The sequence below is a fragment of the Enterococcus sp. DIV0806c genome (assembly GCF_051710905.1).
Taxonomy (GTDB): domain Bacteria; phylum Bacillota; class Bacilli; order Lactobacillales; family Enterococcaceae; genus Enterococcus_B; species Enterococcus_B mundtii.
Window position 1 is genome coordinate 749,728 of sequence record NZ_JBIOLO010000001.1, and the last position, 42,773, is coordinate 792,500.

Annotated in this window: 38 protein-coding genes, 2 rRNA genes and 1 other RNA gene (1 of these 41 running past the window's edge); 34 read left to right on the forward strand and 7 right to left on the reverse strand. The window is 38.3% G+C overall.

The annotated features are described in order from the left end of the window. Window positions 1–257: 257 nt before the first annotated feature. From IGK77_RS03510 to IGK77_RS03560, 11 genes are all read left to right on the forward strand, one after another. Window positions 258–2,297: a pectate lyase-like adhesive domain-containing protein gene (locus IGK77_RS03510; protein WP_074800679.1), complete on the forward strand. Its 2,040-nt coding sequence runs from the start codon at window positions 258–260 to the stop codon at window positions 2,295–2,297. 262 nt (window positions 2,298–2,559) lie between these two features. Next, window positions 2,560–3,189 (forward strand): WxL domain-containing protein, encoded by a 630-nt coding sequence (locus tag IGK77_RS03515; protein WP_071866625.1) that lies wholly within the window; start codon window positions 2,560–2,562, stop codon window positions 3,187–3,189. 30 nt (window positions 3,190–3,219) lie between these two features. Next, on the forward strand, window positions 3,220–4,269 hold the full coding sequence (locus tag IGK77_RS03520) for a DUF916 and DUF3324 domain-containing protein (protein ID WP_074800682.1): 1,050 nt from the start codon (window positions 3,220–3,222) through the stop codon (window positions 4,267–4,269). 163 nt (window positions 4,270–4,432) lie between these two features. Further along, window positions 4,433–5,911, forward strand: a complete 1,479-nt coding sequence (locus IGK77_RS03525) for a helix-turn-helix domain-containing protein (RefSeq protein ID WP_074800685.1) — start codon at window positions 4,433–4,435, stop codon at window positions 5,909–5,911. Between the two features lie 542 nt (window positions 5,912–6,453). Continuing rightward, the gene (locus tag IGK77_RS03530) at window positions 6,454–7,467 is read left to right on the forward strand and encodes an NAD(P)H-dependent glycerol-3-phosphate dehydrogenase (protein ID WP_438712972.1); all 1,014 of its coding nucleotides are present in this window, start codon (window positions 6,454–6,456) and stop codon (window positions 7,465–7,467) included. A gap of 30 nt (window positions 7,468–7,497) precedes the next feature. Next, window positions 7,498–8,379 carry a UTP--glucose-1-phosphate uridylyltransferase GalU gene (gene galU, locus IGK77_RS03535; RefSeq protein WP_074800691.1) on the forward strand — a complete coding sequence of 294 codons (882 nt, stop codon included), beginning with the start codon at window positions 7,498–7,500 and terminating at the stop codon, window positions 8,377–8,379. A gap of 63 nt (window positions 8,380–8,442) precedes the next feature. Further along, window positions 8,443–8,817, forward strand: a complete 375-nt coding sequence (locus tag IGK77_RS03540; protein ID WP_074800694.1) for a hypothetical protein — start codon at window positions 8,443–8,445, stop codon at window positions 8,815–8,817. Window positions 8,818–9,327: 510 nt separating this feature from the next. Continuing rightward, the gene (locus IGK77_RS03545; RefSeq protein WP_074800697.1) at window positions 9,328–9,933 is read left to right on the forward strand and encodes an SIS domain-containing protein; all 606 of its coding nucleotides are present in this window, start codon (window positions 9,328–9,330) and stop codon (window positions 9,931–9,933) included. Between the two features lie 522 nt (window positions 9,934–10,455). Next, window positions 10,456–12,195, forward strand: a complete 1,740-nt coding sequence (gene yfcC, locus IGK77_RS03550; RefSeq protein ID WP_071866618.1) for a putative basic amino acid antiporter YfcC — start codon at window positions 10,456–10,458, stop codon at window positions 12,193–12,195. A 213-nt stretch (window positions 12,196–12,408) separates the two neighbouring features. Beyond that, on the forward strand, window positions 12,409–13,602 hold the full coding sequence (gene iadA / locus IGK77_RS03555; protein WP_074800699.1) for a beta-aspartyl-peptidase: 1,194 nt from the start codon (window positions 12,409–12,411) through the stop codon (window positions 13,600–13,602). Between the two features lie 90 nt (window positions 13,603–13,692). After that, window positions 13,693–13,914 carry a CsbD family protein gene (locus IGK77_RS03560; protein ID WP_065096154.1) on the forward strand — a complete coding sequence of 74 codons (222 nt, stop codon included), beginning with the start codon at window positions 13,693–13,695 and terminating at the stop codon, window positions 13,912–13,914. Window positions 13,915–13,975: 61 nt separating this feature from the next. Here the strand turns inward: IGK77_RS03560 and IGK77_RS03565 are convergent, their stop codons facing one another. Then, window positions 13,976–14,641: an ABC transporter ATP-binding protein gene (locus IGK77_RS03565; RefSeq protein ID WP_074800701.1), complete on the reverse strand. Its 666-nt coding sequence runs from the start codon at window positions 14,639–14,641 to the stop codon at window positions 13,976–13,978. Between the two features lie 12 nt (window positions 14,642–14,653). Next, complete coding sequence (locus IGK77_RS03570) at window positions 14,654–16,168, reverse strand: ABC transporter permease (RefSeq protein ID WP_074800704.1); 1,515 nt, start codon at window positions 16,166–16,168, stop codon at window positions 14,654–14,656. Window positions 16,169–16,639: 471 nt separating this feature from the next. On the opposite strand from IGK77_RS03570, the gene IGK77_RS03575 reads away from it, so the two are divergent. From IGK77_RS03575 to IGK77_RS03605, 7 genes are all read left to right on the forward strand, one after another. Continuing rightward, on the forward strand, window positions 16,640–18,319 hold the full coding sequence (locus tag IGK77_RS03575) for a ribonuclease J (protein ID WP_074800707.1): 1,680 nt from the start codon (window positions 16,640–16,642) through the stop codon (window positions 18,317–18,319). 112 nt (window positions 18,320–18,431) lie between these two features. Beyond that, on the forward strand, window positions 18,432–18,782 hold the full coding sequence (locus tag IGK77_RS03580; protein WP_074800709.1) for a PTS sugar transporter subunit IIB: 351 nt from the start codon (window positions 18,432–18,434) through the stop codon (window positions 18,780–18,782). Between the two features lie 435 nt (window positions 18,783–19,217). Then, entirely contained in the window at window positions 19,218–19,898 is a 681-nt protein-coding gene (locus IGK77_RS03585; protein ID WP_071866613.1) for a metal-dependent hydrolase, read from the forward strand. Window positions 19,899–19,907: 9 nt separating this feature from the next. Then, the gene (locus IGK77_RS03590) at window positions 19,908–21,239 is read left to right on the forward strand and encodes a DRTGG domain-containing protein (protein WP_071866612.1); all 1,332 of its coding nucleotides are present in this window, start codon (window positions 19,908–19,910) and stop codon (window positions 21,237–21,239) included. Between the two features lie 15 nt (window positions 21,240–21,254). Beyond that, on the forward strand, window positions 21,255–22,205 hold the full coding sequence (locus IGK77_RS03595) for a DHH family phosphoesterase (RefSeq protein ID WP_074800712.1): 951 nt from the start codon (window positions 21,255–21,257) through the stop codon (window positions 22,203–22,205). A gap of 300 nt (window positions 22,206–22,505) precedes the next feature. Then, window positions 22,506–22,838 carry a zinc ribbon domain-containing protein YjdM gene (locus IGK77_RS03600; protein WP_034688843.1) on the forward strand — a complete coding sequence of 111 codons (333 nt, stop codon included), beginning with the start codon at window positions 22,506–22,508 and terminating at the stop codon, window positions 22,836–22,838. Window positions 22,839–22,915: 77 nt separating this feature from the next. Further along, entirely contained in the window at window positions 22,916–23,620 is a 705-nt protein-coding gene (locus IGK77_RS03605; protein ID WP_074800715.1) for a zinc metallopeptidase, read from the forward strand. A gap of 125 nt (window positions 23,621–23,745) precedes the next feature. Here IGK77_RS03605 and IGK77_RS03610 read toward each other — a convergent pair whose 3' ends face one another. Then, window positions 23,746–25,221: a helix-turn-helix domain-containing protein gene (locus IGK77_RS03610; RefSeq protein ID WP_074800718.1), complete on the reverse strand. Its 1,476-nt coding sequence runs from the start codon at window positions 25,219–25,221 to the stop codon at window positions 23,746–23,748. Between the two features lie 468 nt (window positions 25,222–25,689). Between IGK77_RS03610 and IGK77_RS03615 the strand changes: the two genes are divergently transcribed. The 4 genes from IGK77_RS03615 (at window position 25,690) to IGK77_RS03630 (ending at window position 28,729) form a co-directional block, all read left to right on the forward strand. Beyond that, window positions 25,690–26,235 (forward strand): hypothetical protein, encoded by a 546-nt coding sequence (locus IGK77_RS03615; RefSeq protein WP_019723190.1) that lies wholly within the window; start codon window positions 25,690–25,692, stop codon window positions 26,233–26,235. A 238-nt stretch (window positions 26,236–26,473) separates the two neighbouring features. Further along, a complete protein-coding gene (tnpA, locus tag IGK77_RS03620; protein ID WP_019724606.1) occupies window positions 26,474–26,878 on the forward strand; it encodes an IS200/IS605 family transposase in 405 nt (134 codons plus the stop codon). A 16-nt stretch (window positions 26,879–26,894) separates the two neighbouring features. After that, entirely contained in the window at window positions 26,895–28,043 is a 1,149-nt protein-coding gene (tnpB, locus tag IGK77_RS03625) for an IS200/IS605 family element RNA-guided endonuclease TnpB (protein WP_077152109.1), read from the forward strand. Window positions 28,044–28,393: 350 nt separating this feature from the next. Continuing rightward, window positions 28,394–28,729: a hypothetical protein gene (locus IGK77_RS03630; protein ID WP_019723191.1), complete on the forward strand. Its 336-nt coding sequence runs from the start codon at window positions 28,394–28,396 to the stop codon at window positions 28,727–28,729. Between the two features lie 71 nt (window positions 28,730–28,800). Here the strand turns inward: IGK77_RS03630 and IGK77_RS03635 are convergent, their stop codons facing one another. Beyond that, on the reverse strand, window positions 28,801–29,652 hold the full coding sequence (locus IGK77_RS03635; RefSeq protein WP_071868060.1) for a helix-turn-helix domain-containing protein: 852 nt from the start codon (window positions 29,650–29,652) through the stop codon (window positions 28,801–28,803). Between the two features lie 131 nt (window positions 29,653–29,783). Here IGK77_RS03635 and tadA point away from each other — a divergent pair, with 131 nt between their 5' ends. The 6 genes from tadA (at window position 29,784) to IGK77_RS03665 (ending at window position 34,084) form a co-directional block, all read left to right on the forward strand. After that, window positions 29,784–30,278, forward strand: coding sequence for a tRNA adenosine(34) deaminase TadA (tadA, locus tag IGK77_RS03640; protein ID WP_074802023.1), 495 nt, complete (start codon window positions 29,784–29,786; stop codon window positions 30,276–30,278). Between the two features lie 40 nt (window positions 30,279–30,318). Then, an RNA gene (gene ffs / locus IGK77_RS03645) (signal recognition particle sRNA small type) lies at window positions 30,319–30,403 on the forward strand. 158 nt (window positions 30,404–30,561) lie between these two features. Next, entirely contained in the window at window positions 30,562–31,968 is a 1,407-nt protein-coding gene (locus IGK77_RS03650) for a bifunctional metallophosphatase/5'-nucleotidase (RefSeq protein ID WP_071868061.1), read from the forward strand. A gap of 11 nt (window positions 31,969–31,979) precedes the next feature. Beyond that, on the forward strand, window positions 31,980–32,663 hold the full coding sequence (locus tag IGK77_RS03655) for a YutD family protein (protein ID WP_019723195.1): 684 nt from the start codon (window positions 31,980–31,982) through the stop codon (window positions 32,661–32,663). Between the two features lie 4 nt (window positions 32,664–32,667). After that, window positions 32,668–33,432, forward strand: a complete 765-nt coding sequence (locus tag IGK77_RS03660; protein ID WP_071868057.1) for a TIGR01457 family HAD-type hydrolase — start codon at window positions 32,668–32,670, stop codon at window positions 33,430–33,432. 4 nt (window positions 33,433–33,436) lie between these two features. After that, window positions 33,437–34,084: a TIGR01906 family membrane protein gene (locus IGK77_RS03665; protein WP_074802026.1), complete on the forward strand. Its 648-nt coding sequence runs from the start codon at window positions 33,437–33,439 to the stop codon at window positions 34,082–34,084. Window positions 34,085–34,190: 106 nt separating this feature from the next. Here IGK77_RS03665 and IGK77_RS03670 read toward each other — a convergent pair whose 3' ends face one another. Together IGK77_RS03670 and IGK77_RS03675 are read right to left on the reverse strand one after the other, a co-directional pair. Beyond that, on the reverse strand, window positions 34,191–34,700 hold the full coding sequence (locus IGK77_RS03670) for a phosphatidylglycerophosphatase A family protein (RefSeq protein ID WP_010736099.1): 510 nt from the start codon (window positions 34,698–34,700) through the stop codon (window positions 34,191–34,193). Window positions 34,701–34,793: 93 nt separating this feature from the next. Beyond that, window positions 34,794–35,792 carry an NAD(P)/FAD-dependent oxidoreductase gene (locus IGK77_RS03675; RefSeq protein WP_074802029.1) on the reverse strand — a complete coding sequence of 333 codons (999 nt, stop codon included), beginning with the start codon at window positions 35,790–35,792 and terminating at the stop codon, window positions 34,794–34,796. A gap of 189 nt (window positions 35,793–35,981) precedes the next feature. Here IGK77_RS03675 and IGK77_RS03680 point away from each other — a divergent pair, with 189 nt between their 5' ends. Both IGK77_RS03680 and IGK77_RS03685 read left to right on the forward strand, forming a co-directional pair. Beyond that, a complete protein-coding gene (locus IGK77_RS03680) occupies window positions 35,982–37,094 on the forward strand; it encodes an SLC13 family permease (RefSeq protein ID WP_074802031.1) in 1,113 nt (370 codons plus the stop codon). Window positions 37,095–37,144: 50 nt separating this feature from the next. Continuing rightward, window positions 37,145–37,729: a peptidylprolyl isomerase gene (locus IGK77_RS03685; RefSeq protein WP_034690848.1), complete on the forward strand. Its 585-nt coding sequence runs from the start codon at window positions 37,145–37,147 to the stop codon at window positions 37,727–37,729. Between the two features lie 144 nt (window positions 37,730–37,873). Here the strand turns inward: IGK77_RS03685 and IGK77_RS03690 are convergent, their stop codons facing one another. After that, the gene (locus IGK77_RS03690; protein WP_074802033.1) at window positions 37,874–39,040 is read right to left on the reverse strand and encodes a MalY/PatB family protein; all 1,167 of its coding nucleotides are present in this window, start codon (window positions 39,038–39,040) and stop codon (window positions 37,874–37,876) included. Window positions 39,041–39,130: 90 nt separating this feature from the next. Here IGK77_RS03690 and IGK77_RS03695 point away from each other — a divergent pair, with 90 nt between their 5' ends. The 4 genes from IGK77_RS03695 to IGK77_RS03710 form a co-directional block, all read left to right on the forward strand. Further along, complete coding sequence (locus tag IGK77_RS03695; protein WP_071868052.1) at window positions 39,131–39,511, forward strand: CvfD/Ygs/GSP13 family RNA-binding post-transcriptional regulator; 381 nt, start codon at window positions 39,131–39,133, stop codon at window positions 39,509–39,511. A 71-nt stretch (window positions 39,512–39,582) separates the two neighbouring features. Further along, a complete protein-coding gene (locus IGK77_RS03700) occupies window positions 39,583–39,945 on the forward strand; it encodes a hypothetical protein (RefSeq protein WP_019724011.1) in 363 nt (120 codons plus the stop codon). Between the two features lie 810 nt (window positions 39,946–40,755). After that, window positions 40,756–42,316 (forward strand): 16S ribosomal RNA (locus IGK77_RS03705). Between the two features lie 230 nt (window positions 42,317–42,546). Next, window positions 42,547–42,773 (forward strand): 23S ribosomal RNA (locus IGK77_RS03710); it runs 2,688 nt beyond the window's last position. Together the 16S and 23S rRNA genes form the textbook arrangement of a ribosomal RNA operon.

A 42,773-nucleotide genomic window follows, 5' to 3' on the forward strand; every position in this document is an offset into this window, starting at 1 on the left:
AAGGGTAAATCTATGGATTTTTTTCCATAGTTTATCAAGCATAATATAGACATAGATTGGTGATTACTTGGTAAAGGAGGTTGATATATGAGAAATAAATATAAGGTAAATGGTTGTTTTCAAGCTGAGCTTTTGATGGAAAAGCCATGATCCACCTGAGCAGGGAACCATGAAAGGAAGAATGATCACCCTAATACTATCGGTGGGATCAAATTATCTAGTTGTACAAAAAAGGGATGTTTTTTAGGATGATAAAGATGAAGCTGGCAAAAAAAATAAAGGTAGTTATGTGTATAGTAAGTATCGTTTTCTTTTTTTATAAAGTAGCCATCAGTCTACCGTATCATGCGTCTGCTGATTCGACAACTGAGAGTAGTGAAAATGCGCCGAGTGAAAGTACTACGACAAAGGAAATGGGTTCTTCAGAAGAAATAAGTGAACCATCCAATAGTACTGTACAAAGTGATTTCCAATCCGTTTTAGCTGTCCCTACAGCAGCTTCAGGCATAGCTAGTGTGGATAACTTCAATGATTTTCGTACCGCTTTATTGGACCCCACTATTACAGACATTTATTTAACTGGAGATATCAAGTTAACGGCATCTTTTAATATCAATTCGCCAAAAAATATTTATGGCAATAACCATACGATTGATATTAATCTTCAACTGGTTGGCGTTGCATTAGCGTATACGACTTGCTCTATTTCTGATGTCACACTAATCAATCAACATCCATATTCGTTTTTCTGGTCCGAATTCTCAGGAGTCACGATCAACTATACAAATGTCACATCTTCTGGACAACAATTCATTTATCTGCCTTATGGGACAGCGAATCTGTATGAGAATATTACAGCCTCATCAGATACGCAAGAAGTGTGTGAAGTAAAAGAATTAAATATACGAAATGGAGCAAATGTAGCATTCAATAATACGAGTAACAGCTATCCAGTAGTAGGTAATAATAGCAGCACTGTCTTGAACATAGAAGATCATACAACTTTTAGCGCACAATCAAATAATCCAACAGCAACTATTGCAATCGGTCAATCTCTGTCAATAGCAGCAACCAGCAATTTTTCGATTGCTAATTCCACAGGCTGTGCTTTAGGTTCATATTATAGCAGTGCACCATTCACGATCGCTTCAAATAGTGGGATTGGTACTTGGAAGCTAAATGGCACAGACCCACTTCCCGATATCGGCTATACTGGACCAATTACGACAAGTTTTAATTTAACTTCGATTGATATTGCTCAAAATACCTTGAATGTGACGTCTAATAATTCCATGTTTCCAAAATATTTCCAGTCTAAAAATGTAAGAAAAATAGCTAGTGGTCCATTCACGAGTAAAGCACAAGTAATTACCAAGGATATCGATCTATTATTGGGTGAAGTTTGGATACCACCATATAACTTTGTGAGTGCAACAAATGCGCTAGGACAGCCACAAACAATCAATGATGTCACGATTCAAGGCGAAGCGGATGGAGAGAAAATAGGGACCTATCAAATTACTTTTACTTGTGATGATGCGGAGTCTGTGGCGACAGTCAATGTATTTGATATTCAGCTTCATTCCTTGCCTACGATCTATGCCAAAGATACATGGAATGAATATGATGGATTAGATTGTATCATCGAATCAGATAGTAGCAGCAATTCATCTCTTTCGTTTTTCGAGACAAACGTCAGTGTCACTGCACAAAAAATCGAAGGAGCGAATATGATTGATATTGATCCACAAAAATTGACAGAAGAAGAAGGACAGTATGTTCTCACCTATACGTATAAGCATAAATCGAAAAGTATGAATGTGACGGTTGAGGAGAGCCTTTTCAATGATCAATCAATCTATCCGTCCATACTTGATTTTGGCCATGTCCCAATCCAATATACAACCAATCAATTGATTGCTACAAATGCCACAGGGAAAATCGATATCACTGACAAACGAAGTAACAATGGAGACGGCTATAAAGTAAAAGTCACTCAGGACCATGTCTTGACTGGAATAAGTAGTGGCTTTCAATTAACAGGGTCAATCATCCAATTTGAAACAGGGACAGCAACTAATAGTAGTGGGGGAGCAGTGATAAGTACTGGAAGTAATCAAACAATTGATATTCCTGTTGGGCAAGAAAAAGAAGTATTTCGAGTGGATAAAGGGAATAGTCGGGGACAGATCGTTTTGCCACTCACCGAGTTTAAGTTGGAGTTGCCAAGTGACAGTCCGAAAATAGCTGATTCTTATCAGGCAAAAATCACTTGGACACTTTCAGAAACACCCTAGCCATAAGTCTCTAACGGACGATGGATAATGATAGCATGAGAATGTTCAATCTGAGGAGTCAGAAAACGAGAGATCGAAAAAAGAATCAGGATTAAGTTGTGCGCTCATTCATAGAACGTTGTGCCAATCGTTGATAGAGACAACTCACAATGGATCATTTCTGAAAGCGAAAAGGAACGACGTGCAGACTGATCACAATTGAAGTGGCAACAAAGTCGGCTAGCTATAAAATATTTTATACAATGAAAAGGAGCATAAGATAATGGTAATCACAAAAAAATATGTCATGGCAGGTATGAGTATCTTAGTAGGAGCAAGTTTAGGTATAACATCGGTGAGTGCCGATACAACAACTGATGGCACAGTGACTTTACAAGCACCAACTGGTGGAAATGGAGAAGATTTGAACCTAGCAACCAACAAGTTACCAACCAATCTGAATTTTGGTACTGCTAATATCAAATATGATCAATCCATCGAACAAATCGCTACAGTAGATGGTAATCAGGCATCTAACCCAACAACTACGGATATCCAAGTCACAGATAATCGTGGTGATCTAACAAAAGGTTGGAAACTAAAAGTAAAACAAATTGCCCAATTTACGTCCTCAGTCAATCAAGCTGAGTTAGCAGGGGCAGAATTATCGATCAATACAGGAAATGTGACAAACATTGGTGGTGATCTACCCACAGGCGGTGTAATCAACACCCAAGACTATGTGATTACTCCAGATGTGGATGTGGAAGTATTCAAAGCGAGTCCAGGAGAGGGATTAGGAATTTCAACATTGCCAATCAATCAATACAAATTAAGTATTCCTGCTGCAGCAAAAAAAGAAGCGGATACCTATCATGCGCAATTGACTTGGACGTTTTCTGATACATTGTAAGAACTGCCCTTGACAGAAAGGAACTGCCCAGTGAAAATCAAAAAAAATATAGCCATGTTTTTATTTTTACTTGTTTTGTCTCATCTATGTGACGTACCTGTGTTTAGTGATGAAAACTCAGCTTCTCAGAATATTCCATTTTTGGTGTCCACGCAATTGCCGGACAATCAAATAAATAAACAGGTCTCCTATTTTGATTTACAAATGGAACCAAAACAAGAACAGACGTTGCATCTTAAAATCGAAAATATCTCGGATCAGACGATCATGCTAGACACAACTTTATATCAAGGAAATACGAACAGTATCGGGGTCATTGAGTATGATAAATCGGTCAAGGGTTTAGCAAATAACGCGCAAGTCAATATAGAAGATCTAGTAAAAATATCAGAAAATAAAATCAAAATTTTTCCAAAGCAAACGCATGAATTACAAGTGAAAATCAAAATGCCTGAAAAGAATCTATCTGGGATTACCATTGGAGCGATCCGGGTAGTTCAGAATAATGAAGCAAACAAAGAAGGCAATATTCAAAATAATTTTGCGAGAGAAATCGGTTTAGTTTTGCAATCAAGTGATCCGGAGCAAATTCCATCAACATTAAAACTTTTAGATGCGCAAGCAGAACAAGTGAATACGCGAAATGTTTTTACAGAGAAAATCCAAAATCCTAAACCCAAATTAATCCGGCTAACCAACATCAAAGCAATCATTACGAAAGAAGATGATCAAGAAGTTATGTATCAAGCAAACCAGCCGGAAGGCTCGATTGCTCCAAATACGGTATTGAACTATAGGATACCATTAGACGGTAAAGCATTATTACCGGGAGTGTATGTTGCGACATTTGAAGCGGATGAAGGGGAACATCACTGGAAGTTAACAAGGAAATTCACAGTAAAAAACAACATAAGCAAAAAATTAAACCAAACAGATATATTGATAAAAAGTCAGCCTAGTTTTTTTGCAAAGTACAAATGGATGATGATAACTGGGTGTGTCTTATTAGTGATTATTCTAGGTCTGTGTATTTATATAGGTAAAATCAAAAGGAAGTTGGTTGAACAAGAGAAGAGCTAAGCTAGTTTATAATAAGTAAAAGGGGGAGAACAGAAGTGATGCCACGTTCTTCCTCTTTTTTTACAAAAAAATAAATTTTTTTAAATTTTATGAAACTTTTACTTCAACTTGATTTTTTAATGATATTATCCATTTAATTTAACAGGTGGGTGGGGGAGTAATAGTGTTTAGAAAATATTTAGAGAAAGAAATTTTTCGAAAAGTAACTATTATTAATCTATTATGGGAAAAATCAAGTTTGACTTCGCTGGAGATGTCTCAACAATTGAATGTTTCTGTTTCAACGATAAAAGGAGACATAAAAGCAATCAATCTACAATTCGATGAGACTGATCCGTTGATTGAATCAAATCCAACAGGGTATTTGATCAGACATAAGTATAAAAGAAATAAACGAACGTATATGAAGAAAGTCTATCAATATTCACCATTTATCAAAGCGTGTATGTATTTCTTTAAAACCGATTTTTCGAATCCCCTAGGTTTTGCCAAGCAAGAATATATCTCTTCCTCCAAAGCATATCAACTAAAAAAAGAGGTGATGTCCTATGTCGCCTCTTATGGCATCGACCTCAATGATAAGAAGGTAGAAGATGAGTATCGCTTACGGTTTTTAATTGCACTTTTTCAAATGAAGAGCGGTATTCAAGTAGTTAAGGTGTCAAAAACAAGTCAGTACAAAATAAATCATTTGTTTCAACAAATCGAAAAAGAACAAAAATGTTTATTTTCAGATTTCTCAAAAGAATACGCACAGATTTTACTTCAACTGATGTTTGATCGAAAAATGAAGTTGAAAGACAATCTAGATATAAAAAAGTTAGAGATGTATAAATGCACACCTATTTATCATCAGATAGAAGATCGTCTTGTCGCCTTTTTGAAACAAATGTTTTTAAGCCCAGATGAACGAAACTTAAACTATTGTACGATCGTATTCAATTTTTTAAACCAAAATTTTTATGAAATAAATGCACATGAAAAGAATTATCAATGCTATATCGCTTTTACTAAAGAGTTCCCAGAGATCAAGTATGAGTATCTGATCGACAAGATGGAACGTAATATTCCTAACTTTTCTAATAATCAACGAACCATCGAAGTACTAACTTTGATGTTTTTGCGGAAATGTCATTTTAATTTTCAACAGCTGATTCCTGAAGAACATGTTGTGGAAGGGACAGATATGGCAGAGATTCCTCAAGCTTTCTTTGAGAAAATCAAGCAGATCTTTATGGACTGGAATGATTTTTCAGGATTGAACCTAGCATTTTCAGATGATCATTTTCGGTATTTAGCAACAAAAATTTATTTTTTGACTTATCGGAGTAAAAATGAAAAAAGAGTCTTTTTACTGACAGGTGTCTGTACGGACTTCTTATGGGCACAGGAAATGTTAGAACAAGAATTTGGAAACACCCTGGACATTCAACAATTCAATCCGGAAACCATTCCCAGCAACTATAATAAACGTGACGTGATTTTATATAATATCAGCCATGAGAAACTATCCCAAATTGATTGCTTCAAAATGAGGGTATCCTTTAATTTTGATTTTTGTGAATTGTTTAACATAAGGAAAGAATTATTTGGTTATGATATCGCTATGTATAAAAAAATCATCGAGAAAGAATTACGATAAATAGAAGAGATGGGCTGAGGCAGCTGATTTTTTAGAAAAATAAATAAAAAAACGAAAATCGCTTGTTGAACGACGATTTTCGTTTTTTTATTCTTGAGGATTTTGTTTATTCTTGAAACTTGCACTTACATTGGTGGAGTAACTGACCACATAAGATGCACCTCCTTTAGTTCGACTGTTGATAAATAGACTATATCATTGGAATAGACCAAAAAAACATCTTGTATGGTATTGCAACATTATAATTTCTATTTAAGTTAAATCAAGGAATAAATGGCTGAATTAAATGATTCTGGGACATTTGTCCTCTCGCACCCCCTAAAACTGAATAAACGGTGGGAACAAAAGTAACGACTTCGGAAACAAGACACTATTCAAAAAAAATTTGAAAACAATTTTGTTGGATAGCACCTTATTTCTCGCAGCTAAACACTTCTATCCCAAGCTCTTTTTAAACAAAAGCTAAAAAAATGAAAATAAGTCCTGTATTTTGTTAATGTATACTATAATAGAAATTAACTATGAATTTTGGAGGAATTTCCATGAAACAAAAAATTGCAGTATTAGGCCCTGGTTCTTGGGGAACTGCTTTAGCTCAAACCTTAGCAGAAAATGGACATGACGTCCGTATCTGGGGGAATGTTCCAGAACAAATCACAGAAATCAATACGTATCATACGAATAAACACTATTTACCTGAATTACATTTACCAGAATCGATCATCGGTTACACAGAATTGGCTGAAGCTGTCAAAGAGGTAGATGCAGTATTATTTGTCGTACCGACGAAAGCAATCCGTGCTGTAGCACAAGAATTGCTACAACATTTAACGACAAAACCAGTGATCATCCATGCCAGTAAAGGATTAGAGCAAGACACGCATAAACGGATATCAGAAGTGATTGCCGAAGAAATCCCAGAAGAAAAACGACAATCTATCGTTGTTTTATCAGGCCCTAGTCACGCAGAAGAAGTGGCGGTCCACGATATCACAACGATCACTGCTGCAAGTGTTGATCAAAAAGCAGCTACTTATGTGCAAGAATTATTTATGAATGATTATTTCCGAATCTATACAAATAATGATGTGATCGGTGTGGAAACAGGTGCAGCATTGAAGAATATCATTGCAATCGGTGCCGGCGCGATCCACGGTCTTGGTTTTGGTGACAATGCGAAAGCGGCGATCATGACAAGAGGATTAGCTGAAATCAGTCGTCTCGGTGTAGCGATGGGCGCGAAACCTTTGACCTTTATTGGATTGAGCGGTGTTGGTGATCTGATCGTCACTTGTACCAGTGTCCATTCACGAAATTGGCGCGCGGGGCATATGCTGGGTGAAGGACAAAAATTAGATCAAATCCTGGAAAATATGGGGATGATCGTGGAGGGTGTATCGACAACAAAAGCGGCGGTTGAGCTGGCTGAGCAACTAGGTGTAGAGATGCCCATCACTCAAACAATCTATCAGGTCCTTTATCAAGGGAAGGATATCAAACAAGCAGCAAAAGAAATCATGTTGCGTGATGGCAAGATGGAAAACGAATTTCAGTAAATCAACAGAATGGAGTATATAAATACGCATATGGAGAATAAAATCGTAAGAAAAGCAGTCATTCCTGCAGCAGGTCTAGGTACACGTTTTTTACCTGCTACAAAGGCAATGGCAAAAGAAATGTTGCCGATCGTTGATAAACCAACGATCCAATTTATCGTAGAGGAAGCTTTAGCTTCGGGGATCGAAGATATTTTGATCGTTACCGGAAAAGAAAAACGACCGATTGAAGACCATTTTGATTCGAATATCGAATTAGAATTGAATCTACAAGAAAAAAATAAAATCGACTTGCTAAAATTAGTCGAAGAAACAACGAATGTCAATCTCCACTTTATCCGTCAGTCCCATCCTTTAGGACTAGGTCATGCGGTATTACAAGCGAAAACTTTTGTTGGAGATGAACCATTCATCGTTATGCTTGGGGACGATTTGATGGAAGATGAGATTCCACTGACAAAACAATTGATCTTAGATTACGAGAAAACAAAAGGTTCGACTGTAGCAGTCATGAAAGTTCCTCATGAAGACACGTCAAAATATGGGATCATCGATCCAGAAACAAAAGAATCTGAAGGCTTGTATGAAGTGAAACGATTCGTCGAAAAACCAACACCTGAAGAAGCTCCGAGTGATTTAGCGATTATTGGACGCTACTTATTGACACCAGAAATTTTTGAATTATTAGAAACACAAAAACCTGGAGCTGGAAATGAGGTTCAATTGACGGATGCCATTGATGAATTAAATAAAAAGCAACCCGTATATGCGAGAGAATTCAAAGGCTCTAGATATGATGTCGGTGATAAATTTGGTTATCTAAAAACAAGTATCGAATACGGTTTAGGTCATCCTGAAATCAGCGAGCAACTGAAACAATACCTCATTGATCTAAGTCATTCTCTGGACTAAAAACTTAACAATTAGAGAAATAAAATCTTGAGAAAAGAATAGTAAATGAGGTGTATTGCTTACATGGGGATTCTAATCAACATTGCACAAACGTTTCTTGATGGATTGAAATGGTTGATGGAGGGAAATAATTGGCTGTTTTTACTGCCAGTATTATTTATTAGTTTGTTTACGATGTTTTATATGGTCAGAATAAAAGAAACCTTTTTGATTTTTATTTGGTACTTAGCAACAGTGGCGATCGGTAGTTTGATCATCGTTCTTTTGTGGGGAGATCAACAGGCATTTCTTTTTGCGGCAGCTTTTCTTTTGCTGTACCTTTTTGCCTATATCCCGTATCTACTCAAAAAATTTCATGTCGTCAAAAAAGGCAAACATGCGGCTTCTCCGAACCGCTCAAAGGCTGTCTCAGAAAGACGGACAAGATCTGACCGCTGATATTTTGATACTTGCACTTGTTTCGCACTTTCCTTACAATAGATGCAGATAGAAATAACTAAAAAAAAAGGCTCCTTGATAGTTAGCGGCAACTAACTATCAAGGAATGACCAGTCACACGTATACACCCTGACCGATCATTTTGCCATAGTCGATGCAGCGCACCGACCGCATTTATTGTACCTGATTTAAGGAAGATTTTCTACCTTATGAATAGAAAAAGCGGAGGAAGCAAGGCGATTTATTTACTATGTCAAAAAAGATGTATATTCAAGCAAGCAGTTTGTTTAATCCGTTTGAAAGACTTGCTTTTAGCGATACATCGTTCCTATCTTTTACACTGAAGCCGAAGAACATCAAGATGCTGCTACATCAGATCTTTCGCTGGAGTGTAATGAATAAGTGGTTAAGGTAAAGATGAGACTGAGCAATTGCTTCGTCTCATCTTTTTGTATTTTTCTTTTTGATAGTTGTCTCTATTCTGAAATAGCAGAAGAAGAGGAGAAAAGAATGAGCTTACCCTATTTTGATTATTATCAACAACTTGAACGAAAATTAAGGATCGAGGAACCCTTGATGGAACAAGCGGGACGTTGGATCGCTACACAGATTCATCGAGGAGGATGCTTACATATTTTTGCTAGCCGTACCTTGCAAGGTATTGCCTATGAATTTTGGCAACAATCTCCAAAAATCTTGCCAACTCAGTTGATTGAACACCCTGCAGCGGGAATTTATGAGTCACTGGAAGGAACGGGTCAAGCAATCATTGAACAAATCAATGCGCAACCCGAGGATATTTTTCTTCTCTTATCAAATGAAGGGAGAAATCCTGCAATCATTGAACTGGCGGAATGGGTCAAAGAACAAGGTCACCTATTGATCGTGATCACAGGATTTGATTTATCCCGAAGTATCAAATCAAGACATAGTAGTGGTTTGCGCTTATATGAATATGCAGATCTAGTATTAGATAACTATGCAACGATAGACGATGCCGTCCTTACGGTTCCTAAGTTTGAGCCAGCTATATGTGGCACAGCTTCGTTAGCCACCTTAATTTTATTACAGCAAATCGTTTATTTTTCAGTTTATTATTTGTTGGAGAATGACTAAAGAGAGAAGGATAAGAGCCCGAAAAAGAGACAAGAAAGAATCGTGATGATTCTTTCTTGTCTCTTTATACACGTTGATGAAAGAGTCTTCCCCAAAACTCTTTACACTCCAATTATAGTACATTTGTTATGAATATTGCAATGAAGATACCTAATGAAAATAAAAAGAGAGTAAGAGAGAGGCAGAAATTCAATTAAAAACATCGGTTCAAATAGGAAAGGAGTACGGATGGAAATGTATAAATATTTGTTAATCTCTTAAAAAATCTTTGTTTATACGTAAATAGAAATGAAAATAAATGATCGGAAATAGCTACATTGTAAAAATAAAAAAAGAATTTTAATCCATTTTTATAGGTGCTATGGCTTTAAGAACAGCTTTTTTATTAAAATGTGTCTTGAAGATAACTAAAATCAATAGATTTTTTTAATTGTTTATTCATGTGGTATAGAACATTTTACTGTATAATCTATTTGCTTATTCATTATTGACAAAAACGTAGCAAGAAAGGAAGAACGAGTTTTGAAGAGAAAAAATTCTTCAGTAAAGAAAAAACGAGACTTTACCAAAATGACGACCCCGCATACGTATGTCATTATTTTTGGTGTAGTTGTACTTGCCTGGTTATTAACATTTATCGTACCAGCGGGGAGATTCAGTACGCAAGATATAGAATACAAAGATGCAAATGGAGAAACTAGTACCAGAACAGTATTACGCCAAGATTCGTTTCGTTATGCTTATGAATTAGATAAGTCTTTTGTATTTGATCAACTGGAAGAATTACAAAATGATCCAAAGGAAAGAGAAAAGCTAGCTGTTCCTGAAGAAGGATTAGAAGAAGTCTTGGCAGCTGGTGAAAAAAACTTGACCCAAGAGAAACTAGATGAAATCTCACTGACAGATGATGTTTTATACGATGAATATGGTGAAGACATCTATGATACCTCAAAGAAATTGCATAAAACAGCAAAACTATGGGGAACCGATGATTTCGGTGGGTTTGGCTTTTTGAACTTTGTTTTTGAAGGTCTAGTATCAGGCGATAAATATGGTTCAGCAGTCGGGATTGCTGCACTTATTTTAGTCGTGGGTGGGGCATTTGGGATCATCATGCGAACAGGTGCCATTGATGCAGGTATTTATGCTTTTATCAATAAGACACGTGGCCTAGAACGTTTAGCTTTACCGCTCTTATTCTTTGCTTTTTCATTTGGAGGCGCAACGTTCGGTATGGCTGAAGAAGTCATTCCATTCTCAATGGTCATGGTACCTTTTGTGATTGCCTTAGGCTATGATTCGATCGTCGCCGTTACAGTCACCTATGTGGCGTCACAAGTCGGGAATGCCACGTCATGGATGAGTCCGTTCAGTGTCGCCGTTGCTCAAGGGATCGCAGGTATTCCAGTCTTATCAGGCGCCACCTTCCGATTGATCATGTGGGTCGTCGTGACTGCGTTATCGGCTGGTTACTTAATGATCTATGGAGAAAAAGTTCGGAAGAATCCGGAAAGTTCATTAACGTATAAATCTGACGAATACTTCCGTAACCATTTGAAGAAAACATCCGATGAACAAAAACCATTTACATTAGGCCATAAATTGATTTTAGCGGAAATGTTGATCGTTTTAGTTTGGATCGTTTGGGGAGTTACTCAAAAAGGCTATTATATCCCAGAAATCGCCTCTCAATTTTTTGTAATGGGACTAGTCGCAGGGATCATTGCTGTTTTATTCAAATTAGACGGTATGACGGTCAATGATATTGCCTCTTCTTTCCAATCTGGGGCAGCAGATCTAGCTGGAACAGCAATCGTTGTTGGGATGGCAAAAGGAATCTTGCTTGTATTAGGTGGATCAGATGCTTCTGTACCTTCTGCGCTTAATACAATTTTGCATGGTATAGGAACAGCGCTGACTGGTGTACCGGCAGTTATTGGTGCATGGGCGATGTATGTGTTCCAAAGTTTGTTCAATCTAGTCGTCACTTCAAATTCTGGACAAGCGGCATTGACGATGCCAATCATGGCACCGTTAGCTGATTTAGTTGGTGTCTCTCGTCAAGTTGCCGTATTGGCTTATCAATTAGGTTCAGGATTCATGGATGCGTTCACGCCAGTTTCTGCTAGCTTGATCGGCGTCTTAGGTGTGGCACGGATCGAATGGGCAAAATGGGCACGATTCCAAATCAAAATGCAAGGATTCTTCTTTGTTTTAGGAACAATCTTCATTATGATTGCGATCGCGATCGGCCTTCAATAAAACAAATAAGAACTGATTGATAGCAATCAAAGAAACGGTGCTACCCATATGTAACGCTGAGATAATAAGCGAGAAAATCCGAAAGTATCTTCATATTTTGGGACTTTCTCGCTTATTTCTAAAAGAGCGACGTAGGATCGCTAGATTGCTTTTCAAACAACCCTTTGTGTGTATGAAAAGATACAGACTATTTTATAAAGAGGAGGATCACGGATGAAACTCATTCGACAAATCGATGTCTATGCACCAGAATATCTTGGTAAGAAGGATGTATTAGTGGCAGGAAATAAAATCATTGCCTTGGAAGATCAACTATCTGGCGGTTACGAAGAATTGATCGTGGAAGAAATTTCAGGAGAAGGAAAACTCTTGACCCCAGGTTTTATTGATGCCCATTTCCATATTTTAGGTGGCGGCGGCGAAGGCGGCTATCATAATCGCACACCAGAAGTCACACTTAGTCAACTAACGACAGCAGGAGTGACAACAGTCGTAGGTTGTATCGGGACAGATGGCGAAGGTCGAGATATGACTGCTTTGATCAGTAAAGCAAGAGGGCTAGAGGCAGAAGGATTGACTACGTATGTTTATGTTGGTTCTTATCGGTTGCCGGTCAAAACGGTGACTGATTCATTGATCAAAGATTTTCTTACTATTGATAAGATCATTGGGATCGGAGAAATCGCTGTCTCTGATCATCGCTCTTCTCAACCAACATTCGACGAGTTTGCTCGGGCAGTGGCGGATGCTCGTGTTGGGGGCATGTTATCAGGTAAAGCAGGAATAATGAATGTCCATTTAGGTGGCGGAAGTCGAAAATTGGAATTATTGAATCGTGTGGTTGAAGAAACAGAAATCCCTATTACTCAGTTTTATCCGACGCATGCGAATCGGACAACTGAATTATTAGCTGCATGTATCGAATTTGCAAAAAAAGGTGGAACGATCGATTTCACTGCAAGTGAAGATCCTGATTTTTGGGAAAAGACCGATGGTGAAGTTCGTTTCAGTAAAGCATTGAAGCAGTTATTGGAAGCACAAGTCTCTCTTGATAACTTCACCTTGACCTCCGATGGACAAGGTAGTCTCCCATATTTTGACCAAGAGAACCATTTTATCGGTATGGGCGTCGGTAGTGCGAAATCCTTACTGGTTGGCATCAAAGAAGCCGTTCAAAAAGAAGACATCCCCTTAGAGATTGCCTTACGAGCTGTGACGTCCAATCCTGCAAGAGTCCTGAAACTGGACCAAAAGGGAAGAATCGCTGTCGGGAAAGATGCGGATCTTTGTTTACTTGATAAAGAAACCTTAGAAATTGATACGGTGATTGCTAATGGAACGATCATGGTCCAAGAAAAACAAGTGAAAGTTTGGGGAACATTTGAGCAAATGATTGCAACGAGCTGAATGTTAGGATAAGCATACTGTTTGTTTGTTTTTATAATTGGTGTTACTCTAAAAGTGGTTAGAAAGACAAATTTTAGAGGAGGAAATATTATGGCAGATTTAGAAGGACGCTCTAAAGATTTGAAAGACAAAGTTGCAGGTGAAGGCAAGGAAGCCTATGGAAAAGCAACAGGTGATAAAAGTAAAGAAACAAAAGGTAAAGCCCAATCTGCAGGTGCGGATATCAAGAGTAAAGCTCGTAATATCGGCGATGAAATCAAAGAAGGCTTTGAAGATGTAAAAGAAAAATTTTCAAAAAAAGACCATAAATAGTCTACTTGTAAATTCTAAAAAAAAAGCGTCCTACCAATAAGGTGGACGCTTTTTTTAGCGGTTATCCAATGTCAATGGACGCGAATGTTTTGTTTTTTAATTCAAAAACTTCATCACATTTTTTAGCCACTTCTAGTTCGTGTGTCACAATGATGATACAGCGATCTTGCTTATGGGCGATTTCTTGGAAGAGTTGAACGATTTCTTGTGAAGTCGTTTCATCGAGGTTTCCTGTTGGTTCATCCGCGATGATCAACTGATGTTCGCAACAAATCGCTCGGACGATCGCTACGCGTTGTTGTTGTCCCCCAGATAATTTAGTGACTTGTTGTTTTGCAAGAGTTTCATTTATCCCAACGCGTGCCAAGCGATCAAGTGCTACTTGGCGATAATTTTTTTGAGGAGTATTTGAAATTTCCATGGCGGTAATGACGTTATCAAGAGCGGAAAGGTAAGGCAATAAGTTGTACGCTTGAAAAATAATGGATACATCATTTTTACGATAATTTCGTAGTCCTATTTTAGCTAAAGCGCGCTCTTCATAATACACAGTCCCTTCTTTTGGTGTATCGAGTCCTGAGATCAACGAAAGGAAGGTTGTTTTTCCTGAACCACTTGCCCCTAATATGGCGTACATTTTCCCTTTTTCAAAGGATAAATTCACGTTTTTATAAAGTGCTTCTGTTGGATTCTGATACCAGAAGCCCAAGTTTTCTGTACGTAACATCCAATTCCTCCTTTAGTTTAATAAAATTTTTCGTGGATTTAATCGTAGTATGCCAATGGAGGCTAGAAAAACGGAGAGTAAGCTGATCCCGAATGCAACCGCTGCTAGAAGGCCGAGTTGAGCTGGTTGAACGGTGATTTCAAGGTCGCTTACTTGTTCCGAAACGGTAAATGGATTACTAGTTCCACCGGGTTGTCCGCCAGGTCCACGATTGCCACCACCAGGCATCTGCTCTCCTTGTTGCTCGGCAGGTGAGTCGGTTGACGTTTCAGTTTGTTGATCAAGCAACTGTTGACCGACAGCATTTGCAACGACATTTCCACTGAATGAAGCCACACCTAACGCGACGATCATACATATGGCCACTTCTGTAAACAATTGAAGGACGATTTTGCTTCTGGATTCGCCTAATGAAAGCAATACGCCTAATTCATGGCGGCGTTCCCGGATCGTGATCATGATGATCAAAGTTAAAATAATGATTCCAGCCACCGCAACGAGTAAAACGACATTTTGTGAAAAACTGGCCACGTTGTTAAGTGGTTCAAGCATTGCTTGGAACATCGTATCGTTTGATTGAAGACTGAACGTTGATGTATCGATCAGGTTTTCTGCTTTAGTGATAAAATCTGCCATTTTATTGGGATCGGTCAGCGTATAAACCGCAGAGTCGATTGTGTCATCTTCTGAAGAACCATTCAATGTATTAGCAAACGTATAATAAGTATACAAAGTGTTCGCTGGATTCATGAAATTGAAATTCATTCCCATGCTACTACTTGTTTCACTCGACTCATAGATTCCTTTAATCGTCATTTCATAAGTTGTTTCTTCATCTTCAGTGCTAGTAATAACGAAAGTATCCCCTACGGATAAGTCATTTGCGCTAGCTAAAGTAGAGTCGATCACGACATTGTTCGTATCTTTGTCGCTATCAGTGATTCCTTCTCCTTCGATGATTTTTGCTGTGCCATCCGTAAAGCTACTGGTTTGGGCTGTATCGGATACCCCGCTGATTTGAAAGTCTGCTTGGATCATTTGCGGTTTGCCACCCCCCATAGCTCCACCCATGTTTTCACCGTTTGGTGCAGCATCAGTCGTAGTATCAGTTTCAGTTTCTTCTGATGTTTCTGAGGTATCAGAGCTTGAAATGGCAGTGATACCGCTATTGGCTAAAGCTGATGCAGAGCTTTCGAAGGAAAAACTTGCTACATTATCTAGTGCTGCAATCTTTTCTGCATCGCTGACTGAAACAGGTGTGAGGGAGAAACTTCCAGGATCTGGTCGCCCACCGGATTCAGTATCAGTTGCCTCCGTTTGTTTTTGAAAAGCCGCTTCACGATTCGCACTTAAAGTGACGGTCGCGCCGACATCTTTTTGAGCTTGCTCTGCGGCTTGTTGAGCCGCACTACGTATGGTTAGTCCAGCAAGAACGAAGACAAGGATTGCTGTAAAAACTGCTAATAATAGTAAAGAACGCCCCCATTTTACTTTTGTACTTTTTAATGCTCGTTTGAAAAAATTCATTGGTTCGATCTCCTTTCGAAATGAGTACAAAAAATAGAATAAAGGGAGTAGCTTAAGCCTACCTTAAAAAGAGACCACGACCAGAGAGAGTTGAAGCCTAAAAACAAGTCAAATGGAGCAGGAAATGAAAAACATTCTATAGTTATTGAGTAATTTATGGTAAAATAGACGAAGTATCTTCTAAAATGAAAGAAGAAAAAATGGTCTGGGAAAAACATGGAGACAGAAACAATCGTACATGCTAGCGATTTGTTTGATTTGTTGTATAATGATGTGGAGCAGTTGATCGAGCAACTGAAGCAATCCCGATTTTTTTGTGTCAAAAAAAGATCCTAAACGCCTGTAAAATTAAGATGGATTTTAGTACTTATTGAAATCATCCGAAAACCAGGCACTCAGAAAATGGATCGTTTAAATAAAATAGAGAATCGACATCGTTAAATGAAGATGTCATAAGAAGAGGTGAAATTTGTGAGTACCATTAAGATTATCCCTTTAGGCGGTGTACGCGAAAACGGAAAAAATTTGTACATTGCAGAAGTAGGGGAAGCTATTTTTATTTTAGACTGTGGTCTGAAGTATCCTGAAAACGAATTATTAGGGATTGACGTTGTGATTCCTGATTTTACGTATTTAGAAGATAATGTCGATCGTGTAGCAGGTGTCTTTCTGACACATGGTCACGCAGATGCGATTGGGGCGTTGCCTTATTTATTGTCAAAGATTTCTGTACCTGTGTTCGGAACAGAGTTGACGATCGAATTGGCAAAATTGAATGTCAATCGCAATGATGCTGCAAAAGGATTCAAGGATTTTCATGTAGTAGATGAGCATACAGAGATCGATTTCGGTGAAACGATCGTTAGCTTCTTCCGCACTACCCATACGATCCCAGATTCAGTTGGGATCAATTTAAAAACCCAAGAAGGAAATATCGTTTATACGGGTGATTTCAAATTTGACCAAATGGCGATCCCAATGTACCAAACGGATTACGCTCGTTTAGCAGAGATTGGGAAAGAAGGCGTGTTAGCTTTACTGAGTGAGTCAGCAAATGCAGAAAACGCGACCCCTGTTGCTTCTGAGTTCCAAATCGCTGATGAAGTATTTGATACCATCAAATATTGGGAAGGACGGATCATCGTTGCTTGTGTTGCAAGTAATCTTCAACGTGTCCAACAAATCTTAGACGCCGCTGCCAAAGCAGGACGTAAGGTCGTGTTGACTGGTCAAGACTTTGAACGGATCATCCGAACAGCTATGCGCTTAGAAAAACTTCAATTACCAAGTGAGGACCTATTGGTCACATTAAAAGATATGAAAAACTATGAGCCTGAAGAACTGATTATTTTAGAAACAGGCCGTATGGGTGAACCAATCAAGTCTTTACAAAAAATGGCGAATGGTGCGCACCGTCATATCAAGATCAAAGAAGGCGATCTTGTTTATATCACAACGACACCAAGTATTGCGATGGAAACGATGGTTGCTAAGACAGAAGATATCATTTACCGAGCAGGTGGAATAGTCAAACAAATCTCTGACAACCTGCGGGTTTCCGGTCATGCAAATCCTAATGACTTACAATTGATGTTGAATTTCATGAAACCTAAATATTTCATCCCAGTTCAAGGAGAATATCGTGAATTAGCTGCCCACGCAGACTTAGCCCATGCAGTTGGTATCCCCTACAAAAATATCTATATCACAGGACGTGGGGATGTTTTAGAATATAAAAACAAGCGGATGAGTGTGGCAGGTACGATAAGTGCTGAAAATGTCATGATCGACGGACTAGGTGTTGGCGATATTGGAAATATCGTCTTACGCGATCGTAAAATCTTATCTGAAGACGGTATTTTTGTTGCAGTAGTGACAATTAGTCGTCGCGAAAAGAAAATTGTCTCAAAACCGCAAATCACTTCACGAGGATTTGTTTATGTCAAAGCAAGTCGTGATTTGATCAATGAAAGTAGCAACATGATCGAAACCATTGTAGGCAAACATTTAGAAAGCGATGATTTCGAGTGGAGCAAGCTGAAACAAGAAATACGTGATCAATTAGGTCGCTATTTGTTTGAACAAACCAAACGCCGCCCAGTGATTTTACCAGTCATCATGGAAGCGACACAACGTCGCGGCAAAAGATAAAAAATGAAAAGCTGTATCAAAAGATGTTCAGATAATGAATATGTTTGGTATAGCTTTTATTTTATAGGAGTGAGAGCATTGGATATATTATAGAAAGGTGGAAGTGTCTGTAATGGAAAAGAAATTTGTTTTGGAAAATAATCAAATGAAAGAGAAACAGATCATCGTTTTTGGCGTAACTTCAATGAGTACAGATAGTACCCTTTATACCAATTTGTTAGTAACAAAGATGAACAACTTCGCAAAAAAACAACATTTACTTGTGCATGTTGACATGCATAGCATTTCTAAGTTGGATCAGTATGCAAAGGCTGCCGATGTTATTCTATTATCTCCAGAGCTGTCTTCTATGAGAGAAACTATCATAAAAGAGTATCCTACAAAGGTTATTGAAGTGATAGACATGAAAGATTATGGTCTGCTAAATGCTGAGAATATCTTAAAAAAATTTCTCCATCACTAAACTGGAAAAGAAGAAATTTTCAAAATAGTTAGCAAACTTCGTTTTTTTTATTTTTTATCACTCCTCTATCTAAAAAAGTGTTGTGGATTTGTTCAATCTTATAAGCCGTATAAGGCATTTCAACTTAAATAAAAATACCAATAGTAGAAACTAGAGCCTTAATTTCTACTATTGGTATTTTTTATTTTGAGCATCATTACGGATTCGTAGTCATTCTGGTTTTATTCACAGTGATCAAACAATAAACAGAAACTGTCAATCATAGACGAAACATTCTTTTATCTGGGTATTCAGTCGTAAGTACACGCTCACTTGATACTTGGTACAACCTGTATTATCTGTTACAATTGAATAGGATATACTGTACTACTAATTGTGTGAATGATCGAAATGAAAACGAAAGAGTCAGTGACCAAAATGTTGAGGAGTGAGAAGATGAAGATTACTTATCATGGACATTCTTGTATTTCTCTGGAAATGAAAAATGGCCAACAAGTGCTGATAGATCCATTTATTACTGGGAATCCTATGACTGATTTAAAAGTGGATGAAGTCCAGACGGACTGGATATTGATCACCCATGGACATGCTGATCATATTGGAGACATGTTGCCGATTGCGAAGAACAATAAGGCGACCATCATCAGTATTGTCGAAATCGCAGATTATGCACAACAGCAAGGAGCGAACTCTTTTGGGATGAATATCGGTGGCAAAAGGGAGTTTCCTTTTGGCACAGTCAAATTTGTCCATGCACAGCATAGTTCAAGTATTGAAATCGATGGTGTTTCGCGTTATATGGGAGAGCCTAGTGGTATTCTGATCCAAGCAGACGGGAAGACGATTTATCATGCGGGTGATACTGCAGATTTTAGCGATTTAGCGCTCTTAGGTGAACAGTTTATGATCGATGTAGCCTTTTTACCGATTGGCGACAATTATACAATGGGGCCTGAGGATGCGGCTCGTGCGGCAAAGCGAATCAAAGCGAAGAAAGTCGTGCCGATCCATTACAATACCTTTCCTGTCATTGAACAAGATCCGCAAGTATTCATCGATTTATTAGCAGATACCGAAGGAAAAATAATGAGCGTTTCGGAAACGCTGGAAGTGTAGGGGAAAGAGATGGCGACAAAACATGATTTGATTTTAGAATATATCGAAAGCCTACCAGTGGGGAATCGAATATCTGTCCGTAGTATTGCCAAAGAATTGAATGTCAGTGAAGGAACGGCCTATCGAGCAATTAAAGACGCTGAAAATGTAGGATTAGTGTCAACGATCCAACGAGTAGGAACGATTCGGATCGAACGTAAGTTGAAGAAAAATATCGAACGATTGACATTTGGCGAAGTCGTGCGGATCATTGAAGGCGATGTTTTAGGCGGAGCAGTCGGTCTAGATAAAGTCTTGAATAAATTTGTCATAGGTGCGATGACCGAACACGCAATGGAACGCTATATCACTCCAGGTTCATTGATGATCGTTGGTAACCGTACAGAAGTGCAAAAATTAGCACTTGAGGATGGCGCAGCAGTGTTGATCACGGGTGGTTTTGATACGACGCCTGAGATTGCCAAATTAGCGGATGAATTAGCTATGCCGATTTTACGTACGACCTATGATACCTTTACCGTAGCGACGATGATCAACCGAGCGCTTAGTGACCAACTGATCAAAAAAGATATCATGCTCGTCGGTGATATTTATTTGACTGCCCAGAAAACACATTATTTGTTACAGTCGGATACGGTGGCTGATTATCAACGGATTTCAGAAGAAACCCAACATTCTCGTTTCCCAGTGGTGAATCATCACATGCGTTTGATGGGGATCATTACGGCAAAAGATGTCGTAGGTAAAGCACCGACACAAGTCATTGATCGGGTCATGACCAAAGATCCCATCAGTGTCAAGAAAACGATGAGCGTCGCTTCTGTCGGACATCAAATGATTTGGGATGGTTTAGAAGTCATGCCAGTCGTTTCCGATGATTTGACGTTAGAAGGATTGATCACACGGCAAGATGTCATGAAGGCGATGCAATTGGTGCAACGTCAACCGCAAATCGCTGATACGATTTCTGATCAGATTTCAGGGGCGATCCAAACGATCGATACAGATCGTGAAGGCAATCGATTGACGACGCCTAAGTTCAAATTTGAGGTTTCGCCACAAATGGTAACAGGTGTTGGAACGATTTCTTTTGGGGTGTTAAGTGAAATCATTTCAGATGTTGCTCAAAAAACAATGATCATGAATCAACGCAGGAATATCTTGTTGGAGCAAATGAATCTACATTACCTTCGTCTGATCCAGATCGAAAGTGAGTTAGACATTCGTCCAAGAGTTTTAGAAATCGGTAGAAGATCCGCTAAACTTGATGTAGAAGTATTTATAGAAAACACGATCGTGGCTAAAGCCATTGTCGTCTGCCAAGTGATGGAACGTTCGTAGAGAGTAGGAAAGAAAATGACCATACAAGAACAGATTTTGAATGAAATCAAAAAATATCAAAAAATCGTGATCCACCGACATCAAAGACCTGATCCAGATGCTTTAGGTTCACAAGTGGGATTAGCCGAGTTATTACGTAATAGTTTTCCAGAAAAAGAAATTCGTCAAGTTGGAAAAGACGTTGAGGGCTTACGTTATTTAACAGAAATGCAAGAAATCGACGATGCCTTTTATCAAGGGGCATTAGTCATCGTGACAGACACAGCGAATGCGCCACGTATTGATGATAAGCGCTATTCCTTAGGGGATCAAGTGATCAAAATCGATCATCATCCGAATGATGAACCATATGGTGATTTACTTTGGGTAGATACGAAAGCTAGCAGCTGTAGTGAAATGATCGCTGAGTTTGCTTTGCTGTTCCCTGATGAGCTGAAAATGAACAGCGACTCTGCTCGTTTATTGTATGCAGGAATCGTTGGTGATACTGGAAGGTTCTTATATCCTTCAACAACAGGACGCACGTTAGAACTAGCAGCAGAGTTAAGAAAGTATTCTTTCGACGCAAGCAAATTGAATCGTGAAATCGAACAAATCACCATGAAAGTAGCGAAACTATCCGGTTGTGTCTATCAAACGATCGAAGTTGACGAAAAAGGTGCCGGAAAAGTAATTTTGTCACAAGAATTGTTAGGCAAGTATGGCATCGTTGATTCAGAGACAGCAGCTGTCGTCTCTTTACCAGGTGTCATTGACGAAGTGTTAGCTTGGGCGATTTTTGTCGAGCAACCAGAGGGCTATTATCGTGTACGTTTACGTTCAAAAGGACCAGTCATCAACGAGATCGCCAAACGACATCATGGTGGCGGCCATCCTTTGGCAAGTGGCGCAAATGCAAAAGACCTGCAAGAAGTGACAGAGATCTACAAAGAAATACAAGAAGCTTGCACCAATTATACACGTTAAAAGTGTACTCCAAGTAGTCAATCGAGAATTTTATGCAAACGTAACTTTCTCTTTTATCTATTCCCTTTGCACGAATAAATGGTCTAAGCAGAAGTGACCTCTTCGGAGATCAGGTTACTTCTGCCTTAACCTTTTACTCATCGAAGTTGCTTGTCTTTTTTATCAGGGATATGTGCAATCAAGGTCAGTGAGATTGAATCAGCGTAGGTAGTCTAGGAACTCTGATAATAAGTTGCTCTTTTCAAACTGTTATTTTTCCGTTATAATATTGCTCAATAACGAACAAAAAGGAGAAACAACATGACAGTACCAAATTGCCCAGTATGTGGTTCAGAATATGCTTATGAAGATCGGGGATTATTGATTTGTCCTGAATGTGGAAACGAATGGACACCATCAGAAGAAACAGAAGCAGAAGGCCTAGTAGTACTTGATGCAAACGGCAATCGTTTAACAGATGGCGACAGTGTGACCGTTATCAAGGACTTAAAAGTAAAAGGAGCTTCCTCACCTATCAAACAAGGAACAAAGGTGAAGAATATCCGTTTAGTTGAAGGAGACCACAATATCGATTGTAAAATCGAAGGGTTTGGTCCGATGAAGCTGAAATCAGAATTTGTCAAAAAAAATTAAAATATTCAATCTCTTTTCACAATTATTCTACTCGAACAATGGTAAAATAAAAGCAATGAGGAAAGGGTGAAACGATTATGTATGGATATGGTTTTTATGGCTTAGATCCAACGTTTCTTTTAGTTATTGCTGGATTAGCTATTTCCGGAATCGCTTCTGCTTACGTCAATAGTACTTTTCGTAAATACGACAAAATCAGAAGCAAAAATAATGTGACTGGTACACAAGCCGCCCAGTTCATTTTACAAAGTCAGAAAATCAATAACGTTGGCGTCCAACAAATCGCCGGTGATTTGACGGACAATTATAATTCAGGGAACAAGATGTTGAGTTTATCGCAAGCTACAGCACAATCTACCTCAGTCGCTGCAATTGGGGTAGCTGCCCATGAATGCGGACACGCAGTGCAAGATGCTGTTGGTTATGCGCCGTTGAAAATCAGAGCTTCATTAGTGCCTGTCGCAAATTTTGGCTCGATGATTTCGTTTCCGTTGATCATGGTAGGTGTATTATTTAGTTGGAATACGACGTTGATCAATATTGGTATCTTCGCTTTTTCATTGGCACTATTGTTTCAACTTGTTACGCTACCAGTAGAATTCAATGCGTCAAGACGAGCAATCCAAATTTTAAGTGAAGGTGGCTTACTGACAGAAGAAGAGGTGCCAATGGCGAAACATGTGCTATTTGCGGCGGCTTTGACCTATGTTGCTGCAGCGCTATCTACTTTCTTACAATTACTACGTTTGATTTTGCTCTTTGGCGGCAACCGTCGAGACTAGAACAAACCAATAGAAGTGAGGGACAGTCGATTGGACTGATCCACTCACTTTTTATTTTGGAAAAATTAGTATTAATTTAAAAGTTCAGACGGAGACACGCTTGCTTCTCCTATCTTTTCTTTAAATCAAATCATTTTATTGACATAGAGTTGTTGAATTTTTGTGACTAAATCTACCCACAAATCTTTTTCTTTACTAGGATCAAGGTAAAAAATTTTACTCGTTTGATGAAATTTATCAAACCAATCGGTGACGATCAAATCTGCTTGTTCTGGATTTTCTGTCAAGCGAATCATTTTGTCGTCAAATACTTGTCGTAATCGATTTTGGATATGATAATTCCCTGTCAGCGTTTTATTCATTTGTACATAGATCAATAATTTTTCATTTGTTTCCGACTGCAAGAGATTATAGATCAAGCTACTCAAATAATAAATAATCAATGTTTTTTTTGGATGGTCATGAAAAACTTCAGAGATAATTTGTTGTATTTGTTGGATTTGTTCATTCGATTCATCAATCTCAAGTGCTGGTTTAGGAAAATGCAACGAGTAGAAAAAAGGAGTTGTATTTCCCAATATCAAAATAGAAATTAAAGAAAGCATAAGATAGTAATTGTAGAAAAACCTTTTTTCAGATGATGCAATCACTGGAAAGGTTTGAGCTAGCTCTTTTGTTAGTGAGGTGATTTTCATACATAGATGATTACGTTTATTTGTCAAAGTATAACCAATCAAACTCTTCTGCTGGCTTGAAATGAGATTAGGAAAAAAGCAATAAATCAAAAAATTAAAATGCAATAGTTCATCAATGGCGATTTCATGAGGTAAAAGATGAAACAAATGATGTTTAAAACTACCGGAGACATCTTGTACCTGTTGTAGCAATTCTAAAATAGCATAGACCTCACTAGATTCAGAGGTGATCAATGATGATTGTTGTGTACGAAGCGTAAAGATAGCAATCAGCAAATACAGGTTTTCTTGATATTTCAATGAATGCTTTGAAACGAGCAATTTTTTGGATAATCGCCGCTCTCTTTTTAGTTGGCTCAATTTGAATTTGTCAAAAGGCCATTCCAACCCTTGAAAAGCATCAGATAGGATAAAAAACAAATAGAGTCGGATAAATAATTCGTTTCCTTTGAACAAATAACAGCCCTGAGATGAAACAATCTCGATTGCAAAATCTTGAAGTGTTTCATTCAATTGGTGTGTTAATTTTTCTAAGTAAGAGTGGGATATGTATAATTGCTCCAATAAATATTTTTTCGGAACATACGCTTTGGGATAATTGACCATAAGCAATAAGTAGTTGAAACGATTGGATTCTCTTAAATAAAAAAGTTTGAGCTTGTGATAAATCATCATTTTTATTTCTTGGTATTCATCGGATATAGTTATTTCTCCTTTGTGTGTAGAGAAAATAAAAGTAGAAATGCTCAATTGCTGTTCAATCGTAGTATTCAACTTTCGAATCAATTCTTTGATTGTCCGTTTAGGTATAGTCAGTTCATCCGCAAGTTCTTTTAACGTACATTGACTTTTTTGAGCGATCGTATAGAGGACTAATAACTCTTTCTTTTTTGCATCGATTAACATGATGGACTCCTTTCTGACAATTAGTGTACTAGTGGTGACATAAAATGTGAGTGGAAAGTGTTTTCAATGTATGATATTCTCACATAGTAATAGAATTTGATTATATAACTTGTTATTTTAAGAAATGATAATCAGTTATCTATTCTATTGTTTATTTCTTTGCTTATTTTGTCAAGTTGGAATCATTTAAATAATCTTGGATAAGGGAATACAATGTTATTTAATTGAGGATATCGTTATTTTTTAAATCTTATTTTTGGCGAAGCATTAGATAAATCAAGCTTCTATTACAAAGAGACATATTTTAACCCCCGAAATATGTTATTATCGTTTTTTTTTATCAAAACTTGTTTCTTCATGGTTTACATAAGTTTTTCCTACTAGCGAATGCGCTGGATCGTCATGGGAAATTAAAAAAAGAATCATTGCCGGATATGAATAAGATAATCGGAAAGGATGGATGGTTTCGTGGGAAGAGTGACGAATTTTAGTAAAGAATATTTACTATTTAAGAGTATGGTATATGCTGAAGAAAATGGGTTATCGACAATCACAGCGAGAAGTTTAGCTTCTTTTTGTGGCTGTTCTACTTACCCGATCTATGCACATTTTAAATCAATCCGTATACTAAAAGAAAAAATTATCGAAGAGATCACGATATGTTTTGATCGATATTTAGCTGAATACGTTATTGACGATTTTTTCAGTGTCGTTCATTTATTGAAGGAGTTTTTCTCGATTCATGAGAGTATTAGAGGAGTAGTTATCAAATCCGAATTAGACATGGCCTCGTTGTTCAAACGAACGTTCTCAGAATTTGTCAGAGAACATACGGGAATCAAAGAAGCGTATTTATTAGAACTTCTTTGGCTGAACGCATTAGGAAGTTTAAATTCAGATAAATCATCAAAGGAATTTTTTGAGACAATGACATTGATTTGGAATAAGTTAGCAGAATTAGAAGATGATTTGCCTGAAATGCTAACAAATATCCAATACGTTCCGGTTAATTGACCTTACATTTCTTTGGATGGATAATTTACTTTAGTTGTTCGTATGAAGCATCTCCAAAAAGGAGGTGCTTTTTTTAACAGAATTAGGCAGAAGTCGCCCATCCTCTATAGGTGGGTGATGAATGCCGTTCGGTATGAGGGTTACCGTTGGTAACTCGAAGACCGACAACTAAGGCGTATTGCTTTTTTATTTTGTCTCATGTTAAAATCAGTCTATACAAGAAATGAGTTGATACAACATGGAATTAGACACAAATAACCATTCAGTATTTCTTCTTTATTATCACCTTGTTTTAGTAACGAAATATCGTAGACAAGTAATTGATAATGAAATATCTAACTACGCTAAAGCGACTTTTGAAAGAATCTCAGAATCGTATCATATCACTTTAGTTGAGTGGAATCATGATAAAGACCACGTTCATATTATGTTCAAAGCTCAACCAAAAACAGAATTGACAAAATTTATCAATGCCTATAAAAGTGCTAGTTCACGTTTGATAAAGCGCAATTATCCAAGAATCAAACAATTTCTTTGGAAAGAAATGTTCTGGTCAAAAAGTTTTTGTCTTTTGACAACTGGTGGAGCACCAATTGATGTGATTAAGAAATATATTCAAAATCAAGGAAACAATCATAAATAGAAAGCAGGCGAGCTTTATGGAGCGACTAAAAGCATATAAATTTAGAATCTATCCAACAGAAGAACAAGAAACCTTCTTTGCTAAGTCTTTTGGCTGTGTCCGTAAGGTCTACAATCTAATGCTTGATGACCGAATGAAAGCTTATAAAGAAACTAGGAAAAATTCCTCTAAAAAAATGAGTTTTCCAACGCCTGCAAAATATAAGCAAGATTTTCCGTTCTTGAAAGAAGTGGATAGTCTTGCTTTAGCAAATGCACAACTCAACCTAGATAAGGCGTATAAGAACTTCTTTCGCGATAAGTCCGCCGGATTTCCTCGTTTCAAAAGCAAGAAAAATCCAGTTCAAAGCTATACGACTAACAATCAAAATGGAACAATCGCTTTGATTGATAATCAATTTGTCAAACTTCCTAAGTTGAAGTCGTTAGTTAAAATTACGCTCCATAGACAACCTAAAGGTCTGATCAAATCCGCTACAATATCACGTCATTCTAGCGGTAAATATTATATTTCTTTATTGTGTAAAGAAGAAATAGCTGAGCTTCCTAAAACTAATTCCGCTATTGGAATTGACCTTGGTATAACTGATTTTGCAATCCTTTCTAATGGTCAAAAGATTGATAACAATAAATTCACGTCAAAAATGTCAAAAAAACTAAAACGTGAACAACGTAAGTTGTCAAGACGTGCATTATTAGCTAAACAAAAAGGTATCAATCTGTTTGAAGCTAGAAATTATCAAAAACAAAAACGTAAAATAGCACGACTACATGAAAAAGTAATGAATCAACGCAATGACTTTCTAAACAAGTTGAGCACAGAGATTATCAAAAATCACGATATGATCTGTATAGAAGACTTAAATACAAAAGGTATGTTGCGTAATCATAAACTAGCAAAAAGTATTTCGGATGTTTCATGGTCTAGTTTTGTGACTAGGTTACAATACAAAGCTGACTGGTACGGTCGAAAAATTATCGAAGTGGATAAGTGGTTCCCATCTAGTCAAATCTGTTCGAATTGTGGACACAAAGACGGCAAGAAATCTCTAGAAATTCGAGAATGGACTTGTCCTGTTTGTCATGTTCATCATGACCGAGATATCAATGCTAGTATCAATATTCTGACCGAAGGTCTAAGACTACATTCTATGGGATTAGCTTAGATCCAATCATCAAAAACCGTAGGAACTACGGGGATAGCTTGGTAAATAAGAGAAACCGCTGTGAGTAAAGAAATACGCTTGCAAGTATGCTCTATTCCCAAGAAGCTCCCACTTCAAGCGTTAAAAACCGGTAGGTTTAGCTAAGTGGTGAGTAGTTCACCGCATCAAACTAAGGTTGCTTGAAACCGAAAATGCCAAATGAGGCGTCTTACAAAAGCAAATAATAAAACAAGACAGTAGTTGCTTTTTGTAAATTTTTTTGCTATTCATCGGGCAAGGCTCATAGCAATTAGTTCGCTTATCTATTTGACTGTGATATGATTGTAGTAGATAAAAAGGAGCTGATAATTATGAAAACATCAACAAAAGTAACGATTGGATTAAGTGTCGCAGCAGCAGCAAGTGTGGCAACAGCTGTAGTTGTTTCTGGCAAAGTGATCGAAAAAATCCATCATCTAAGTAACCGAACAAAAGTAAAAAAATTCGTGTATGACAAATTTGATGGGAATGAAAAGTTATTAGATGTCGTCGACCATTTATCAGATAGCGATTTAGATTCATTGATGGGCATGCTAGCAAAGATTAAATCTGGCAAAAAGAAAATTTCTGTCTACGGTGACTCTATCAAAGACTCGACAGAAGATGCGAAAGGTCGTCTGATGTCACTTGTTGAGAAAATGATCTAAAAACGATTCTCTTTGGATTGATCGAAAAAAGGAACAAGCAAGGCGATGTTTATTGCTGCTTGTTCCTTTTTTTATATGTGTAACAAAAGGAGGTAACAAAAGAGTAAGTCATCTGCTTTTTTTAAATTGAAGCCTGTTTGTTCGTCAAACTTTTCGATCCGATATTGGAGAGTGTTTCGATGCATGAAGAGTTGCTTAGCCGCTGAACTGATATTCCCAAAATTCTTCCACAGTTCGATAATGATGTCTTCCATTTTAAAACTACGGATTATTTCTTGATATTCATTTGTTAGCTGACTGGATGTAACTAATTCTTTTGTATAATAATATAAGGCAATTTCTTGTATGGAAGTCGTTTGGTCGGCTACTTGTATTTGTGTTCGTTTATTCAGGAAAATTTTTCGTTCTTCATTGAACATAGCGGTTAGATTTTGTCCAGCTGAATGGAATGAACCGACAAAGGCTTGTGTCGTCATATCAAAATCGACATCAAGAGATAAAAAGATACCTTTAAGATCTGCCGTATTCAAATAATTGGCATGCTTTCTTTCGATGATCAACGCATCTGTCTCTGTGTAAAGAAAAAAATCAAGAGCTTCGGGAAATAATCCAGAAATTGTTTCTCGCCATTCTTTTTGTAAGAAATCGGATCTCTTTTCAAAATGTAACTGAATGATTCGGCAGCTTTCTTCACATACATATCCCTTTTCCTCAAATAAATATTGATACCAAGGATGTCTGTCTAAGGTGTTTGTTTTCTGAAATAACGCTTTCAAAAGTTTCTCTTCTTGAACGGACAAGGAACTTTTATCGATCCACAAGAAGTAATCTTCTACGACTAGTGAAAGAATTCGATCATCAGAAGAAGGAGTATTCTTTTTTTGTGCATTTGGGTATAATCCTAGTAACTTTTCTGTGTTCATTTACTTCACCTCATTCACTAGTTTACCATAGGACACGGCGATAAGGAAAAACTCTTTGTACTTCACCAAAAAGCCAGTTATACTATGTTTGATAGAGAAGATAAGTAAATCTAAAAAAGGTAGGAGTACAAGTGGAAGAAACAGAACAACAGCGAACAAAAGAAGAATGGATGCGTGTGGCTATTGAAGAAGCCAAAAAAGCAGAAGCGTTAGCAGAAGTACCAATCGGCGCCATCGTGGTTCACCAAGGACAGATTATTGGGCGTGGACACAATTTGAGAGAAACAACACAAAATGCAACAACACATGCTGAGATGATTGCGATCCAAGAAGCATGTAAGGCAATCGGAAGTTGGCGTTTAGAGGAAACACAATTATATGTCACGTTAGAACCGTGCCCAATGTGTAGCGGTGCCATGATTCTTTCTCGCGTAAAAGAAGTTTACTTTGGTGCCTATGATCCAAAAGGAGGAACCGCAGGGACATTGATGAATTTACTTGAAGATGAACGTTTCAACCATCAGGCCGAGGTGGAGGGCGGGATATTAGAAGAAGAATGTGGTGAACTTTTATCTGTGTTTTTTAGAAATTTGCGAGCAAAGAAAAAGAAATTAAAAAAGGACTAGCCAAGGATAATAAAATGCGGTATACTATTCCTTGCCGAAAGGCTAGGACAATGGTGGGCTTGTGAAGCGTGTCAGATCCGGAAGGAAGCAGCACTAAGCAGGTGCCGCCATGTGTCTGATTGATTGGATTTATTAAGCCTAAAGGGCTTTTTTTATTAGAGGCAAGTTTAAGGTATTTAGATTTTGTAAAAAAGTCTAAGTACCTTTTTTTTGTGCAAAAACTTTCCATGTGAACAAAGGGGAACCCTATGGTATGATGAAAAAAAGTGAGGTGGAACAAACAGTGGAAGAAATCGTTCTTTTACACACGAATGACTTACATTCTCATCTTGAAAACTGGCCACGGATCAGAAGATTCCTTGAGCAAAAAAAGCGTGAAAATGAGAAAAAAAATAATACGACAACTCTCACGGTTGATCTTGGGGATTTCGTTGATCGTTGGCATCCTTTGTCAGAAGCAACGAATGGTCATGCCAATGTTGAACTAATGAATCAAATCGGCTATGATGCAGCAACTATAGGGAATAATGAAGGTGTAGGTAATTCCAAGAATGAGTTGAATCATTTATATGATCACGCGAATTTTGATGTGCTACTGAGCAACTTATTCGATAAAAATACTTTGCAACCACCAGTGTGGACAAAGCCATATAAAATCATCGAAACAAAGCAACGAACAAAAGTCGGTCTAATTGCTTTTACTGCGCCATTTCCTTTGACATATAATCCAAATGGTTGGGATATCCGCCAACCTTATGACCTTTTGCCCGAACTAGTGGAACAATTGCGTCCCCAGGTAGACGTCCTTATTTTAATGAGTCATCTAGGGATCCAAGATGATTTACAGATTGCAAAAGAAATCCCTGCAATCGATGTGATTTTAGGATCACATACCCATCATCTTTTTATTGATGGGAAAGTCGTAAATGAGGTACAATTAGCCGCTGCCGGAAAATTTGGGCAATATGTAGGGGAAGTACATCTTTCATTGGAAAATAAAAAAATCGTCGGACACTACGCCAAAGCGATTCCGACAGATACCATGACTGCATTCGTAGAGGATGAGAAAGAAATCGCCGGTTATCTTGAACAAGGACATCGTCTTTTAGCTCAAAAGAAAGTGGCAGATCTACCATTTGACTTATCACTTGATTTATTTGATGAACATTCCTTTATCCAAATCGCTTTAGAAGCGGTAAAAGAAAGAGGGAACACAGAAGCATCATTTCTAAATAGTGGGCTTTTTTTGAATAGCGTACCTAAAGGGCTGGTAGATCAAGATCAACTCCATAGCGCATTACCTCATCCGATGCATTTGATCAACGTTACACTGAAAGGCTCGGATATGATTCGCTTAGTGTTGGAAATCGAAAAAAGTCGACTCTTCTTACGGAATTTTCCTATCAAAGGAATGGGATTTCGTGGTCAGATATTTGGTGAGATTTTCTATAATGGGATCACATATGATGCGGTCAACCGAGAAGTTCTGTGGCAAAAACAACCAATCGAAGAGAAAAAGAATTATACCGTTACTACGGTGGACCATCTGATGTTTGTTCCTTTTTTTCCAACCATCGAAATTGTCGGACAGGTCGATTTTTTATTTCCCGAATTTATTCGCACAGTAGTGGGAGACTACTTAAATGCTCACTACCCAACCAATGAAAAAGAAGGTATAATAGAAAAATAGGTGGTGAAAGCATGTCGACGAAACAAAATAAACAACACAACAGTGACAAAAAAGAGAGTCAAGAAACGGTCGATCGCTCACAAGAACAAACGGTGACCGAAGAAGTGACGGCAGTTTTAGAAGAAATAATCGAGGAAACGAAGCCAGAGAAAGTCAAGGGAGAAATCGTCACATTGACAGATGAAACGAATCTTTTGATTGGTGATAGACCTTATCGTATCGTAACGGATTACCGGGAAGGTTTCAATGCTGAGAAGCTTGGTGAGAGATATAGCGAAGTGCTTTCCAGATACGATTACATCGTAGGTGACTGGGGTTACGAACAGCTACGTTTGAAAGGCTTTTTTGATGCCACGAATCGACGTGCTCACCCAGATCAGCGAATTGATGCATTAGAAGATTATTTATACGAATATTGTAATTTTGGTTGCGCATATTTTGTCATTGAACGTATTGGTGGAAAAAAAGAAAAAAACACCCAACGACGCAAAAAGAAAAAAAATCCGAATCGCAATAATCAAGCGCATATCGATGAAAAAAAAGCGCCCGTTGAATCAGTACGCAAACAACCTGTGATCAAAAATCGTAAACCAGCAACTACTAAGGCAACACCAAAGGGAACTGAAAAAACGTCAGAACGCCCAACAAAATCAACTTCTAAAAAGAATTTTACTATTAGACAAAGGGAAGAATGATCCTATGAATTATAAAGGCTATTTGATCGATTTAGACGGAACGATCTATCGTGGAACGGAGCCGATACCGGCAGGAAAACGATTCGTCGAACAGTTACAGGAAAATGGGACGCCCTTTTTATTTGTAACCAACAATACGACAAAAACACCGGGAACAGTGGCACAACGTTTAGCCACTGAGTTTGATATCCATGTCTCACCAGAAACAATCTATACAGCATCTCTAGCGACAATTGATTTCATGAAATCAGACGCTAAAGGAAATAAAGTGTATGTGATCGGTGAAGCTGGCTTGACAGATTTGATCTTGGAGGCAGGGTTTGTATGGGAAGAAGAACACCCTGATTATGTCGTAGTAGGTCTAGACAATCACTTGACTTACGAAAAAGTGGTGACCGCAACCTTAGCGATCCAAAAAGGGGCAACGTTTATCGGTACGAATCCTGATAAAAATATCCCTACAGAAAGAGGATTATTACCTGGAGCTGGCTCGGTTGTTTCTTTTGTAGAGACAGCGACACAAACCACACCGGTCTATATTGGTAAGCCAGAAGCTATCATTATGGATAAAGCAGTGGAACTTTTAGGATTGAACAAAGAAGAAGTCATCATGGTAGGGGACAATTATGAAACTGACATCCAAGCAGGGATTCGTAATGGCATTGACACCTTGCTAGTATTGTCAGGTTTTACGAAAGAAGAAGACATCCCACAACTACCAACACCAGCAACCTTTGTCTTGCAATCGTTAGATGAATGGAGTTTCTAAAACAATGAAAAATAAACGATGGCAATGGGTGGAGTATGCGGGGATGGTTAGTTTGTTCCTGACGTTGCTCACTTTAGCAATTGCAATAACGATCAATTTTCGTCCACTTTATGTATTTGATATCGGACATCTAGGTATCTTGGATTACACCACCGTGGATCAACCAACATTACTCCAAAATTATGATCAATTGATGATGTATCTGAATAATCCTTTTGAGCAAGTGTTGGCACTTCCTGACTTTCCAATGTCAGCGAGTGGCTTACATCATTTTTATGAAGTCAAGTTATTATTCATGCTCAATTATGGGGTGTTGCTACTAACATTGATCCCAAGCGGTTTGTTCCTTCGTCAATTGAAAAGAGACCAACGTTTGTGGCGGCTGATCCGTCCTTTTCAAATCGGCATGGTCTTGCCATTTGTTTTTGGCTTTTTCATGTTGATTGGCTTTGATCGTTTTTTTATTCTTTTTCACGAAACATTTTTCAATAATGATGACTGGCTGTTTGATCCTCAGACTGATCCAATCATCAATGTGTTACCTGAGCAATACTTCATGCATTGTTTCATTCTGTTTTTTGTGCTTATCGAATTATTTTTCGCTTTGATGGTTCTTGTTGGCAAAAGAGAATTGAAAAAGGGGAACAATTAAACAATCACTTTCGGGTAGCGCGTTGATTGCTTTTTCGGATATAGCAAAAAATCATCCATAAAAATCCTTTTGCGATTTTTATGGATGATTTTTTATTTTTATTTGATTATTGTGTCAAACGGCTCCGTTTTTCCGGTTCTTGGTGGGCTAAACGGCTTGCGGCAGAAGCGGCAATTGCTCCCACGATATCATCTAAAAATGTATGGACATTTTTGCCATCGTGACTATTTAACTTTTTCAAGATCCCAGGTTTTACTTTATCAATATAGCCATAATTGGTAAAGCCAATCGTTCCATAAACGTTGACGATCGACAAGGCTAAAATTTCATCTATTCCGTATAATCCTTCATCATCTTCAATGATATGTTGAAGAGGGCTCATCAATTGTTTTTGTTCTGCCAAGATATCTAATTGGATGCCAGTAATGATCGCGTTATGGACTTCACGCTTTGTCAAGACTGCGTTAATACTTTCCGCACAATCCTCCAAGCTTAAATCTGAGATATAGTCTTTTTGTAAAAACATGACTAATTCAGCGATATCCTCGATTGTTACCCCACGTTCTTTTAGGAGATCTCGCGCTTTTTCTTCTAAGGTTTCTGTTTTTATGACCATTTTTGATTCCTCCGTCTCTTCTTTCTATCTATAATGGTAACGTAGTACGTACAAAAAGCAAGAATCATTTCTTCTATAAAAAAAGTAGCTGAGTTATTTTGGTCCAAATGTTTTATCATAAAGACTTGTACTATGACCAGGCTGCGTACGTTCTTTTGGATTGATGAAATGTAACGCGTTATTGACAGCAGTCGGTGCCTCTCCAAATCCCGTGGCAATCAATTTCACTTTTCCTTCATAGCTACAAATGTCGCCAGCAGCATAAACACCAGGAATTGAAGTTGACATATCGGAGTGGACGGTGATCGCATTTCTGGAACTTTCAAGTCCCCAAGAAGACAAATGCTCTAAGTTAGAAGTGAACCCATAATTGACGATCAATGAATCAACCATGAGATCAATCGTTTCCTCCGTCTTAGCTTTTTTTAGACGAATGTCTGACAACTCTCCATTTGAACCAGATAAACGCTCAATCAAATAAGGCGTTAATACATTTACAGAGGATTGATTCAACTGATTGACGCTATGTTCATGAGCCCTAAATGCGTCTCGACGATGAATCAAATAAACTTCGCTCGCAATAGGTTCAAGCATCAGTGCCCAGTCGATTGCTGAATCCCCACCGCCAGCAATGGCAACTTTCTTTCCTGCATATTTCATCAAGTCGTTCACGAAATAATCTAACCCGTGGTTTTCGTATAGGGCAGCATGTTCTAAATTCAGCTTTCTTGGTTGGAAAGAACCACTTCCTAGCGTCAGAATCACAGCTTTTGAATAATGGATACCTTTCGTAGTAGTGATCTCGATGATCTCGTCTTCTCTGGAAAGTGAGAGAACTTCTTCATTTAAATGAAATGTATGATTAAAAGTGGTCAATTGTTTCTTTAAATTATTAACAAGATCAACTGCTTTGATTGCTGGATAACCAGGAATGTCATAAATATATTTTTCAGGGTATAAGGTAGTTAACTGTCCGCCAAGTTGAGGCAAACTATCAATAATATTGGTTTTCGCTTGGCGCATACCAGCATAAAAAGCTGCAAACATGCCAACCGGCCCTGCACCAATAATTGTAATATCGTAAATTTCCATTTGAAATTCCTCCCTTGGTGACACTATAACAGAATTTAATTGAGAATTCTTCTCAAATAGTTTAATGATGGAACGAGCAGTTACTAAAATATAAGGAGTGATCTAACATATAGTTTATTTACTTTCAATATTAACTAAAAAGAGTTATTTTACTAGTACGAAGTGTTTGAATCTAAGAGGTAGAATTTTATGATTAAAAGAATAACAAGCAATGCAAAAGAAGACGGAGTATTGACGCTGTCTTTTCTATTAGCAATAGGTACCATGTTCATCATCCCGCCAAACTTCAATTATTTTTCTTATATCGATTTTCACACATTGATTCTTCTTTTTTGTTTGATGCTGATTGTAGAAGGGATACGGCAACAACAGTTTTTCGATTATCTAGGCAATTATTTGATCACCCAGACAAAAAATACGAGAGGGATCATTTTGATTTTAGTGTTTCTCACGTTTATCAGTAGTATGCTGATTACGAATGATGTGGCACTGATCATCTTTGTACCATTTGGTCTATTGATAGTAGAAAGGATCGGCATGCGAACATTGATTCCTTTAGTCGTAACTCTAATGACGATTGCGGGTAATCTAGGAAGTATGTTCACTCCGATCGGTAATCCACAAAATCTTTATTTATTCGCACAGTCACAATTAAAACTGCTCGAATTTTTACAGTTGATGCTTCCATATACACTAGCTGCTGCCATATTATTGGTGATGTTGATCTATGGAAGAATCAAAAATAATACCATCGATCTGGCGAAGACAGAAGAGATAATGTTAAAGCGAACACAACTCATTTTTTATTTTGGTCTATTTTTAACATGCCTTCTAGCTGTAAGTGGTATCATCCCTCATTATGTCGTATTGGTCTTAGTGAGTGTCAGTATCCTAGGCAATAATCGTCGCCTCTTTAAACAAATCGATTACTCCTTATTATTTACGTTTGTTTTTCTTTTTATATTTATCGGGAATATCAAACAAGTAGATGTTGTCCAAGCCTTTTTTGAAAAAAGTGTGGCGCATCATGAAGTTAGTGCAAGCATTTTTGCAAGTCAATTGATTAGTAATGTTCCTGCGGCGCTCCTATTATCAAGTTATACAGAAAATATCAAGGGTTTGATCATTGGGACGAACTTGGGAGGATTAGGGACATTGATTGCTTCAATGGCAAGTTTGATCTCTTACAAATTAGTCATCAAGCAATATCCGGAATGGAGAAAAAAGTATTTATTCGTCTTTGCATTCTACAACATCGTTTTTTTGATTTTCTTGTGGCTCATCTTTACCGTATATCAATAGAATATGTTATGATTACACAAGAAGACAGAATTTTTTAGGAGGAAGAAAAAATGGCATTTCCACAACTTGATCTTATGAATGAAAAGGGGCCTAAAGCTCTTATAAAAACGAACCGCGGAGATATTACAGTAAAACTATTTCCTGAGTTAGCACCTAAAACAGTCCAAAACTTTGTTGAATTAGCAAAAAAAGGGTACTATGATGGTGTGATTTTTCATCGTGTGATCCCTGATTTCATGATTCAAGGAGGCGACCCAACCGGTACAGGCATGGGAGGCGAAAGCATTTACGGAGAAAGTTTTGAAGATGAGTTCAGCCGCGAATTGTTCAATCTACGTGGCGCACTATCAATGGCTAACTCTGGTCCAAATACAAATGGCAGCCAGTTCTTTATCGTCAACAACACAAATGTGCCAGAAAACATGCTTAGTCAGTTAGAAGGAGCAGGATTCCCTAACGAAATCATTGAAGCGTATAAAAATGGTGGAACACCATGGCTTGATTTCCGTCATACAGTGTTTGGCCATGTACTTGAAGGAATGGATACAGTCGATGATATCGCAAATGCGCAACGTGGACCACAAGATCGTCCAGTACATGATGTAGTGATCGAAACGATTGAGATTTCTGAATAAAGTAAAATTTTAAACATACTAAGCTCTTAAAGAGCACCGAACAGCAAAAGCAGAAAATACTTTTGCTGTTCGGTGCTTTTTTTGTTTGGATGGTAACAAAGTAGGAAAGACTAACATTTTTTGTCCAATGACTTTTTCCATTTTCTAACTGAAAGCACGTTGGATACGTAAAAGTCCTTCTTTTAATACTGATCTTGGACAAGCGACATTCAAACGCATATGGCAATGACCGCTTGGTCCAAAACTGATCCCAGGATTTAAGACGACTTTGCCTTTTTCAATCAGCTTCTTTTCAAGTAGCAGGTCATCGTCCATATAGGCAGAAAAATCAAGCCATATAAGGTACGTTCCTTCTGGCTTCATCACTTTGACATCAGGGAGATGCTTAGTAAAGAAGGTAATGACTTCTTGGACATTTTCTTCCAGATAAACTAATAACTCATTTAACCATTCCTCACCAGTTTCGTAAGCAGCTTGAGTGCCTAGCAGTCCGAAAGTATTGATTCCTTGATGTTGATTTTTTTCTAATTGTTTCGTAAAGCGACTTTTTAAATCATGATCTTTAATGAAGACCATTGAATTTTTTATTGCAGCTAGATTAAATGTCTTAGTTGCTGAAGTGAATGTGATCAATAATCGAGAAAGGGCAGGATCAATTGTTTGCATCGAGGTGAAGTCATGTCCGGAAAAGACGATATCTTGATGGATCTCATCACTAAATAAGAAGACGTCGTATGTTAAGCAGAGTTCACTTAACTGTTTGAGCTCTTCTTTGGTCCAAACACGACCACCTGGATTATGCGGATTACATAGAATCATTGCTTTTATCTTGTTTGAGACGATTTTTTCTTCCATATCTTGAAGGTCCATTTCAAAATGATCGGCTGTTTTATTTAAAGGACTGCGAATCAATTGACGCTCATTACTTTCAACAATTGCACCAAATGGCGGATAAACTGGATCATGAATCAACACTGCATCACCTGGAGCTGTAAATGCTTGAATCGCCAATGAGAGACTAGCTAAGACCCCACTAGTGAAAAGGATGTGGTCTTTAGTTAGGGTCACATGATGGCGCCTTTCTTCCCAGTCGATCACTGATCGGTAGAGACTGTCCGGTACGGTTGAATAACCAAAAATGCCTTTTTGCAGATAGTTTTGAAAAGCTGTTGTTACTCCATGAGGTGCAGGAAAATCCATATCCGCTACCCATAAAGGTAAAAGATCATTCCTACGATAAGTTTGTGAGATGGCATCCCATTTTACGCTATCTGTGTTTAGTCTTGAAACTATTTCATCAAATTGTTCCATCTATAAGACCTCCATATCTACATGCAAGAACAGAACTTCTTTTTTTTTAATATTTACAGTATAATGATAAATGCGAAGAGAGGGAAGTATATGACTTATAAAATAGGCGAAATAATCAAAGGGAAAATTACTGGAATACAACCATATGGAGCGTTCGTTTCATTAGATGAAGAGACACAAGGGTTGATCCACGTATCAGAAGTGCAATCTGGTTATACGAAAAGTATTCATACATTATTGAAGGTGGGGCAACCGGTGACTGTACAAATCATTGATATTGATGAGTATTCGAATAAAATCAGTCTGTCGTTACGTACCTTAGAAAAGAAAGTACCATCGATCCCATACCGAAGAAAACGATACTTCACTAATAAAAATAAAAAAATCGGGTTTGCAACGATTGAAAAACAGTTACCTATATGGATCAAGGAAGCATTGATCCAATTAGATAAAAAAGAATCAAGGAAATAAAAGTGTATTTTTTCTGAAAATATGCTAAAATTCTCTTGTAAGCCATAAACAAGTTGATCGAGGTGGAAATTTTGGCAAACAAAAGAGTCGCTGGTACAATTATGTTGCATTTGGAGGATGGATCTAAAAAATTTTTAGTTCATTCAAGAGAGAATAAATTAGAGTTCGCATGCGCAGACCACTCAAATGATAAGACTGGTTTAGCAAATATACTTAGTTTCTTAAAAGAAATCGTTCATATTGATGTGAGTAAAATCAACTTGATGGAGTTGACGAACACCCATATCAATCAAGAAAATGTTCCACTTTTTGTTTTTGAAACGGAACAAAAAAATCAACAAGAACAGTTAGGCGAAGGTTATCATTGGGAAGATCCAGGACAAATGCGTACGGTACTAGGGATTTATGAAGTAGATGGTGTACCAATTTTTTAAATTGATTCAAGTACCTCTACCAAAGAGAAATGGATGCCGTTCGTAGGTGTATCGTTGACTGCTTGAGAATCGACGAATAAAATAGGAGATCATTTTTTGGAGCCAAGCAAAACTTTCAGAGAAGTTTGAATATCTTTCAAACTTCTTTTTTTGTCTATTTAAAAGGAAAGTAGAAGAGAATGTTCAGGATTCAATTGATTTTTAACTTATTTTATAAAATAAACAATTAAATGCATGGATAATCCGAATGATCGTAAAATAATTGGAAACCTTGTCTTTTTTCTACTTAAAAATAAGTATTGACGCTAGGTGGTTAGCATGGTAAATTAGACAACGTTGATTCGAAAATAAGTTCTTTTGAAAATATTCAGAAAAACATCGAAAAAACTATTGACCGCTGGATGAAACCATGTTAATATAACGAAGTTGAATTATTTCAGCGCTTTGTGAGACGCTTGTATGTAAGAATTTAAAGCGAAATAAAGTGTTGACAAATAACATGCGACGAGTTATGATAAGTGAGTTGCTAAAACGACCTCGTGAAAAACGAGTTCGAAAAAACTTTTAAAAAATAGTTGACAATCATTCGAGAGTTTGCTAAGATATAAAAGTTGCTACGGCAATCACAAACGATAAGTTGAGACGGTTGTGTTTCAATTATCACGTAGACCTTTGAAAACTGAACAAAGTAAGACAAACCAAATGTGTAGGGCGTCTTGATTCAATTCAAGACAACAAACATTTTTAACAAGCAAGCAATATGCTAGCAAACAAATTGAGCTTAACAATCGCAAGATTGTTCTAACTTTTATTTATGAGAGTTTGATCCTGGCTCAGGACGAACGCTGGCGGCGTGCCTAATACATGCAAGTCGAACGCTTCTTTTCCCACCGGAGCTTGCTCCACCGGGAAAAGAGGAGTGGCGAACGGGTGAGTAACACGTGGGTAACCTGCCCATCAGAAGGGGGTAACACTTGGAAACAGGTGCTAATACCGTATAACAATCGAAACCGCATGGTTTCGTTTTGAAAGGCGCTTTACGGTGCCGCTGATGGATGGACCCGCGGTGCATTAGCTAGTTGGTGAGGTAACGGCTCACCAAGGCCACGATGCATAGCCGACCTGAGAGGGTGATCGGCCACATTGGGACTGAGACACGGCCCAAACTCCTACGGGAGGCAGCAGTAGGGAATCTTCGGCAATGGACGAAAGTCTGACCGAGCAACGCCGCGTGAGTGAAGAAGGTTTTCGGATCGTAAAACTCTGTTGTTAGAGAAGAACAAGGGTGAGAGTAACTGTTCACCCCTTGACGGTATCTAACCAGAAAGCCACGGCTAACTACGTGCCAGCAGCCGCGGTAATACGTAGGTGGCAAGCGTTGTCCGGATTTATTGGGCGTAAAGCGAGCGCAGGCGGTTTCTTAAGTCTGATGTGAAAGCCCCCGGCTCAACCGGGGAGGGTCATTGGAAACTGGGAGACTTGAGTGCAGAAGAGGAGAGTGGAATTCCATGTGTAGCGGTGAAATGCGTAGATATATGGAGGAACACCAGTGGCGAAGGCGGCTCTCTGGTCTGTAACTGACGCTGAGGCTCGAAAGCGTGGGGAGCAAACAGGATTAGATACCCTGGTAGTCCACGCCGTAAACGATGAGTGCTAAGTGTTGGAGGGTTTCCGCCCTTCAGTGCTGCAGCTAACGCATTAAGCACTCCGCCTGGGGAGTACGACCGCAAGGTTGAAACTCAAAGGAATTGACGGGGGCCCGCACAAGCGGTGGAGCATGTGGTTTAATTCGAAGCAACGCGAAGAACCTTACCAGGTCTTGACATCCTTTGACCACTCTAGAGATAGAGCTTCCCCTTCGGGGGCAAAGTGACAGGTGGTGCATGGTTGTCGTCAGCTCGTGTCGTGAGATGTTGGGTTAAGTCCCGCAACGAGCGCAACCCTTATTGTTAGTTGCCATCATTTAGTTGGGCACTCTAGCAAGACTGCCGGTGACAAACCGGAGGAAGGTGGGGATGACGTCAAATCATCATGCCCCTTATGACCTGGGCTACACACGTGCTACAATGGGAAGTACAACGAGTCGCGAAGTCGCGAGGCTAAGCTAATCTCTTAAAGCTTCTCTCAGTTCGGATTGTAGGCTGCAACTCGCCTACATGAAGCCGGAATCGCTAGTAATCGCGGATCAGCACGCCGCGGTGAATACGTTCCCGGGCCTTGTACACACCGCCCGTCACACCACGAGAGTTTGTAACACCCGAAGTCGGTGAGGTAACCTTTTTGGAGCCAGCCGCCTAAGGTGGGATAGATGATTGGGGTGAAGTCGTAACAAGGTAGCCGTATCGGAAGGTGCGGCTGGATCACCTCCTTTCTAAGGAATATTACGGAGACTACACACGTTTGTCGATACTTTGTTCAGTTTTGAGAGGTCTACTCTCAAAATTTTGTTCATTGAAAACTGGATATTGAAGTAAAAATGTAAGTAATACAAACCGAGAACACCGCGTTGAATGAGTTTTTTAATAAGTTCAATTGCTTATTTTTCTTGATTGGACTTCTATCGCTAGAAGAAAGATCAAAACCCAACCGCAAGGTTGATAAGGTTAAGTGAATAAGGGCGCACGGTGGATGCCTTGGCACTAGGAGCCGATGAAGGACGGGACTAACACCGATATGCTTTGGGGAGCTGTACGTAAGCTATGATCCAGAGATTTCCGAATGGGGAAACCCAGCATCTTTTATAGGATGTTACGTATACGTGAATACATAGCGTATACGAGGTAGACGCAGAGAACTGAAACATCTAAGTACCTGCAGGAAGAGAAAGA

Coding starts and splice junctions, on each gene's coding strand:
- IGK77_RS03510 (WP_074800679.1), top strand. CDS start 258: ATGAAGCTGGCAAAAAAAATAAAGGTAGTTATGTGTATAGTAAGTATC.
- IGK77_RS03515 (WP_071866625.1), top strand. CDS start 2,560: ATGGTAATCACAAAAAAATATGTCATGGCAGGTATGAGTATCTTAGTA.
- IGK77_RS03530 (WP_438712972.1), top strand. CDS start 6,454: ATGAAACAAAAAATTGCAGTATTAGGCCCTGGTTCTTGGGGAACTGCT.
- galU (WP_074800691.1), top strand. CDS start 7,498: ATGGAGAATAAAATCGTAAGAAAAGCAGTCATTCCTGCAGCAGGTCTA.
- IGK77_RS03540 (WP_074800694.1), top strand. CDS start 8,443: ATGGGGATTCTAATCAACATTGCACAAACGTTTCTTGATGGATTGAAA.
- IGK77_RS03545 (WP_074800697.1), top strand. CDS start 9,328: ATGAGCTTACCCTATTTTGATTATTATCAACAACTTGAACGAAAATTA.
- iadA (WP_074800699.1), top strand. CDS start 12,409: ATGAAACTCATTCGACAAATCGATGTCTATGCACCAGAATATCTTGGT.
- IGK77_RS03560 (WP_065096154.1), top strand. CDS start 13,693: ATGGCAGATTTAGAAGGACGCTCTAAAGATTTGAAAGACAAAGTTGCA.
- IGK77_RS03565 (WP_074800701.1), bottom strand. CDS start 14,641: ATGTTACGTACAGAAAACTTGGGCTTCTGGTATCAGAATCCAACAGAA.
- IGK77_RS03570 (WP_074800704.1), bottom strand. CDS start 16,168: ATGAATTTTTTCAAACGAGCATTAAAAAGTACAAAAGTAAAATGGGGG.
- IGK77_RS03580 (WP_074800709.1), top strand. CDS start 18,432: ATGGAAAAGAAATTTGTTTTGGAAAATAATCAAATGAAAGAGAAACAG.
- IGK77_RS03585 (WP_071866613.1), top strand. CDS start 19,218: ATGAAGATTACTTATCATGGACATTCTTGTATTTCTCTGGAAATGAAA.
- IGK77_RS03590 (WP_071866612.1), top strand. CDS start 19,908: ATGGCGACAAAACATGATTTGATTTTAGAATATATCGAAAGCCTACCA.
- IGK77_RS03595 (WP_074800712.1), top strand. CDS start 21,255: ATGACCATACAAGAACAGATTTTGAATGAAATCAAAAAATATCAAAAA.
- IGK77_RS03600 (WP_034688843.1), top strand. CDS start 22,506: ATGACAGTACCAAATTGCCCAGTATGTGGTTCAGAATATGCTTATGAA.
- IGK77_RS03605 (WP_074800715.1), top strand. CDS start 22,916: ATGTATGGATATGGTTTTTATGGCTTAGATCCAACGTTTCTTTTAGTT.
- IGK77_RS03610 (WP_074800718.1), bottom strand. CDS start 25,221: ATGTTAATCGATGCAAAAAAGAAAGAGTTATTAGTCCTCTATACGATC.
- tnpA (WP_019724606.1), top strand. CDS start 26,474: ATGGAATTAGACACAAATAACCATTCAGTATTTCTTCTTTATTATCAC.
- tnpB (WP_077152109.1), top strand. CDS start 26,895: ATGGAGCGACTAAAAGCATATAAATTTAGAATCTATCCAACAGAAGAA.
- IGK77_RS03630 (WP_019723191.1), top strand. CDS start 28,394: ATGAAAACATCAACAAAAGTAACGATTGGATTAAGTGTCGCAGCAGCA.
- IGK77_RS03635 (WP_071868060.1), bottom strand. CDS start 29,652: ATGAACACAGAAAAGTTACTAGGATTATACCCAAATGCACAAAAAAAG.
- IGK77_RS03655 (WP_019723195.1), top strand. CDS start 31,980: ATGTCGACGAAACAAAATAAACAACACAACAGTGACAAAAAAGAGAGT.
- IGK77_RS03660 (WP_071868057.1), top strand. CDS start 32,668: ATGAATTATAAAGGCTATTTGATCGATTTAGACGGAACGATCTATCGT.
- IGK77_RS03665 (WP_074802026.1), top strand. CDS start 33,437: ATGAAAAATAAACGATGGCAATGGGTGGAGTATGCGGGGATGGTTAGT.
- IGK77_RS03670 (WP_010736099.1), bottom strand. CDS start 34,700: ATGGTCATAAAAACAGAAACCTTAGAAGAAAAAGCGCGAGATCTCCTA.
- IGK77_RS03675 (WP_074802029.1), bottom strand. CDS start 35,792: ATGGAAATTTACGATATTACAATTATTGGTGCAGGGCCGGTTGGCATG.
- IGK77_RS03680 (WP_074802031.1), top strand. CDS start 35,982: ATGATTAAAAGAATAACAAGCAATGCAAAAGAAGACGGAGTATTGACG.
- IGK77_RS03685 (WP_034690848.1), top strand. CDS start 37,145: ATGGCATTTCCACAACTTGATCTTATGAATGAAAAGGGGCCTAAAGCT.
- IGK77_RS03690 (WP_074802033.1), bottom strand. CDS start 39,040: ATGGAACAATTTGATGAAATAGTTTCAAGACTAAACACAGATAGCGTA.
- IGK77_RS03695 (WP_071868052.1), top strand. CDS start 39,131: ATGACTTATAAAATAGGCGAAATAATCAAAGGGAAAATTACTGGAATA.